Origin of the sequence: Methylobacter sp. Wu1 (genome assembly GCF_036553575.1) — a bacterium.
Taxonomy (GTDB): domain Bacteria; phylum Pseudomonadota; class Gammaproteobacteria; order Methylococcales; family Methylomonadaceae; genus Methylobacter.
Map to the genome: position 1 here is coordinate 1 of NZ_JAZHOC010000053.1, position 57,671 is coordinate 57,671.

Below are 57,671 nucleotides of genomic sequence, written 5' to 3' on the forward strand. Positions count from 1 at the left end.
TGAGGTCTTTTACAACCGCGAGCGATTACATTCGGCCAATGGCTATAGGTCGCCCATGGATTATGAATTGCTGCATAAAGCGGCTTAACCGTGTGTCCGGAAAAGTGTTGACACATCATCAAGTAACTTTTCGTCTTGAAGCCGTATATCTTTGTTAGCGTTTATCTCGGCAATCCGGATTTGGTTTCTTCCTGTTACCCTTGCGGTGATATACGCTGCAAGCGCTCCAATGACAGCCCCTAAAAATATATATATTTCCTTTGGCATTGATTTTTCCTGCTAGGTGAGGCTTAACGTGCTGCTAACCGATGTGACGCCAAGAGTGCCGGTTGAGCGGCGGGCTAAATCTCTTAGTCTGTAGCACGGACCAGCCAATCCTTCAGTTGTGCAAGCGCTTGGTTTGGATTAGAAACACAGCCTTCTTCCTCGAATTCCTGCTCAATTGCTAGCCACAAAGCAATGCCGCGAAATTCTATCGACCATCGTGTAAGAAATGGCTTCAATGGCGGTACCAGTGTTTTTAAACGAATCAATCAGCGCAACGAAACTTAACTGCCCCCGCTCGAATTCAGCGGAAGACAAAAAGCGCAGCTTTTTGACGGTCGGCAGGAACGATTTGCTAGCACAACTTCCTGCCTCTTCTAAGTGCCCAAAGAACGATTGCTCCGATAGACGTTGCAACAGTAACAACAACGAATGAAACAATGAAGATGTAATACAGAGTAAGCTGTTCAATGTCTTCAGATTCGGCCGTTCCTGTCAGCTCCGCAATCCATCTCCCCAACTTCTCTGGTAGTTGGGGGAACAAGTCCAGATGGGTGCTCCAGATGTATGCATAGGCATGAGTTGCAACTACCAACCACAAGAGAAGGAGGATGGTCTTTTTCGTGCAACTCATCTGACAACCACCTTTCCATAGGCTGCAATCGTTGAGCCTGGAATCGCTTGTTTCGGCGCTCCTTTGAGAATAGCTCGAATTGTATTGAAATCTGATTGGCGATCAATTGTGATGCAACCTTTGCTAATACCTCTTCCAACTTTTGGGTGCAAACGGAAGTTGCCTCGTTTTACTTCATTGCAGTACGTCTCGTCATCTATCTTCCCGTCGTTTGAATACAGCGCAAACCAATCACCTCGCTGACCAAACATGTCATACAGCCAGCCAAAGATACCCCCTGATTCACGGTCAACAATGTAATAAGTCCCAGGTGGAATGGGACCGAAATTCGCTATGCACACAGCCAGTCGCTTGTTGACATATGGGTCAAGGCCGGAAAATGCATCGAATGGTCACTCCCCGATCTTGAACACACTCATTGGCTGATTATTCAATTCAAAACTGCATTGATACATTCACAATCTCCTTTTGATGCGTAATGACGCTAGCTATAAGTAGCCACCTTATCAGGTGTATATAAAATTGAAATCGCAGGTGTATAACGCCACTCTCGCAATCCGTTAGGCATGATTTTATAGTCGTCACTATATTGATATCAACCTTAATTTATCCAAACTCAAAAAACACCGCCAAAACCTCTTGATTAAGTCTGCGAGCGTATCCGTATTAAGCGCCATCATTCGTACCGAAAAGCAATATGTGCAGTGGATTAAGCGTTTTATTCTGTTTCATGACGTATATCCCTATACGCCACCCTAGTGGGCAGTCTTGCGGTTGTGCAAAACGGCTTTCCTGCCGTTTTGTCACGGTAAACGCCATCCTCAAGAGATGGGAGTAATCGAAGTGGAAGCTTTTCTAACGCATTTGGCGGTAGAAGGAAAAGTGTCGGCTTCAACGGAAAATCAGGCGTTATTCAGTTTGCTGTTTTTATATAAGGAGGCACTGTCAATCGATTTGTCGTGGCTAAATAATGTCGTACGCGCCAAGCAGCCGCAACGTTTGTCGAATGTGTTGACGCGCACGGCATTAGTCTGTTGGATATGTATAGGATTGAGAGGTGCAGTGATGCTTCCGCTCATGCCGCACTTATACGTCTTCGCCGATTCTCATTTTTTACAAAAACATCCAAAGTTCATCATTCGACATGGATTAATGTTCATCCGGAACCCTGCGCATTGTTTTGCGGCGTTGTATGCAGGCTTAAAAAATTCAGCGTCCATACGGCTTGAAAAATTGCCAAGCCGCCTCATATCATCAGCGAATGCCGAATTGAAACGGTTTTTCGACGTGTTATTGGTAAGTTGAATCTACTTGGAGATGATTATGGCTATTACTCGTTATGAACCTTGGAGTTTACTGAATCAATTGCAAAAAGAGCTGGAACGGGCGTATGAAGGAACTGCCGGCGGCGAGGGCTCAATCGCCACGGCCGAGTGGGCGCCTGCGGTCGATATCAAGGAGGAAAGCGATAGGTATGTGTTGCTGGCCGACTTGCCTGGCGTAAAACCGGAAGATATCGATCTGAGCATGGAAGAGGGCGTATTGACCATCAGAGGCGAGAAGAAAACCGAAGCCAAGGCCCAACGCGAAAACTACAAGCGAGTGGAAAGGACCTATGGCTCTTTCTACCGGCGGTTCAGTTTGCCTGATACGGCCAACGCCGAGGGTATTAGCGCCAGATCAAGACATGGGGTGCTTGAAATCGTAATCCCAAAGCGTGAAGCGGTCCAGCCGAAAAAAATTACTGTTGCATCGGAAGATTAGTAAAAAACGGAGCCTTCGGGCTCCGTTTTCTTATGTTGTTGAATGATGTTTAGCATGGATTGTTTTTTATCCTGCTTGTCGCCTGAACAGTTATGTACGCGTAGGTGCGAATTCATTCGCACTGTATGGGCATTTGTCCCGGGTCGAATGAATTCGACCCTACAGCTGAATTTAAATAACCGTCATGCTGGCCTATCCATAAAATTGGCGCTATGAATGTCTGGCTATTTTAAAAGCAATTGATGAAACGGTAGGTAAGCCGGGAGTTTTCTGATATAAATTTGCGGTTGAGTTTATGCTGGAGACGTTCTTGTGATCCGAATTCAAGGAGAGCAACAGCAAAGCCGCAATTTATAAAGATCCCGAAATGGAGAGTTAATATGAAAAAAATGCAGAATCTTAAATTGAGATTCTCTCTTGCCGTGGTGCTGTTGGCGCTATCGGCGACCACAACGGCGGAAACCAAAACAGCGCCGGCGGCCGCCAAGCCGGTGCACGGCGAATACAAAGACTGGCGCTTGCTGTCGGTTTCCCATCGGACCGATAAACAAACCCTGCGCGCTATTTTAGGCAACGATAAAGCGATAGAAGCCGCGGGCAAAGGTCAAACCAAACCTTGGCCTGACGGTACGGTTTTAGCCAAAGTGGTATGGAAGGAACGCACGCATCCTAACTGGCCGCAGGCCATCGTGCCCGGCGAGTTTGCCGCAGCCGAAGCCATGATCAAGGACAGCAAGAAATATGCCGCTACCGGCGGCTGGGGATTTGCGCACTGGGACGGCAACAAACTGGTCATGCATGAGGAAGCCAAGGCCAAGGAATGCTTTGCCTGCCATATGCCCATGAAGGACAACGATTACACTTATACATTTTCTGCACTGCAATAAGCACAGCGGGAAAAGCAGGTTTTGAAAACCTGCTGATCAGCGCGCGGGAAGGCTCTGTTCTTCCCGCGTTCAATTCTTTAAGTTCAGTTGCCGGTCAGCCAATCCTGCGGCTTCAGGTATTGCTCATAAAGCCGCGCCTCGGCACTGCCGGGCTCCGGCTGCCAGTTGTAGCGCCAGTGAGCGACAGGCGGCATGGACATCAGAATCGATTCAGTGCGTCCACCCGATTGCAGGCCGAACAATGTGCCCCTGTCATAGACCAGGTTGAATTCGACATAGCGGCCCCGGCGGTAAAGCTGGAACTCGCGCTCCCGCTCGCCGAAAGGCGTATCCTTGCGTTTCTGCACGATGGGCAGATAGGCCTCGGTATAATGGTTTCCGACGCTTTGCATGAAAGCAAAGCTACGTTCAAAACCCCACTCGTTCAAGTCGTCGAAAAACAGGCCGCCGACGCCGCGCGTTTCATTGCGGTGTTTGAGGAAAAAATACTCGTCGCACCATTTTTTGTAAGCAGGATAGACCTGATCACCGAAAGGCTGGCAGGCGGCGCGCGCCGTCTGATGCCAGTGCATGACATCTTCGTGGAACGGATAAAACGGCGTCAAGTCAAAGCCGCCGCCGAACCACCAGATGGTCGGCTCGCCCTGTTTTTCGGCGATAAAGAAGCGCACGTTGGCATGCGAGGTCGGCATATACGGATTTTTGGGATGGATGACCAGCGACACGCCCATGGCCTGAAACTCGCGGTCGGCCAGTTCGGGGCGCTTGGCCGTGGCAGAAGGCGGCAGATTGAAGCCCGATACATGAGAAAAGTTGACGCCGCCCTGTTCGAATACCTGTCCATCCGCGAGCACGCGCGTTCTGCCGCCGCCACCCTCCGGCCGCTCCCAATTGTCTTCAATAAACCGGGCTTCGGGTTCCTGGCTTTCCAGGGCCGTGCAGATATGGTCCTGCAAGCCGAGCAGGTAGGATTTTACGCGGGCGATATCATCGGTATTCATAGGCTTTAAGTGAGGAATGGTTGAAACAGGCGGGAAATCTATCAGTTTTTGTAGGGAATCGGCAAATAAAAACGGAATCTGTGTCGCCCTTTTTTATGGGATAATTGGCTCATCCTTTGTTACCCCAACAATATCAACCATGACTTTTCCAACTATTGAATCCTTTGTCGGCAATACGCCGTTAGTCAGACTCCAGCGATTACCCGGCGCCACCGGCAATACCATTCTAGTCAAGCTGGAAGGCAACAATCCTGCCGGATCAGTGAAAGACCGGCCGGCGCTCAGCATGATCAAGCATGCCGAGGCCAGGGGCGAAATCAAGCCCGGCGACCGGTTGATCGAAGCGACCAGCGGCAACACCGGCATCGCCCTGGCTATGGCCGCAGCCATCAAGGGCTACAAAATGACCTTGATCATGCCCGACAATATGAGCGAGGAACGCCGGGCATCGATGAAAGCCTATGGCGCCGAGATCATTCTGACGCCGGCGGCCGGCAGCATGGAGGCCGCGATCGATCTGGCGCGGGAAATGGAGGCGGCCGGCAAGGGCAAGATCCTCGACCAGTTTTCCAATCCCGACAATCCCCGCGCGCATTATGAAGGCACCGGCCCTGAAATCTGGCGCGACACGCAGGGCAAAATCACGCATTTCGTCAGTTCCATGGGCACGACCGGTACGATCATGGGCACGGCCAAGTACCTGAAAGAGCAGAATCCAGCTATCCAGATTATCGGCGTGCAACCGGAAGGCGAGTCCAAAATTCCCGGCATCCGGCGCTGGCCCAAGGAATACCTGCCGAAAATTTACCAGGCTGAGCGCGTCGACCGCATTATCGATGTTGATCAGACTTCGGCTGAAAATACCACGCGCGCGCTGGCGGCCGAGGAGGGCATTTTTGCCGGCATTTCATCAGGCGGCGCCGTGTCGGCGGCATTGCGGTTATCGGCCGAAGTCGAAAATGCCGTTATTGTGGTAATCGTCTGCGATCGGGGCGATCGCTACTTGTCGACCGGCGTTTTTCCGGGTTGATTAAGAGGCGCCCTTTTTGCTTTGCTAAAGATGAGGCTCTTTCTGGCGATCGCCTGTTTTTTAATCGCATCGCCAGTCAATGCTTTAGATGCCGCCTCGGCCAATATCAAAACCATTGAAGCGAATGGCTGGCAGTTGCAGGGCGTGCATATCGCTTTGACGGAACTGGCTAAAAATCCGCAGCAACTGGCTTTGACCATTGACAAGTTGATTCTGCCCGAGCCTTTTAACGATTTGAATCTGGCTAATATACACTGCGCTGCTTTTACCTGGGGCAACAAGGCCATGGTCTGCACTAAGGGGCAGGCCGAAATCCGCTCGCAACGCTGGCAGTCGCCGACAGCCGATTTTTCCTTTCGGGTTGCGGAAAACCGCAGCGCCTTCTCGCTTGCCAATCTGTATTGGGCCGGGGGGCGATTTGCTGTGGAAGGCGAAGAGGCCGGTCACCAATGGCGGCTGAAAATCCGCGCCCGCAGGGTCGATGCCGAACTGATGCAGGCATTGATCAGACTGCCGTCGGCTGAATTCAAAGACGGCCGCATCAGTTTTTCAATCGATGCGTCGGGTTCGAATGACGTCGTCCATACTATCGATGCGGCGGTCAATCTGAAAGATTTTTCTGGGCAGAGCACGGATGCACACTTCGCCGCCGAAAAACTGAATCTGACGGCCAGACTGGAGGCGTTTCGCGACGATAACGGATGGCAATGGCAACAACATGCTGAAGCCAGCGGCGGTGCTCTTTATGCCGAACCGCTCTATCTGACGATAGGGGCGCAAACAATTGCACTGGATGCGCAGGGCGACTGGAACGATAAAACCCGGCAAGCTGAGGTCAAATCGGTCAGTTATCATCATCCGGGCGCGGCGGCATTAAAGGGGGGCGCGGTTGTTCGGTATGACGATAAAGTAAGAATCGAAAAAGCCGATATGACACTGGCCAGCGAGGATCTGGCGGGACTGTCGGCAGCCTATCTAAAGTCCCTGTTTGAAGGGACGGCATTGGAAGGCGTATCGCTGGCAGGACGGATGAAGGCCGACTTTTCCGTCGCACAGAATGCGTTGACCCGTTTGACGGCCGGTTTCAGCGATCTGGATGTGAACGACGAATCGGGACGCCTGGCGATGCAGGGCGGCGATGGCATCCTCAACTGGTCCCGCGACGAAGCCTTTCACAAAAAATCCGAATGGGTCTGGCAACGATTGCAGGTACGGGCTTTGCCTGTCGGTCCAGCCCGGCTTTCATTTCTGGCCAAGGCGGGAACTATTGAACTGCTCGAGAAGACTAACCTGCCTTTTTTGGACGGCATTATCGCCGTCAATGCGTTCAAATGGCAGACCAGGCCGCAAGGGGAGCCTGAAGTTTACTTCGAAGGCAATGTCGATAAGGTGTCGCTGGAGCAATTATCGAACGCACTGGACTGGACGCCGTTGTCCGGAACGATCAGCGGCCACATCCCGGGCGTCGATTACCGTGACAAGACGCTGAGCCTCGGAGGCGAGCTGAACATCAAGGCTTTTGACGGGGAAATCAAGGTCACGAATCTGGCATCGTCGGGATTGTTTACCGATTTTCCAAGGTTTCATGCCGAACTGGAAATCAATAATCTGGATCTGGATCAATTGACGCGGCGGTTTGAGTTCGGCGGCATTACCGGGCGATTGTCGGGCTATGTTCAGCAGTTGTACATGGAAAACTGGAAGCCGGTCAGTTTTTACGCCTGGCTGGGGACGCCCGATGACGATGATTCCAAGCGCCGGATCAGCCAGAAGGCGGTCAGGAATATCGCCAGCATCGGCGGCGGAGGCGCGGCCGATATACTGTCCAGAAGTTTTCTGCGTTTTTTTGAAACCTTTATGTACGACAAGATCGGCGTGGGCTGTTACTTGCACGAAGGCGTCTGCCAGATGATGGGCGTGGAGGCGGCGCAGCAGGGTTATTACCTTATTAAAGGCGGCGGTCTGCCGCGAATCGACGTAATCGGCTATAATCCGCGGGTTAACTGGAACGTATTGATGGATCGGTTGGCGCGTATTTCAACCACCGATGAAGTACGTATCGAATAATTTGGAGCAAATCATGAAAAAAGTAGCCGTATTCGGCACATTGTTGTTGACCGCGTGTGTGACGATCAATATTTATTTTCCTGCCGCAGCCGCGGAAAAGGCTGCCGATGAAATCATCAAAGGCATCCAGAAGGAGGAAACGCCGGAAAAGACAGAGCCCAGGTCCAGTCGTCCCGATTGGCAGGTTGCCGTTTTCCGGTCGCTGGATAGCGCCATCAATGTCCTGGTTTCGCCGGCGCAGGCCGAGGAGGCTGATTTAGCCATTGACAGCCCGGAAATCAGACAGGCGCGCTCAGTTATGCAGAGCCGTTTCCCAGCGTTGAAGCGCTTTTATGACGCCGGTTATATCGGCATACAGACGGACGGGTTGTTGACGGTCAGAGATGCCGGCAACGTGCCTCTGCAGGACAGAAACAAAGTCAACAAACTGGTGGCGGCCGAAAATGCCGACCGCGAGCATCTTTACCAGGCCATCGCCAAAGCCAACGGTCATCCCGAATGGGTCGCCCAAATCAAATCAACCTTTGCCACCCGCTGGATCAATAACGCTCAGCGGGGCTGGTGGTATCAATCATCTAACGGAAGTTGGAAGCAGAAGTAAGCATGTCACGTAACAGATCGAGAAAAAAGCAGCTGCCGGAAACGCCGGTCAGAGTCACCATCGAATCGCTGGCGCATGACGGGCGCGGCGTCGCGCATGTGGACGGCAAGGTCGTCTTTATAGATGAGTCTTTGCCGGGCGAGGAGGTCGAGTTCGTCTATACCGAAAGCCGCCGGGATTACGCAGAAGGCAAGGTGGTCAGCCTGCTGAGTCGCGCTGACGACCGCGTTGAGGCGGCGTGCGCGCATTACGGCGTCTGCGGCGGCTGCAGCTTCCAGCATGTCGATTCACAGGCACAGATCCGCATCAAGCAGGATTTGCTGGTCGAGCAGTTCAAACGCATCGGCAAAGTGGAAATTCCTCAATTATGGGAGCCTCTGGAAGGACCGCATTGGGGTTACCGCCGCAAGGCGCGCATGGGCGTCAAATACGTCGCCAAGAAAAACCGCGTGCTGGTGGGCTTCAGGGAAAGGCGGCATCCGTATCTGGCCGAGATCGACAGCTGCATTGTCATGCATCCGGTCGTCGGCAAACGGCTGACAGCACTGGGCGAGATGATCGCCGGCTTGACGGTCAAGGATAAAATCCCGCAGATCGAAGTAGCGATCGGCGACGATGACTGCGTGCTGGCTATCCGTGTGCTGGAGCCGCCGACCGAGGCCGACAAGGAGCGCCTGCGCGCGTTCGGACGCGAGCACCGCATGAGCATCTGCCTGCAGCCGAAAGGCCCCGACACGATCGAGCCGCTGGATGGCGAGCCGGAAGTCATACCGACTTATGCGCTGCCGGATCAGTCCGTGGAATTCAAATTCAGGCCGGCCATGTTCACGCAGGTCAATTACGAGATCAACCGGAAAATGATCAACCGCGTGCTGGACACGCTGGATCTCAATGAAAACGATAACGTGCTGGACCTGTTTTGCGGCCTCGGCAATTTTACGCTGCCGATGGCGAGAAAAGCCGGTCATGTTGTTGGTATCGAGGGCGATCTGCCGCTGGTCAGGCACGCCCGGGAGAACGCGCGCCATAATGGTATCGAGAATGTGGAATTTTATGCCGCCGATTTAAGCAAGGACATCAGCGATCAGCCCTGGGCCAACCGCAAATACAACAAGATCATGCTGGACCCGTCCAGGGCCGGCGCTTCGGAAGTGCTGCCGCATTTCAAGAAATGGAGCCCCGAGCAGATCGTCTATGTGTCCTGCAATCCGTCGACGCTGGCCCGCGATGCGGGGATTCTGGTCAATGAGCTGGGCTACAAGCTGATCAAGGCCGGTGTCATGGATATGTTTCCGCAGACCGGTCATGTGGAATCGATCGCTTTGTTTGAGAGAAAATAGTGTTTACAGGAAGGGGCGGCCGGAATGGTGCCGCCCGCAGAATTCAGCTATGTATCCAGTTTCATGGTTTTTCAGCGCCTGTGATTTCCGCACACAACAGTTAGAAAAGCTATGACGACCTATAACAAGACGCCTTCCATCAGCCATATCGCCTTTGCCAGCTTTATCGGCACGGCAATTGAATTCTACGATTTTTATATCTATGCGACGGCTTCGGCGCTGGTGATCGGGCGCGTGTTTTTTCCGCAGAGCGAGCCGGCGGTCCAGGCATTGAGCGCCTTTCTGACCTTTGGCATTGCCTTTATCGCCCGGCCCTTGGGAGCGGTGCTGTTCGGCCATTTCGGTGACCGGATCGGGCGCAAGGCGACGTTGGCGGCTTCACTGTTGGTAATGGGGTTGTCTACGCTCCTGATCGGCTGCTTGCCCGGCTATGACACGCTGGGCGCATGGGCGCCGATTGCGCTTTGCCTGCTGCGCTTCGGGCAAGGTCTGGGCCTGGGCGGCGAATGGGGCGGGGCGGTGCTGCTGGCCACGGAATACGCGCCAGCCGGTCGCCGAGCCTGGTACGGTATGTTTCCGCAGTTAGGGCCGTCCGTAGGGTTTCTGCTGGCGACACTGAGTTTCTGGCTGCTGGCGGTCGGTTTGAGCGATGCCGACTTCCAGGCTTGGGGCTGGCGTCTGCCTTTTCTGGCCAGCGGCTTACTGGTTGCGGTGGGCTTGTATGTGCGTATGAAGCTTGCCGAGACACCCGAGTTTTCGGCGCTGCTGGAGCGGGAGCCGCCTCTGAAAATGCCGCTGGCGGTTTTGCTGCGGCAGCATCTGCGCGCCGTGTTGCTGGGGGCTCTGGCGATGGTAGTCTGCTACACGTTGTTTTATACCGCGACGGTATTTTGCCTGAGTTACGGGACGAACACACTGTCGATTCCACGGCAGCAGTTTTTAGGCATGCTGTGTGTGGCAATCGTATTTATGGCGCTTGCGACGCCCTTGTCAGCCTGGGCCAGCGACAGGTTTGGCCGCAGTCCCGTGCTGCTGATCAGCGGCTTTATCGCCGTTCTGGCGGGCTTTACGCTTGCGCCGATGCTGAGCAGTGGATCAATGCTGCAAATCACGCTGTTTTTGTCATTGTCGCTATTCCTGATGGGCGCGACCTTTGCGCCGATGGGCGCTTTGCTGCCTGAATTGTTTCCGGTCGCCGTGCGCTATACAGGCGCAGGCGCGGCTTATAACCTTGGTGGCATTTTGGGCGCGTCGTGCGCGCCGTATATTTCGCAGTTGCTGGTCAATCAGGGCGGTTTGGCCTGGGTGGGCGGCTATGTTTCGGCCGCTGCGGCAATCAGCTTCTTGGCAGTATGGCGCATCGGTGAGACCAGGGCGCAATCAATGAACGAATGCTACGACTTAAGGTAAAAATCCAAACGCGTCTATGAAAACCGATTTATTTCTGGATATTTCAATTAGCCAACAGCAGCTGAGCATTATGGATAACGGACAGATCCTGCGAAGCTATGCCGTATCCACCGCCAAAAATGGTGCAGGTGAACGCCGAGGCAGTGAATGCACGCCGACCGGTTGGCATAAAATCAGGGCGAAAATCGGAACCGGTCAGCCGCTGCATGCAGTTTTTGCCGGCAGGCGGCCGACCGGCGAAATCTACAGTGCGGAGCTGGGCAGGCAGTATCCGCAGCGGGACTGGATATTGACCAGGATTTTATGGCTGGGCGGACTGGAGCCGGGAAAAAATCGCTACGGCGAAGTCGATACGGCCTGGCGGTATATTTACATCCACGGTTGTCCCGATGAATTAATGAACGGCAAGCCTGAATCGCATGGCTGTATCCGCATGAAAAATGCCGATGTGCTGGACTTGTTTGATCGGGTGGCGGCCGGGATGCCTGTTTATATTCATTAATGGTAAGAGAGTCGTTTAATGTTGTTTTGTAGTGGGCTGATTGAGCGCAGGGATCTAAGATGACGCGTATCGTTTTAGGCGTGGAATACGATGGCAGCGGCTTTTCAGGATGGCAGTGGCAGCCTGAAAAGCGCAGTATTCAGCAAACGCTGGAGCAGGCTTTGTCGAAAGTCGCGGATCAGCCTGTTACCGTGACCTGTGCGGGCAGAACTGACGCTGGTGTGCATGCTTTTGAACAAGTCGCGCATTTTGATGTCGATGCAGAAAGAGAATTGCACGCCTGGATGCTGGGTGGCAACAGCAATTTGCCCGATGACGTCAAAATTACCTGGGTAAAAGCGGCTGTAGGTGATTTCCATGCCCGATACAGCGCGATTGCGCGTTTTTATCGCTATATCATACTGAATCGTCCGGCTAAACCGGCCTTGCAGCATGGTCGGGTCACCTGGTGTTACAACCCGCTGGATGCCGGCAAGATGCATCAGGCGGCGCAATATCTGATCGGCAATCATGATTTTTCCTCGTTCAGGGCGCAGGGCTGCCAATCAAAAAGCCCGTGGCGTATCATGCATTTTATTGACGTCTATCGGCATGAAGATCAAGTGATCATGGATATTTCCGCCAATGCCTTTTTGCACCACATGGTCAGGAATATCGCCGGCGTATTGATGGCTATAGGCATGGGCAAGCAGCCTGTAGACTGGACCCGGGAGCTGCTTGAGGTGAAAAATCGTAAATTGGGCGGCATAACAGCGCCTCCCGACGGGCTTTATTTGGGCGGGGTCTATTACCCTGAGCAGTATGGCATTGCCAAACAGCCTGTGTTTGATAAATTGCCGGCTGATGCCAAGCGCTTTGACTAATTTGATGATCAGATTAAGGTTTTTTGTCTAATTTGCAATTATTAACATTTCGGGTTAGTGTCTTTCTCTACTATATATAAATTACAAGTATGATCAATGTGAGTAACTTTTTATCTTTCCAGATTCATGGTGGCGGTGACCATGGCGGCGGCGTTGCGAGCAGCGTAGCCAGTTTTCTTAATTTTATCGAAGGGCTTTTAAGCAAAGAGCCGGCTGATCTTTTTCCAGCCCTCATGCCCGGCTTAGCGAGTTTGGATAATATTCATCCGCTGTTGGTGCATTTTCCTATTGCATTTTTATCGGCATTTTTTGCTCTGGATTTAGTTGGCACGCTGGCAAAAAAAACGCAATGGCGCATTGCTGCCAGTTGGCTTCTTTATTTCGGGACTGTCGCTACTGTGTTTACCGTGATTTCCGGCTTTATGGCCGCTGATTCCGTAGCGCATGGGGATAATGTACATGATCTTATGGAGCGTCTTGAACAAATTGGGATTGTTGTGCTGATCATTGCTGTGTTGCTTTCGATCTGGCGCATTGCAAGCGGAGGTTTGATTCAAGGGGCGGCAAACGGTTTTTTTCTGACGTCGACTGTGCTGCTTTGTGGCTTGATGGTTTGGGGCTCCGATTTGGGCGGATTGATGGTTTATAAATACGGCATAGGCGTTCAAGCGGTCAAACAGCCGGAGGATGGACATGTGCATTCTCATCAGAATGCGGAGGATGAACATGACCGACAGAATGTAGAGCATGATCATGCAGCCGCTCATGAACATGCAGAGGGCGACCATGCACACGATCACGAGTATGTAGCGGATGAAGAACATGCGCACGACCAAGAGCCTGCGGTGGACGACCATACGCATGACCATGCATCTGACGGTCATACACACAGCCACACCCATGCATCCGATGGTCATACGCATACTCACACGCATCCATCCGGTAATCATACGCACACTCACGCGCATTGAGCCCAAACGAGCTTTAATAATCGCGAGGCTGACTTGTGTCAGCCTTTTTTATTGGGCTCGCGATTGTTTAATAACGAATTTTTTATATATTGCAGACGCCACCAGCGCGGTTTTATGTTATTCTAGTCGGCTGGTTTTTGAATAAATTCTCATATCACTTTATGCGAACTCGCGTTAAAATTTGCGGCTTTACCCGTGTTGAGGATGCCGTGTGTGCCGCTCAGTTGGGTGTGGATGCGATTGGTCTGGTTTTTTATCCGCCCAGTCCAAGAAATGTTGATATCGAGCAGGCAGTTAAAATCGTTAGTGCCTTGCCGACATTTGTCTCCGTCGTGGCTTTGTTTGTCGATGAGCAGGAAGCTCGGATACGTGAGGTCCTGGAACGGGTGCCGGTTGATTGTATCCAGTTTCATGGCGATGAGCCGGCCGAGGACTGCCGGATCTATGGTAAACGTTATATGAAAGCGGTTAGTATGCGGCAGGATGTCGATATCCCGGCTCTGGCGCAGCACTATCACGATGCGGCGGGATTGCTGCTGGATGCCTGGCATCCGGATGCCAAAGGCGGGACAGGCAGTCAGTTTGACTGGGAATTGATTCCAAGGCAGTGCGCTTTGCCGATTATATTGGCGGGCGGCTTGGCGGCGGAGAATGCAAAGCAGGCTGTACAGGCAGTAAGGCCGTATGCGCTCGATGTCAGCAGTGGCGTGGAGGCGGAGAAAGGGATTAAGGATGCGCTGAAAATGGCGGCATTTTTAAGAGCAGTTAATGAGGGTGACAAAAGTTAATAACATGACAAAAAAATATAATATGCCCGATGAGCGGGGACATTTTGGCCCTTACGGCGGAATGTTTGTAGCAGAGACCTTGATACCACCTATTCAGGAATTGAATGAAGCCTATCAGCGGTATTTAACAGACCCGGATTTTATCGCCGAACTGGATGCCGATCTGAAATATTATGTCGGCCGTCCTTCGCCTTTGTACCATGCCGAGCGCTGGAGCCGTGAACTGGGCGGCGCGCAGATCTATTTGAAACGCGAAGACCTCAATCATACCGGCGCGCATAAGGTCAACAATACGATCGGCCAGGCATTGCTGGCCAAACGCATGGGCAAGACGCGCATCATCGCCGAGACCGGCGCCGGTCAGCATGGCGTCGCGACAGCTACGGTTGCGGCAAGGCTGGGGCTCGAGTGCGTGGTTTACATGGGCGCTGTCGACGTGGCGCGCCAGGCGTTGAACGTTTACCGCATGAAGCTTCTGGGCGCCAAGGTCGTCGCGGTCGAGTCCGGCTCAAAAACCCTGAAAGATGCGCTGAATGAGGCGCTTAGAGACTGGGTCACCAATGTCGACAATACTTTTTATATCATCGGCACCGCAGCAGGCCCCCATCCTTACCCGGCTATGGTCCGGGATTTCCAGGCCATTATCGGCCGTGAAGCCAAACAGCAATGCCAGGAGATGACCGGACGCCTGCCCGATGCGCTGGTTGCCTGCGTAGGCGGCGGTTCCAATGCCATCGGTCTGTTCTATCCGTTTATCGACGATGCTTCGGTCAAAATGTACGGCGTTGAGGCGGCCGGCGACGGCATCGCAACAGGCCGCCATTCCGCGCCGCTATGTGCAGGCCGCCCAGGCGTGCTGCACGGCAACCGCACGTATCTGATGGAAGATGACGACGGCGAAATCATCGAAACACATTCGATTTCGGCAGGTCTGGACTATCCGGGCGTAGGTCCAGAGCACGCCTGGCTCAAGGATATCGGTCGGGCGCAATACGTCAATATTACCGATAATGAAGCTTTGGAAGGGTTCCATGCCCTGACCCGCATGGAAGGCATTATTCCGGCGCTGGAGTCCAGTCATGCCATGGCCTATACCATGAAGCTGGCCCCGACCATGAAAAAGGACGAAATCATCATTGTGAGTCTGTCCGGTCGCGGCGATAAAGACATGCATACGATGGCACAACGCGAGGGCATAGTACTGTGAGCCGATTAGCCGCTAAATTTGAAGAACTTTCCAAAGCGGGCCGCAAGGCTCTGATTCCGTTTATTACGGCCGGCGATCCGCATCCTGATTTTACCGTGCCCATGATGCATGCGATGGTCAAGGCCGGCGCCGATGTCATCGAGCTGGGCGTGCCGTTTTCCGATCCGATGGCCGATGGTCCTGTGATTCAGCGGGCCAGTGAGCGCGCGCTGGAGCACAAAATGAGCTTGCGCAAGACGCTGGCGCTGGCTAAGGAATTCAGAAAAACTGATACAACTACGCCTTTGGTGTTAATGGGCTATTTAAACCCAATCGAAGCCATGGGCTATGAGAATTTCGCCAATGCTGCGCAAGAGGCCCAGATTGACGGCGTGTTGACCGTTGATTTGCCGCCGGAAGAAGGCGAAGAATGCACGGGATTGCTCAAGGCGCGCAGCATCGACCCGATTTTCCTGCTCGCCCCTAACAGCAGCGAAGAACGCGTCAGAAAGATGGATAAGCTGGGCAGCGGGTACCTTTACTACGTTTCCTTGAAAGGCGTTACGGGCGCAGGCCATTTGAATACAGCCGATGTTGAAAACAAACTGAAGCAGATCAGGGCGAATACCCGCTTGCCGGTCGGCATCGGTTTCGGCGTCAAGGATGCCGAAACAGCGAAAACTATCGCAGGGATAGGTAACGGCGTGGTCATCGGCAGCACGCTGATCAGCAAAATTGAAGCAAATCTGCAGGACCCTGAACGGGCCAAACAGGAAATTGTTGAATTATTGTCGGCCATGCGCCAGGCGATGGATAGTTAAGGCATAGTATAAAATACAGTTACATCCGGTTGCCTGCTTATAACCGGATGTTATGGTTTACCACGAGCCGGTTTACCATTGTAAGCATATGATGAAGCGCTACGGAGCGTAAAGTAATGAGTTGGTTTAAGAAATTAGTTCCTTCGACAATCAGAACAGATGGATCGAACAAAAGAAATTCCGTGCCGGAAGGCTTGTGGAACAAGTGCCCCAGTTGCAATGCGATTCTTTACAATGTTGAGCTGGAGAAAAATTTCAGTGTCTGTCCGAAATGCGAGCATCATCTGCGCATTTCGGCCAGAGCGCGACTGAATATGTTCCTGGATGAGGAAGGGCGTGAAGAGATCGGCAAGAACGTGAAACCTACCGATCCCCTAAAGTTCAAAGACAGCAAGAAATATAAGGACCGGATCGCGCAAGCGCAAAAACAGACCAGGGAAAGCGATGCGCTGGTGGTCATGAAAGGCAAGCTGAAAGGCAAGGATATCGTTGTTGCCGCTTTCGACTTTAATTTCATGGGCGGATCGATGGGCTCCGTAGTGGGTGAACGGTTTGTCCGAGGCGTCAACACGAGTCTTGCGCTGGGCGCACCTTTTGTAGTTTTTACCGCCAGTGGCGGCGCCCGCATGCAGGAATCATTGTTTTCATTGTTCCAGATGGCAAAAACAAGCGCCGCATTAACCAAGTTGTCTGAAGCCGGCATTCCCTATATTTCCTTTATGACTGATCCCACCATGGGCGGTGTATCGGCCAGTTTGGCCATGCTGGGCGATATTAACATAGCCGAGCCCAAGGCGCTGATAGGTTTCGCAGGGCCTCGCGTCATCGAGCAGACTGTCCGTGAAAAATTGCCCGAAGGTTTCCAGCGCAGTGAGTTTTTACAGGAGCACGGCGCCATCGATATGATCGTCGACAGACGTGAGATGCGCGATAAGATTGCCAGCATTTTATCGATGCTGATAGCAAGCAGGGCTGAGGCGGAAATGGAGGTGTCGGCGGTTGAGCCGGTGGCGCCAGTGGTAGATGTGTTTATCCAGGTTGAGCCGGAAGCAGCCATTGCCGAAGTTGAAGCGTTTGCCGATAGCCATCAAACCGAGCTGGGCGCGTAATTCCCTTATGCCTATCGGTATTCAGGCATTGTCGGTTAATGATGCATTTTGATTCGCTCCAGGGGTGGCTGACCTGGCAAGAAAGCTTACATCCGCTGACAATAGACTTGGGGTTGGAACGGGCTGCGCAGGTTTTTCGCGCGCTTAATCCCGATGGCGTCAAGCCGCCGACTATTACAGTCGCCGGCACTAACGGCAAAGGCTCGTGCATCGCTTATCTTGAAGCCATTTACAGAGCACAGGGATATCGCGTCGGTGCTTATACTTCGCCGCACATTCTGAAGTATAACGAAAGAATCAAGATAGACGGCAAACCAGTATCGGATGAGTTGATTTGTGAGGCCTTTTCCCGAATTGAATCGGTTCGCGGAGATATTTCATTAAGTTATTTTGAGTTCGGCACTTTAGCGGCGCTGGATATATTCCGGCGTTCCAATCTGGATATTCAATTGCTTGAAGTCGGTCTTGGCGGGCGCCTGGATGCGGTCAATATTGTCAATCCCGATGTGGCGCTGATAACAAGCATCTGCATAGATCATATCGATTGGCTCGGCGAAACCCGCGAAGCTATCGGCAGGGAAAAAGCCGGCATTTTCCGCGCCGTTACGCCCGCCATAGTCGGTGATCCCGAACCGCCGGCCTCTTTAATGGAGGTGGCTGCCGACAAGCAGGCGCGGCTCTATTGCCTGGGCAAGGATTTCGGTTATAAAAAACAGGCAAACGGATGGGACTGGTTTGCAGGCGGCCGGCAACTGAACCGGTTACCCGAGCCAGGCTTAAAAGGCGAGCATCAGTTTCGTAATGCGTCATCGGTTATTTTGGCAATAGCCGAAATGGCTGAAACCTTGCCTGTCAGCGAAGCGTCAATCCGGCAGGGATTGGAGAAAGTCCAGTTGGCTGGGCGCTTCCAGTTGATCAATGATGAAATTCCCGTGCTGCTGGATGTCGGACACAATCCTCAGGCAGTAAGAACGCTGGTTGATTATGTGACAGAGGCGTTCCCCGGCAGGCGCATACATGCTGTTTTTTCCATGATGAAGGATAAAGACATCGCCGGTGTGATTGAAATCATGCATCCGGTGGTCTTTGACTGGTTTTTTGCGCCCTTGGCCAATCCACGGGCGGCTATGGAACCGCTGATGCGCGAGATTTTTGCGCAAAGCTCGGCGTCCAATGTATTTTTTGGTTTTAATGGTTTTTCCGATGCATTCGCTGCTGCAAAAAACCGGTCACAGGAAAGCGATCTGCTGCTGGTTTTCGGGTCGTTCTTTCTGGTATCTGATTGCCTGGCTGAATTTGAAAAAAGGTGAGTTGATAAAATGGATCAAGAGTTAAAACAACGATTAATCGGTGCGGTAGTTGTAACGGCGCTGGCTGCCATTTTTATTCCTATGCTGTTTGATGATCCTGTCGATAATAGCGGCCAAGTCGTCAGCGAATTGATTATTCCCGAGGCGCCGATTGTCGAAGATAATGTGGATAGGCTGCCCGCCAATGCCGCGCAGGTTCTGGATGCGGAGAAGGGCGAGCCTGTAGGCGCTTATCCTGACAAGCCGCTTAATGAAGCGGAAATTGCCCAGGCTGAACTGAGTCAGGAAGAGTTGAATTACCCTGGTCCTGCCGATACTGAAGGTGCGCAGGATGTGGAAATAGTTGAAGATGTCGCGCAAGTCATCGAGGAAGAGCCTGTCGTAGCGCAGCCGCAAATCATGCCCGAAAAAATTCGCTCCGAAAAGCCGTCTGATGTTAAAGCGCAGGCCGTGGCTAAAAAGCCTGTGAGAGAGCCAAAGGCGGTTGCTGCAAAGCCAGTATCGGAAGAACCTGTCTATGAGAAGCCGGTAGAAGCCAAGAAACCTGCTGAACAGCAAAAAACTGCGCCGGCGAAATCAGGCGCCGGCTTGTCACGCTGGTACATACGCGCGGGTAGTTTCAGTCGTGAGGAAAACGCCACGGCATTGTGGTCTGAACTGCGCAAGCAAGGCTTTCCGGTATCTCTGGAAACGGCTCAGGTCAACGGGAAAACCTTATACCGTCTCAAAGTGGGTCCTGAGCTGGATCAAAAACGCGCTATAGCCATGCAGGAAAAATTGAATAAGCAAAATAAGATCAAATCCATTCTGGTCTCGGAGTGAGACTGATTGAAGCGCGGCATTTGATAAATCGGGCAAGCACATGATCTGGGTAGACTTTGTCATTATTGGCCTCGTTTTTATCTATTTAGTCATAGGTCTGGTGCGCGGTTTTGGCAGGGAAACATTTTCATTGGTGTTCTGGATTCTGGCTATCTGGGTGGGCTTGAATTTCAGTCGTGAGTTTTCGCGTTTCCTGGAGCCGGCCGTCAGCTATCCATTAGCCCGAATTGCCGCATCGTTTGCATGCCTATTGGTGATCACACTGGTTCTCGGTGGTCTAATTAGTTTTTTATTGGGAGAAGAATTGATTAATCAGGCGGCATTGACCTTTAGCGATCGATTCCTCGGTATGATTTTTGGCTGTGTCCGAGGGGTGGTTGTTGTCGAGATCATGATCATGCTGGCAGGGTTAACAGCGTTGCCGGAAGATCCCTGGTGGAAAGAATCTCGGTTTATTCCGCCTTTTCAGTCACTCGCGCTTTGGCTGCGGGACCATAACCCGTCAGGCATGGCGGGTTTCATTAATTATCGCTAAATTTTGTAAGGATCAGGTTAAAAAAGAATGTGTGGTATTGCTGCAATCGTTTCACATCAAACTGTTAATCAGGAGCTATATGACGCTTTAACAGTTTTGCAACATCGAGGCCAGGATGCCGCAGGAATCGTCACTTGCGAGAAGGGGCGGCTGCATTTGCGCAAAGAGAATGGGCTGGCGCGGGATGTTTTTAACAATGACCAGATGATGAAGCTGAGGGGCAATATGGGCATTGCTCATGTGCGTTATCCTACAGCCGGCTGCACCAGCTCCGCTGAAGCGCAGCCTTTCTATGTGAATTCTCCATTCGGTTTGACGCTGGCGCACAACGGCAATCTGACTAATACCGAAGAGTTGAAAAAAGCCTTGTTTGTCGAAGACCAGCGCCATATCAATACCGATTCCGACTCCGAGGTCCTGCTGAACGTTTTTGCCCATGAGCTACAGACGCTGGGCAAATTGCAATTAACCGTGGATGATGTGTTTGCGGCCGTATCGGGCGTACACCGGCGCTGCCGCGGCGCTTATGCGGTTGTCATTATGATCGCCGGATTCGGGGTGCTGGGGTTCAGGGACCCGCATGGCATCCGGCCGGTAGTGTTCGGCGAAAGACAATCCGACCAGGGGCCGGAATTTATGATCGCTTCGGAAAGCGTGGCGCTGGATGTGCTCGGTTTTGATCTGATCAGGGATCTTGAGCCCGGTGAAGCCGTATTTATCGAGGAGTCGGGTGTGTTGCATACCAAGCAGTGCGCTGATAAGATCGATCACTGCCCCTGCATTTTCGAGTATGTCTATTTCGCCCGCCCCGATTCCATCATTGATGACATTTCCGTGTATAAAGCCCGTTTGCGTATGGGTGAGAAACTGGCTGCGAAAGTACTGCGCGAATGGCCGGATCACGATATCGATGTCGTCATTCCGATTCCCGATACCAGTCGCACGGCCGCTTTGCAGATGGCCAATGTGCTCGGCGTCAAGTTCCGCGAAGGCTTCATGAAGAACCGCTATATCGGCCGGACTTTTATCATGCCCGGCCAGAAGATGCGGAAAAAATCAGTCAGGCAAAAGTTAAACGCCATCAGTCTGGAATTTGAAGGCAAGAATGTCTTGCTGGTCGATGATTCTGTCGTCAGGGGCACGACCTCCGAGCAGATTATCCAGATGGCCCGCGATGCCGGCGCCAGAAAAGTTTATTTTGCCTCTGCGGCGCCGCCTGTCCGTTATCCGAATGTCTACGGCATCGATATGCCGGCCGCTCACGAGCTGATCGCGCACAATCGCACCGAAGATGAGGTCTGCGCAGCGATCGGGGCCGACCGTATGATTTATCAGGATCTGGAGGATTTGATCGATGCCGTCCGCAAGGGGAATCCGGACATCAAGCATTTCGACACCTCATGTTTCAGCAATGAATACATTACCGGCGATATCGATGAGGCCTATCTGGAGCGTATTGAAGCAATGCGCAACGATAGTGCGCAGGCAGAAAGGAATTCGCACAATTTCATCATCGAAATGCAGAACTGCGGTTAAGGTACGGAACTCTCATTACTAGAGCTCTCTTTTTCTTCTTTATAAAAAACTAAAAACGATGAAAGACATTGACTGGAACGACTATTCTCTGGAAACCCAGGCCATAAGAGCGGGGCATAAGCGGACTTCTGAAGATGAGCATAGTATGCCGATTTTTGCCACGTCCAGTTATGTCTTTGACAGCGCCGAAGAAGCGGCTTTGCGTTTCACAGGCCAGAAAGCCGGCAATATCTATTCACGCTTCACCAATCCGACCGTCAGTGCCTTTCAGGAACGACTTGCATTGATGGAGAAAGGCGAGCGCTGCCTGGCTTTCGCATCGGGTATGGCGGCCATCATGGCGGTCGGCATGGGTTTGCTGAAAGCCGGCGATCATGTGGTTTGTTCGCGCAGCGTCTTCGGCAATACCGTGTTGATGTTCCAGAATTATTTCGGCAAGTTCGGCGTCGAGACCGATTTTGTCGAACTGACCGATCTGTCGGCCTGGGAATCGGCCATCAAGCCGAATACGCGCTTCCTGTTTCTGGAAACGCCATCCAATCCGCTGATCGAAATCGCCGATATCGAGCGCATCGCTGCAATCGCGCACAACCATGGCTGTTTGCTGGTTGTCGATAATGTATTCTGTACGCCCGTGCTGCAAAAACCGCTGACATTGGGCGCCGATATTGTCGTGCACTCGGCCACCAAATACATAGACGGACAGGGGCGTTGCGTCGGTGGCGCCGTCGTGGCCAGCGAGGAATTGATCGAAAAGCATATTTATCCGTACTTGCGCACAGGCGGCTCGACCATGAGCCCGTTCAATGCCTGGGTGTTTTTATCGGGCCTGGAAACGCTGGCGGTCAGAATGAAAGCGCATTGCGACAGCGCTTTCGAACTGGCCAAGTGGCTGGAACAGCAGCCGGCCGTCGCCAAAGTTCATTATCCCGGACTGGCATCCCACGCCCAGCATGAATTGGCCAAGCGCCAGCAGGCGCACTTCGGGGCCGTGGTCAGCTTTGAGCTGAACGGCGGCAAGGACCAAGCCTGGCGGTTGATCGATTCCACTCAAATGCTGTCGATTACCGCCAATCTGGGCGATGTCAAAACCACCATAACCCATCCTGCCTCGACCACTCACGGACGATTGACGCCGGAAGTCCGCGCCGCGGCCGGTATCAAGGATGGGCTGGTCAGAGTGTCCGTGGGTCTCGAAAATATTGATGATATTAAAAACGACCTGTCAAGAGGACTAAAAGGCTAGGCAAGAAGGGCCATATTCAGCTATATGGCCGAGCAGGTACTGATCCGTTATCTTGGCCTGTAACGGATCAGGGGATGATGCTTCCTTGGTCGGCATCGCTCTCGTTGATCGGCTTTTTCTTGCCGGTCTTGTCGATGCTGACAAAGGTGATATTGGTTTCAAAAACCTGGGCAATGCTGCCGGTATCGCGGTCTTCACACGACACTTTGACATTGTAGGTTGCAGCTGTCTTGCCGAGCCTGGTCAGATTGGTGTCAAACTTCAGAATGGAGCCGAGTTTGATGCTCTGTTTGAACACCACATTATCAAGTCCGATCGTGACGAACTCATGGCCAGGAAACTGGAGATTGGCCGCGATATAGCCGATTTCGTCAATCCAATGCAGCAGATTGCCGCCGAATAAATAGCCGTAATGATTCAGATGTTCCGGTAAGACTAATTTGTAGTGATCCATCGTACGCCTCGTGTTTGTAAGAATGTCTGAAAGAATGGCTTTCTCTTCGTTATGGAAGACTATTTTACAAAGGACGGCGTTTAATGCGAGAAAATAATGTCCTTAAGGCTCATCTGACAGCAAGGCATCCAGTTTCTTTTGCTGTTCCAAGGTATAAAGATCGTCAAAACCGCCGACATGATAGTCGCCGATATAAATTTGAGGCACGGTCCGCCGCTGGGTTTTGCGCATCATTTCCTCTCTTAGTCCGGGCTGTTTATCGACATTAAGCTCAGTATAGCGAACCCCTTTTTTATCGAGCAGGCGCTTGGCCATAACACAGTAAGGGCAAAAGGTGGAGGTATAAATCAGTATTTCAGGCATATGTTTATTAATAATTGCTAATATAGTGTGCTATTTTATTCATTATCGGATTGTTGTTCAATGCCGAGCGCCAATGATAACTGTTTAATCAGTTCCAGGGCCGCCGCCTGAAGCGTATTGCCGAACGCAATAACGCCGTCTTCATGGCCCAGCATGGTAAACAGCGAAGCCTGCTGCAAGCTGCCCGATTGAAATAATTGCTCGACAGCCACCGTCATTTCAACCGTGCCGTAAGCGATATCGGCCGAAGTATGAGGCAGGTCAAGTGATTTGGTGTGGCGCCAGATTTCGGGGCTGTGTACGTGTATGACTGCTTGTATGGCAGGATCTTGTGCGTAGACACTGGCGTGCGTCAGCGATTCGGAAGATGGCTGGCAAAGCCCACGAGACTGGAGCCAATTTCTTTTAGGTTCCGCTTCAGTGACAAGGCAATAGTGCTTAGACTTTAAAAATTCGATGTGTCCGGTTTGAGTGCCGCTGATAATGAATTGACTGCTGCTGGGTTCCAGCCGCCGGCTAATATTGCCGAATCCGATGTTGTCATATCTATCAGCGCATTGCCCGATAAGGCCGAGTCGGAAAAGCACAGTACGCCAGGCATTGATCTCGGTTAATGACAACGCAGGATCGATCGGCTGCTGCGTATGGCTGAGCCGATATTTGATGACGCCTTCCTGTTCTTTCATCTTAGCGGAATGGTGGTTGTTCGAATCATGACACTATATACATCCGAGGCTATTATTTGAATAGGACTGCTGCGTATATTAGAAAATAAAATACGGAGACAGGACATTGTGTTATAAAATTACCAGTTTTGAATTTGAAGGCCGGATTTCTGGCGCTCATGAATAGTGGCTTAAATTATGCGATGTCCGTTCTGCGGGGCACAAGATACGCGTGTTATAGACTCCCGATTAGCGAATGAAGGCGATCAGGTTCGTCGTCGGCGCGAATGTATCGCCTGTAAAGAAAGATTCACGACCTATGAGGCGGCCGAGTTGACGTTGCCGCGTATTGTGAAGCGCAATGGCATTCGCGAGCCGTTCGAGGAAAATAAACTGCGTTCGGGCATGCTTCGCGCACTGGAGAAACGTCCGGTTGGCAGCGATGATATCGAGGCGGCCATCAACCGCATCAAAAGAGAATTGATGGCTAAAGGCGAGCGTGAAATTACGGCGCAGGAGCTCGGCGAGAAGGTCATGAAAGAGCTGAGTGTTCTCGATCACGTCGCTTTTGTGCGCTTTGCTTCCGTTTATCGCAGTTTTCAGGATGTCAGTGAATTTACTGACATGATTGAGCATCTACAGAAAAAATAAATGATTCGGTCAGCACAGCAGGACGCCATGTATATGGCACGAGCCATCGGTCTGGCTAAAAAAGGGCTTTATACGACCGATCCGAATCCGCGCGTCGGCTGCGTTTTGGTTAAAGATAACGTCGTCATAGGCGAAGGTTGGCACGCTAAAGCAGGCCAAGGCCATGCGGAAGTCGAAGCGTTAAAGGCGGCGTCCGATGCCAGAGGTGCGACTGCTTATGTGACGCTGGAGCCTTGCAGTCATCACGGCAGAACCCCGCCTTGCTGCGATGCGCTGATCAAAGCCGGCGTCAGTCGAGTCGTGGCGGCTATGCAGGACCCGAACCCATTGGTGGCCGGGCGCGGCCTGGAAAGGCTGAAAGCCGCCGGCATTGAAGTCAGCTGCGGCGTATTGGAGCAGGATGCGCAGGCGCTGAACCGCGGCTTCATCAAAAGAATGACTGAAAATCGCCCGTTTGTGCGCAGCAAGCTGGCGATGAGCCTGGACGGCCAGACCGCTATGGCATCGGGCGAAAGCAAGTGGATTACCTCGGCCGAGGCCCGATCCGATGTACATAAATTAAGGGCGCAAAGTTCGGCAATTCTGACCGGCATCAGTACTGTGCTGGCCGATGATCCCGCTTTGAATGCGCGCGTGGACGACGAAGTCGTGCAGCCTGTCAGAGTTATATTGGATTCGCAGTTGAAGATGCCGGCGGCAGCACGCATGGCGAGCCTGCCGGGGCGCAGTCTGATTTTAACCTGCTCGCAAGATGAACAGCGGCGGCAGACATTGCAGCAGGCCGGCTTCGAAGTTTATGGCTTGACTGAGAATAAAGGGCGGCTTGATCTGAATGCAGTTCTGGATTTTCTGGCAGGTCAGCAGATTAATGAAGTATTGGTAGAAGCGGGCTCCGTTCTGAATGGGGCTTTGCTGGCTGAAGACCTGGTCGACGAATGGATCGTTTATATGGCGCCGTGTGTTTTGGGCGATCAAGGCCGCGGATTATTTACCGTGCCGGGTATGCAGCAGATGAGTGACAAGAAGAATTTTCATCTGCGCGATGTCAGACAGGTAGGCCCGGATTTAAAATTAACACTTATATCGCAGTAATCAGGGGTATTCCATGTTTACAGGCATTATATTAGCCATCGGAAAAATAGCGGCCATCGAGCATCGGGCCGGCGATTGCCGATTCAAGATCAACACTGGCAAGTTGCCGCTTGATGGCGTCGCGCTGGGCGACAGCATCGCCGTTAACGGGGTGTGCTTGACAGCCATTGAACTGGGCAAGGATTATTTTTGCGCCGACGTATCCAATGAAACGCTGTCCAGAACATTATTGGGCGAAGCCGCAGTGGGTGCATCGGTTAATCTGGAACTGGCCTTGACGCCTTCAACGCGCATGGGCGGGCACATCGTCAGCGGGCACGTCGATGGCATTGGCAGGGTCATGGAAAAAAAGCCGGACGGACGCTCTTTCCGTTTTAAATTCAAGGCACCTGACAATCTGGCCAAATATATCGCCGAGAAGGGTTCCATTTGCATCAACGGCATCAGCCTGACAGTCAATGATGTGGATGGTGCCATGTTTGGCGTCAATATCGTGCCGCACACACTGAAGGAAACGACGCTGGGCGAGGCCGTGCCGGGAACCCGGGTCAATCTGGAAGTCGATTTGCTGGCACGCTATATGGAGCGCTTGATGAAAGGCGATTCGGCGGCAGCTGCCCAAGGCGGCGTGACAGAAGCATTGTTGCAGCAGGCGGGCTTTTTGGGCTAGAGGCATTAGTGAACACGATTGAAGAAATTATAGAAGATCTGCGTTTGGGCAAAATGGTCATCATTATGGATGATGAGGACCGTGAGAATGAAGGCGATCTGCTCATGGCGGCGGCATTCGCGCGTCCGGAAGATATCAACTTCATGGCCCGCTATGGCCGTGGTTTGGTTTGCCTGACTTTGACCAGCGAACGCTGTCAGCAGTTGCGCCTGCCGCTGATGGTCAATGAAAACAAGACCCCGCATTCGACCAATTTTACGGTGTCTATCGAGGCGGCAACGGGCGTGACCACAGGCATTTCCGCGGCCGACCGGGCGCGTACCGTACAATGTGCGGTCGCTGTCGATGCGAAAGCCGATGATCTGGTACAGCCCGGGCATATTTTTCCGATAATGGCCAAGCCCGGCGGCGTGTTGAACCGAGCAGGGCATACCGAAGCGGGCTGTGATCTGGCGCGCCTGGCCGGCGTGGAGCCGGCGGCCGTTATCGTCGAGATTCTCAATGAAGATGGCTCGATGGCCAGACGGCCGGACCTGGAGGTTTTTGCGAAACAGCATAACCTCAAGATCGGCACCATTGCCGACTTGATCCATTATCGTATCCAGCATGAAAACACCTTGGAGCGTATTAGTGAATGTGCTTTTCCCACAGAGTTCGGGGATTTCAGGCTTTACGCTTATCAGGATCGCAATGACAACAATGTGCATCTGGCATTGGTGATGGGACAGGTTTCGGGTGACGAGCCCGTTCTAGTCAGGGTTCATGCGCGCAATTTGCTCGATGATTTATTTGCGTCCAAGCGCAGCGGCGGCAGTGTTTCAATCCGCGAAGCCATGCAAAAAATAGCCGAGGAAGGGCGCGGCGTGCTGGTGGTCGTCAGGCAGAGCGAAGACAATAAATCCCTGGTGGAGCTGATTCACCGTTATCAATTGGAAGATCACGGCATTGCCAATGCCGGACTGGTTGCGGATGCCGTGGATTGGCGCACGACAGGCACGGGTTCGCGGATATTGGCGGATCTGGGCGTGCGCAAATTGAAAGTGTTAGGGACGCAAAAAAGATATGTCGGGCTGTCCGGATTTGATCTGGAAGTGGCCGAGCATGTCGGTATCGATGCCTGCGAAGGCGTCGTTTCAGAAAATAATGTTAATAATTTAGATTGAGAAACAAAATGTCGGCAATAAAGACTTATGAAGGCAATTTATCCGCCCAAGGCGGCAAATTTTGTATCGTGGCATCCCGTTTTAACAGTTTTATCGTTGAGCAGTTAGAAGCCGGTGCTATTGATGCGCTGGTACGCCACGGTGCGGCTAAGGCCGATATTGATCTGGTCAAGGCGCCCGGCGCATTTGAATTGCCCATGGTGGTTCAGCGTGTAGCGGCCGCCAAGAAATATGACGCGATTATTGCCATAGGTGCAGTAATTCGCGGCGGTACGCCGCATTTTGAATATGTGGCCGGTGAGTGCGTCAAGGGGTTAGCCAATGTTTCGCTGCAATATGATGTACCGGTTAGTTTTGGTGTGCTGACTGTCGATACGATAGAGCAGGCGATAGAGCGTGCAGGTACGAAAGCGGGCAATAAAGGCGCGGAAGCCGCCCTGTCTGCAATCGAAATGGTCAGTCTGTTCAAGAACCTGGAAATCTGATGAGTCAAGCGCGTACCAACGCCCGCAGAAGTGCTGTTCAGGCATTGTATCAATGGCAGATGACGGGACAGAATCTCAGTGAAATCGAGCGTCAGTTCCTGGAGGAAGAGCGGCTGAAAAATGCACAAAAAAGCTATTTCACCGAGCTATTCTTCGGCGTTCCTAAAAATCTGACTGTCATTGATCAGGCTTTGTCTGAATTTGTCGACCGTCCGGTCGACAAGATTGATCCGGTCGAAAGAGCTATTTTGCGCATCGGTGCTTATGAATTGATGTTTCGGCTGGATATGCCGTACCGGGTCGTTCTGAATGAAGGCATCAATCTGGCCAAGGATTTTGGCGCCGACGGCAGCCATAGATACGTTAACGGCATCCTCGATAAAGTGGCTCAAAAGCAAAGGCCGCTTGAGATTAAAGCCAAATCAGAAAGTAAAAAACCATAGTGCCTGTTTCGACAATCGTTCTTGACATTGCTCTGCCTCGGCAACTGCTCCATGCGTTGCTCTACCTCCTGCATCCCTGCAGTCGTCCTGCGTCTGACCGCCAGGGATGGCGGAAATGCCGGTCTGGTATGGAGCACTGACCGGCCATGCAGTCGTCAGAGTTTGCCCTGATTCGGCGTTTTTTCACTGACCAGCCGATAAAAAACCCGACTACGCGTTTGGGGGTTGGCGACGACTGCGCATTGATGGCTATTCCTGAAGGATATGAGTTGGCCATCACGACCGATACAATGGTCGAAAATGTGCATTTCTTTGCCGGAGCCGATCCCGAGCAGCTCGGCCATAAATTGCTGGCTGTTAATTTGAGCGATCTGGCCAGTATGGGCGCGCGGCCTGTTTCCGTGACGCTGGCGTTGACGTTGCCGAAAGTCGATGAGGACTGGCTGGCGGCTTTTGCCAAAGGCTTTTTGACATTGGCCGAGCGTTATTCGGTGGATCTGATCGGTGGCGATACGACGTCCGGTCCCTTGACGCTAACCGTGCAGGCCATGGGGCTGGTTCCTCGGGGGCAGGCGTTAAGGCGCTCGATGGCCAAGCCGGGCGATTTCATCTACATGACCGGCTGCCTGGGCGATGCGGGGCTGGGGCTGAAAATAAAGCAGGGCTATGACTGCGCAAACCCTGACGAGGCTTTAAAACGGTTCAATAAGCCGGATCCTGCTTGTGAACTTGGTCAGGCTTTGATCGGCATAGCCAATTCATGCATTGACTTGTCGGACGGTTTGGCCGGGGACTTGGGGCACATTCTGGAACAAAGCAATGTGGGGGCATGTCTGGATTGGGATGACTTGCCGCTGTCGCCGGCCGTACTGAGCTACATACGCGATACAGGTGACTGGCAGATGCCTCTTTGTGCAGGGGATGACTATGAGTTGTGTTTCACTGTATCCTCCGATAACGCAAGGCTGCTGCCTATCGGTTGCAGAAAAATCGGTGTGATTGAGTCTCAGCCTGGGTTGCGGCTTAACAAATCGGGTAATATTCAAGCATTGCGGGTAAAAAGTTTTGAGCATTTTTCTTAATACGCAACTCGGCAAAAACAAACTGACGCCGAAACAGGTTTTATCGGACCCGATTTTATTTCTGGCTTTTGGCTTCGGTTCGGGATTGGCAAGAAAAGCGCCCGGGACTTTAGGTACCTTGGCGGCTGTGCCTGTTTATTGGTTATTTGCCCAGGCCGATATTGTCGTTTACAGCTTCTTAACACTGATCGTGACTATCGCCGGCATAAGCATATGCGGCCGGGCAGCGGAAAAACTGGGTGAGCACGACTTCGGTGGCATAGTCTGGGACGAAGTGGCCGGTTATTTGATTACGATGTGGCTGGTCCCTTTGACATGGCAAACGCTGACGGCGGGTTTTGTCCTGTTCAGACTATTTGACATACTCAAGCCTTGGCCTATCAGCTGGGCCGACCGACGCATAAGTGGCGGTTTGGGCATCATGCTGGACGATGTATTAGCAGGCGTATTTGCCGCTGTAACTTTATTTCTGATCGCACATGGAGGTTGGATTTAAGCATGGGAATCAGCAAATTGACCTATAACGCTGTAAAATATAAAAAATAGGTTGCCAAATCCGAAAAAGTCTTTATAATACAATTATCAATCGCGGGGTGGAGCAGCTTGGTAGCTCGTCGGGCTCATAACCCGAAGGTCGTAGGTTCAAATCCTGCCCCCGCTACCACTTTTTTAGGAACCCCATTTATGGGGTTTTTTATTTTCTGGGCTTTGATAATTTAAAAGTCCGCTATTGATTGTTTATGGAAGAGCCTCTGGCTCTTTTTTTATGTGCGAAAATAAGCGAGGCAAAAATGAAACAGGCTCCTGAGCATTTGGTTAATCTAATCGAGCCAATTGTTGAAGGTTTAGGCTATGAATGTGTGGGCATTGAATATAATCCGCACCCTAAACATGGCCTGTTAAGAATTTATATCGATAGCGAGAACGGCATTCTGCTTGACGACTGCACGCGCGTCAGTCATCAAATCAGCGGTGTCCTTGATGTCGAGGATCCCATTCAAGGCAATTATCAATTGGAAATTTCTTCGCCGGGAGAGGACAGACCATTTTTTAAGATAAGTCAGTTCGAACGATATATCGGCAGCACGGTATTGGTAAATTTATTTAAACCCTTGGCTGGGCGTAGAAAAATTACAGGTCGGATTGAAAAAGTCACAGACGATATTGTTACGCTTCAGGAAGGTGATCAGGTTTTTGAGGTGCCATTTAGCGCAATGAGTAAAGCGCGTTTGGTTCCTGAGTATTTAATTGAAAAAGGAGGGCGCAGTGGCAAATAAAGAAATTTTGTTAGTAGTAGATGTTTTTTCTAATGAAAGGGATATTGAAAAAGAGATTGTTTTCCAAGCTATAGAATCAGCATTGGAAGCGGCCACTATCAAGCGTCATGCAAATCAGATCAAAGCCCGCGTCGTGATCGACCGGAAAACCGGCGATTATGTCACGTACCGGGGTTGGGAAGTCGTCGATGCCAACCCTAACATCAATGGCGACGTGGAGTTTCCGGAAACGCAGATTCCTTTGGAAGTCGCACAATTGGACAATCCTGACGTGCAGGTAGGCGATATTATTGAAGAGGAAATTGAGTCGGTTGATTTCGGGCGCATTGCCGCACAGACGGCCAAGCAGGTTATCATCCATAAGGTCAGGGAAGCCGAGCGCCGGAAAATTGTCGAAGCCTATAAAAGTCGTGTCGGTGAGTTGATTACCGGCGTTGTAAAGCGCATTGAAAAAGGCAGTGTTTATCTGGATCTGGGCGGGCATATAGAAGCTTATATTGCCAAGGAAGACATGATTCCGCGCGAATCCGTGCGCATCGGCGACAGGATCAGAGGCTATCTGAAAGATGTGCGTTCAGAGCCTCGGGGGCCGCAATTATTCGTCAGTCGGACCGCACCGGAATTGCTTATCGCATTATTCCGTCTTGAAGTGCCCGAAGCCGGCGAAGGCCTGATTGAAATTCTGGCGGCCGCGCGCGATCCAGGCTCCAGGGCTAAAGTGGCGGTAAAAAGCAACGACCCGCGCCTGGATCCGGTCGGCGCGTGCGTGGGCATGCGGGGTTCCAGGGTGCAGGCGGTTTCCAATGAGTTGGCCGGAGAGCGTGTTGATATCATCCTTTGGAATCAAAGTGATGCCCAATATGTCATTAATGCCATGTCGCCAGCTGAAATTCAATCCATCGTCATTGATGAAGACAAGCACAGCATGGATCTGGCCGTCAGTTCGGACAATCTGTCCCAGGCTATCGGTCGAGGGGGACAAAATGTCCGGTTGGCGACCCAGTTAACCGGATGGGAGTTAAACGTTATCGATGCATCCAAAGCTGAAGAAAAAAATGAAGCCGAAGAAGGCGAAATAAAACGTCTGTTTATTGAGCAGCTCGATATCGACGAAGAGATAGCAGCCATCCTGGTTGAAGAAGGCTTTAATACGATTGAAGAGGTGGCCTATGTTCCAGTCAGTGAAATGCTGGAAATTGAAGGGTTTGATGAAGAGCTCGTAAATGAGCTCAGAAGCCGGGCTAAAGATGCTTTACTGATTAGCGCCATTGCTTCAGAAGAAAAACTGGAAACAGCTGAACCGGCACAGGATCTGCTGGAAATGGAAGGCATGAATAGAGATCTGGCCTATGAAATGGCCAGTCAGGGCATTATCACGATGGATGACTTGGCGGAACAATCGGTGGACGATTTGCTGAAGTTTTCCGGGATAGATAAAGATCGGGCGGCAAAATTGATTATGAAGGCACGTGAGCCTTGGTTTGCCGAGGAAAAGGCGAGTAAGTAAGGGGTAGGAAATGAGCGATAAAACAGTACGGCATTTGGCTGAGGTAGTAAAAATACCTTTGGAACGATTATTAGAGCAGCTGAAAGAAGCAGGATTATCCGCTAGCGCCCCTGATGATGTCATTAGTGATGATGAAAAAATGCAGTTGCTGGCGCATTTGCGTAAGCGGCATGGCAAGTCTGACGGCTCCGACGAGGGAACGCCTAAACGCGTGACTTTGAAGCGCAGAAAAGTCAGTGAGCTTAAACAGGCGAGTGTGCCGGGTAGTGCGACCAAGACAATCAGTGTTGAAGTACGTAAAAAGAAGACGTATATCAAGCGCACCGAAGTTAGCGAAGCTGATGAGCAAAAAGAGCTGGAGCTGGCCAGACAGGCGCAGGAAGAGCAGCAAAGGCAGCTCGAGCGCGAGGAAGAAGCGCGCCGGAAGCAGGAGGAGCGCCTGAAGCAAGAGGAAGCCTTAAGGCAGGCCGAAGAGGCCCGTCTGCATGAAGAACAGACGAAAGCGGAGGCCGAAGCGCCTCAAAAGGCAGTCGATGAAAAGGCTGCAATTGAGCCGGAAGTTGTTGAAGCCGAGACTGAAGCTGAGCCGAAAGTTGTTGAAGCTAAGGCTGAAGTTGAGTCAGAGGCCGAGCCTGAAGCAGAGTTCGAGATTGAATATGATGCTTTAAAATTCAAAGAAGAAAAGAAGAATAAGCACGAAAAGCCCGGCAAAACAAAAGAAGCCGAAGATATCCGGAAAAAACAGGAAGAAAAGGAGCGTCGTCTTGAGGAATCCATTAAAAGAAATGCAGAAAAGGTAAGGCAGCAGGCCGCAGCGAAACAGGAAATGCTGCAACGGAAGAAAATACAGGAAGAGGGTGCTCGCGCCGGCGGTAAGGAAGGCAAACGCGGCAAGAAAAAAGGCGGCAAATTCGAACGAGCGGCTATGCCTGAAATCAGACATCAGTTCGAGATGCCGGTTGCGCCTATCGTGAAAGACGTCACAATACCTGAATCGATTATCGTTTCCGACCTCGCCCAGAAAATGAGCGTGAAGGCGGCCGAAGTGATCAAACAGTTGATGAAGCTGGGCATGATGGCGACGATCAACCAGAGCATAGATCAGGAAACAGCGGCCATTCTGGTTGAAGAAATGGGCCATAAAGCCATCATGCAAAGCGAAGATGATCTTGAGCGGGAAATGCTGGCTGAAGTCACAGCCGAGGATAACCGCGCTGCACTGCCACGGGCGCCTATCGTAACGATTATGGGGCACGTCGATCACGGTAAGACATCGCTGCTGGATTATATCCGCAAGACTCGCGTGGCTGCCGGTGAGGCAGGCGGTATCACTCAGCATATCGGTGCGTATCAGGTGAAAACCGATCATGGCTCGGTCACCTTTTTGGATACGCCGGGCCATGCCGCATTCACGGCCATGCGTGCGCGTGGCGCCGATGTGACCGACGTTGTTATTGTCGTCGTGGCTGCTGATGACGGTGTGATGCCGCAGACAAAAGAAGCGGTTGAGCATGCCAGAGCAGCCAATGTGCCGATTATCGTTGCGATCAATAAAATCGATAAGCCTGATGCCAACCCCGATAAGGTTATGCAGGAGTTGTCAGCTATCAACGTCGTGCCCGAAGAATGGGGCGGTGATGTGCAATTCCTGAAAATCTCGGCTAAAACGGGTGAGGGCATTGACGATTTGATCGAAGCCTTGATCGTGCAGGCGGAAATTCTGGAATTGACCGCACCGGTCGAAGGTGCGGCATCCGGTATTGTCATTGAATCAAGGCTCGATAAAGGCCGTGGTGCCGTGGCAACGGTGCTGGTGCAAAAAGGCACGCTGGAAAAAGGCCAGATCGTTCTGTGCGGCCATGAATTCGGCCGCGTCAGAGCCATGTTCAATGAGAACGGCAAGGCTATTAAAGAAGCCCTCCCGAGTACGCCCGTGGAAATTCTCGGTTTGTCGGGCACACCGAATGCCGGCGATGAATTTTTAGTCGTGCAAAATGAACGAATCGCCAGAGAATTGGCCGAACACCGTGAAGACAGAAGCAAGACCAGCCGCCATGCCGCGCAGCAGGCATCGAAACTGGATGAAGTCTTCTCGAAGATGACCAGCGGAGAAACCGCGAGCCTGAATCTGGTTATCAAGACTGACGTTCAGGGAAGCCTGGAGGCGTTGCGCGAATCCTTGATCAGTCTGTCAACGGAAGAGGTCGAGGTAAAGGTCGTTTATGGCGGCGTCGGCGGTATCAATGAAGGCGACGTCAACCTGGCGCTGGCTTCGGGCGCGATTCTGATGGGCTTTAACGTTCGTGCCGATGCCACAGCCCGGAAACTGATCGAAGAGAAAGGCGTTGATCTGCATTATTACAGCGTCATCTATGATGCGATTGATGAAGTCAAAAAATCCATCAGCGGCATGCTGGCGCCTGAAATCAAGGAACAGATTGTCGGTCTTGCCGAAGTTCGCGATGTCTTCCGGTCGCCTAAGTTCGGCGCTATCGCCGGCTGTATGGTTGTCGACGGCTATGTTAAGAGAAACCTGCCGATACGCGTGCTGCGCAACAATGTGGTTATCTACGAAGGACAACTGGAATCGCTGCGCCGCTTCAAGGAAGATGCGACTGAAGTCAAGATGGGCATGGAGTGCGGTATCGGTGTGAAAAACTACAACGATGTCAGAGTCGGCGATCAGATCGAGGTGTTTGAACGTATAGAAGTTAAACGGGAACTGTAATCCTTATGGCAAAAGAATTCGGTCGTAGCGCGCGCGTTTCATCGCAGATGCAGAAAGAACTTTCCTTGATTCTGCAACGGGATATTGATGACCCCAGGTTGGGCTTTATTACTATTAATGAAGTCGAAGTCAGCAAGGATCTGGCCGTGGCAAAGGTTTACGTTACGGTCCTGAATGCCGACGAGCAGGGCAAGCGCAACAATGTCAAATGGCTGAACGAGATGGCGCCTGTTATCCGGCATGAACTGGCCAAGAGGATGCGTTTAAGGCATATGTCCGAATTGCGTTTCTATTACGATGACTCGTTCGATACCGGCATGCGCGTTGCCGAGCTTTTAAGCGATCTGGATAAGAAAGACAAGGATTAGCCGGGAATGAGTAAACGCAAATCCGGGCGCAATGTCCACGGCATTCTGTTGCTGGACAAACGCCTGGGGGTTTCTTCAAACAAGGCCTTGCAGGAAGTCAGGCGTTTGTTTGACGCCAACAAAGCCGGGCATACCGGCAGCCTGGACCCACTGGCAACAGGTTTGCTGCCGCTGTGCTTCGGCGAGGCGACCAAGGTTTCGGCGCTAATGCTCGATGACGACAAACGTTACCAGACGCTGGTTCAGCTTGGCGTCATGACCGATACGGGCGACGCGGAAGGTCGGGTTCTTGAGACCAGGCCGGTGCCCGAGCTGACTGTCGATGCCATCAAAGCCTGTCTGAAAAAGTTCACCGGTGAAATCGATCAGGTGCCTCCGATGTATTCGGCTTTAAAGCACAATGGCAAAAAGCTCTATGAACTGGCTCGGGCCGGTGAAACCGTGGATCGGAAAGCCAGGCGCATCACGATATATGACTTGCAATTGCTGGATTTTTCAAAAGATCAGTTGAGACTGGATGTTCGCTGTTCGAAAGGCACCTATATCCGTTCGCTGGCGGAAGATATCGGCCACGAACTCGGCTGCGGCGGAACGGTAAAAGAGCTGCGCCGGCTGGAAGCCGGCCGGTTCAGTATTGAAAATGCCAAGACCCTGGAGCAGTTGGCCGAAATGGATGAGCAGGAACTGCAGCAATGCCTGATTGATGTCGATAAGCCTTTAGAGTTCATGCCTGCCGTGCAGTTGTCCGAGAGCGACGCAATTCGTATAAAGCAAGGGCAAACGCTCAAGATTGAAGAAGTCTTGCCCGGCATGGTGCGTATGTACCATGCCAAGGTTTTTTTGGGCTTGGGAGAAATGCTATTGGATGGTAAACTAGCGCCGAAAAAATTGTTCAATCTGAACGACGAGCCTGCCTGAATCGAACGGTTCCCAGGCTAAAAATTACACCTGTTTCTACCCCCTATCGTGGAGACAGGGTATTCATTAGTTGTCATAACAGGCAACTTTATTTTTAATTTTTTAATCTTAATAGGGATTATAAATGCCATTCACTGCAGAACAGAAAAAAGCAGTCGTAGAAGCTTATCGACTGTCAGAAAACGATACCGGTTCACCCGAAGTGCAAATTGCCTTGTTGACCGCACACATTACTCATTTAACACCGCACTTTGCAACCCACAAAAAAGACAACCATTCTCGTCGCGGTCTGCTGCGCATGGTTAATCAGCGTCGCAAGTTGCTGGATTATTTGAAAAATAAAGACGGTAATCGTTATCGTTCATTAATTGAGCGTCTAGGCTTACGCAAATAAAAAAGCAAAAAAAGAAACGGCACATAAGGTGCCGTTTCTGCTTTAGCAAGTCATGGATTGAATAAATCTTCAAATAACCTTTATACAAAGGAACCTTATAGTGAATCCTATTAGGAAAGAATTTCAGTACGGCGATCAGCTCGTAACATTAGAAACCGGTGAGATAGCCCGTCAAGCAGACGGCGCTGTTATGATCGATGTCGATGGCACCTCATTGCTGGTCACAGTCGTTGGGAAAAAAGAAGCTAATGGTGGCGATTTTTTCCCACTGACTGTTAATTATCAGGAAAAAACATACGCCGCCGGCAAAATCCCAGGCGGTTTCTTCAAGAGAGAAGGACGTCCTAGTGAAAAAGAGACTTTAACGTCTCGTTTAATCGATAGACCGCTCCGTCCTCTTTTTCCGGATGGTTATACGAACGAAGTTCAAATTATCGCTACTGTCGTGTCATTGAACCCGGAAGTTGATCCTGACATTCCAGCCTTACTGGGAGCTTCGGCCGCATTGGCTATTTCGGGATTGCCCTTTAACGGACCGGTAGGCGCTGCTTGCGTCGGCTACAAAGACGGCAGTTATTTATTGAATCCATCCCCTGCGGCATTAAAAGATTCCGAACTGGAACTGGTCGTCGCCGGTACTGCGAAAGCCGTTTTGATGGTTGAATCAGAAGCTCGCAACTTATCTGAAGAAGTCATGCTGGGCGCGGTTTTGTTCGGCCACGAACAAATGCAGACAGCCATCAATGCCATTAATGAATTCGCTCAACAAGCCGGCGCGGGCGTTGTTGAATGGGTAGCGCCCGAAGCCAATGCCGAGCTGGAAAGATTGGTAACGGCGGAAGTTGAAGAAGGCATTAAGGCGGCTTATCAGGTGCCTGAAAAACTGATCAGGCAAGAACAGTTGAAAGCTATCAGAAACGCGGCCGTTGAAAAGCTGACTGCTGAAGAACAATATGCGGAACAGGACATTCGCGCCATTATCGAACATCTGGAGAAAAAGATAGTCCGTAATTCCACTCTGGAAGGCAAACGTATCGATGGACGCGCTCTGGATTCAATTCGGCCGATCACAATCAGAACCGGCGTACTGCCTAGAACCCATGGTTCCGCCTTGTTTACGCGCGGCGAGACGCAGGCTTTAGTGGTCGCGACCCTGGGTACTCAACGCGATGCGCAAATTATTGATGCGCTGTCCGGCGAGTACAAAGAGCAGTTCATGCTGCATTACAATTTTCCTCCGTTCAGCGTCGGCGAAACCGGTTTTGTCGGTTCGCCAAAACGGCGTGAGATCGGCCATGGCCGTTTATCGAAGCGCGGTGTTCAGGCGGTTCTGCCTAATATGGATGAGTTTCCATACGTGATTCGCGTCGTCTCCGAAATCACCGAGTCAAACGGTTCAAGCTCCATGGCTTCCGTTTGCGGCAGCAGTCTGGCATTAATGGATGCGGGTGTGCCTATTGCGTCACCGGTAGCCGGTATTGCCATGGGCCTGATCAAGGAAGGCGACAGCTTTGCAGTGTTGTCCGATATCATGGGCGATGAAGATCACCTGGGCGACATGGATTTCAAAGTGGCCGGTTCCGAGAGCGGCATTACTGCATTGCAAATGGATATCAAAATCGACGGTATTACCGCCGAAATCATGAAGACGGCTCTGGAACAGGCAAAACGCGGTCGCCTGCATATTCTGGGCGAAATGAACAAGGCGCTGTCTACAACGCGCGAGCAGATGTCCGATTATGCGCCACGCATCATTACCTTCAAAATTGATCCCAGCAAGATCCGTGAAGTCATCGGCAAAGGCGGGGCGACGATCCGCGGTATTACCGAGCAAACCGGGGCAAGCATCGATTTGACTGACGACGGTCTCGTCAAGATTGCTTCGGTTGACAAGGCGGCTGGCGAAGAAGCGCGCCATCTGATCGAGGAAATCACGGCTGAAGTGGAAGTAGGCAAAGTTTATGAAGGCAAAGTCGTTCGCTTAATGGATTTCGGCGCTTTCGTAACGATACTGCCCGGTAAAGACGGCTTGGTACACATCTCGCAAATTTCGGACGAGCATGTCGATAAAGTCAGCGACAGATTGTCTGAGGGCGATGTGGTCAGAGTGAAAGTGCTCGAGATCGACCGTCAAGGCAGAGTCAGACTCAGTATGAAAGAAGCGGACAAAGAATAATATATTCTGCTGCTATAAGAGAGAAAGGGCCGTTAAGGCCCTTTTTTGTAAGCATGAAATTAACAAAAATATTCGATCAAGAGTGCCGGCAGTGTAAAAGGCTGAATGAATTTCTGCTGGAAGTTAAGCAGAACTATCCAGGCTATCACGCCCGCCCGGTGGCGCCGTTTGGCGATCCCGATGCCCGGTTGCTGATTGTTGGCCTAGCGCCCGGCATGCATGGCGCCAATGCAACCGGCCGGCCGTTTACAGGAGATTATGCGGGGCTGCTGTTGTATGAGGCGTTGTATGAATTCGGTTTCAGCAATCAGCCCATATCCAAATCATTAGCTGATGGCCTGGAGCTCAAAAATTGCCGCATAACCAATGCCGTGAAATGCCTGCCTCCGCAAAACAAGCCGACGAGCGCGGAAATAGCGCTATGCAACAATTTTCTGGCCGCCGAGTTAAAAACACTGCCGCAAGGCGCAGTCATACTGGCGCTGGGGACTATAGCGCATCAGGCGGTATTGAAAGCCTATGGATTGAAACTGAATAGCTCGAAATTTGGTCATAATATATTGCACGCATTGCCGGGCGGGCGAATGATGATCGATTCGTACCATACCAGCCGCTATAACGTGCAGACGAACAGGCTGACAAAAGCGATGTTTGCCGATATTTTTCGTACGATTGGGACATTATTGGATAGAGAGTGAATGTTGAGATTTCTGAAAATGCTTTTGATGTAAAAGCGTTTTTAAAAAGCCTGACCACGCGTCCTGGCATTTACAAAATGCTCAATAAGGAAGGCGAGATTATTTATATCGGTAAGGCTAAAAACCTGAAAAACCGCGTTTCCAGTTACTTCAAGCCGCAAACAGCCTCGCCCAAGCAGCAGGCCATGGTCGCCAGAGTGGCTGCCATCGAAGTGACTGTCACGCATACCGAAGGCGAGGCTTTATTGCTGGAATGCCAGCAGATCAAACGGTATAAGCCTCGCTATAATATCTGCTTAAGGGACGATAAATCCTATCCTTATATTTTTCTGTCCACTGAGCAGGATTTTCCGCGCATCACCTTGCATCGCGGCGCAAAGAACAAGCGTGGTCGCTATTTCGGTCCTTATCCCAGCGCCGGCGCCGTCAGGGAAACGCTGAAGCTGCTGCAAAAGATATTTCCGGTCCGGCAATGTGAGGACTCCGTCTATAACAACCGGATTCGGCCTTGCCTGCAGTATCAGATAGAGCGCTGTACCGGGCCGTGCGTGGGGTTGGTTGACAAATCGGCCTACGGCCAGGATGTAGACAGCACGATCCTGTTTTTGGAGGGCAAGGGTAGCCTGCTGATCGACCAGCTGGTGGCCAAGATGGAGAAGGCGGCTGCCGAGCTTGACTATGAGCAGGCTGCCATCTACAGAGACCAGATTTTGAAATTGCGCTCCGTGCTGGAAAAGAACTTCGTCCATGGCGAGCGCGGCGATGTCGACATCATCGCCTGTGCCAGCAAGGCAGGCGTGGCCTGCATCCAGGTATTTTTTATCCGTAACGGGCAGCATCTGGGCAATAAGCTGTTTTTCCCGAAAATAACCGATGAACATGACCCGGCCAGCATTCTGCAGGCGTTTATTCCGCAATATTATCTGGAGAGGCAAGCGCCTTATGAATTGATCGTCAGCCATGAGTTGGAAGAAACCGATCTGTTGGCGGAAGTGTTGGCCAGCCAAGCCAAGCATGCCGTCAATATTTCTCCCAGAGTCAGAGGAGAGCGTTTAAAATGGCTGCAAATGGCCTGCGCGAATGCAGAAAATGCATTGCTGAGCAAATTGTCGGATAAACAGGGGCTTTACGCCCGGTTTCTCAGTCTGCAGGAAGAGCTTGGCTGCACGGAGTTGCCCAGACGTCTGGAGTGCTTTGACATCAGTCATACCCAGGGCGAACAGACGGTTGCATCCTGCGTTGTTTTTGATAGGGAAGGTCCGGTAAAATCAGCGTACCGCCGTTTCAATATCGAAGGGATAGCCGGGGGCGATGATTATGCCGCTATTCATCAGGCCGTATTCAGACGCTTTAAACGGCTGAAGCAAGGAGAGCATATGGCGCCTGACATATTATTTATCGACGGCGGCAAAGGACAGGTGCATGCTGCCCAAAAGGCATTAGCGGAATTAGACATAAACAATGTTATGATAGTGGGTATTTCGAAAGGACCGGACAGAAAACCCGGCATGGAAAAACTGATTCTGGTTGATCAGGATCAGCCCATTGATATGACGCCTGGCGCTAGCGGTTTATTGTTGATCCAACACATTCGCGATGAAGCGCACCGGTTTGCGATAACAGGACACAGGCAGCGTCGAGGTAAAGCAAAAAAACAGTCGGTATTGGAAACCATTCCAGGATTGGGGCCTAAGCGGCGGCAGATTTTATTGAAACAGTTTGGGGGGCTGCAAGGCATTTCACGGGCGGGCGTGGATGCACTTTGCAGCATAGATGGCATAAGCCAGCAATTAGCACAACGAATTTACGAACTATTCCATCATCAAGATGACATTTAACTTACCGACAGCGCTTACCCTGTTAAGAATTATATTAATTCCTTTGTTAGCAGTTATTTTTTATCTGCCCTGGCAATACTCCAACCTGGCCTGTACGTTGATTTTTATTGTTGCGGGCGTTACGGACTGGCTGGATGGTTATCTGGCCAGAAAAATGGCTCAAGAAACGCCCTTCGGCGCTTTCCTGGATCCGGTGGCCGATAAGCTGATGGTGGCTATTGTCCTGGTGCTGATTGTTCAGCAGCAGCCAAATCCCTACATGGCTATTGCCGCCGCCGTTATCATCGGCAGGGAAATAACGATTGCTTCATTGAGAGAATGGATGGCGGAAATCGGCAAGCGTGCAAAAGTCAAGGTTTCCCAACTAGGCAAATGGAAAACAACTGCGCAAATGTTGGCCATTACTTTATTGTTGTATCATGAGGATCTGGCCGGCATTCCAGTAAACATTGCAGGGTATGTTCTCCTGTATATTGCCGTATTATTAACACTGTGGTCTATGGTTAATTACTTAAGGGCTGCGTTGACAGCTATCGCGGAGCAGTAGCTATGCTGCGAGTCCGGGTAAATCCTTGGATTATTTAACATATGAGATACAGCACATTGAATTCGCTGTGAAAGAAGAAAATGGATAAGGAAAAAGAAAACATACAGCTAAAGTCTGAAACACAGGATGAAATATTACTGGCGGCTTTGAAACTATTTGCCGAAAAAGGTTATTTCAATACTTCGTTGACAGACATTAAAGATGCGGCAGGCATAAAAACCACGAGCGGCATTTATCAGCATTTTAAAAACAAACAAACGATTGCCTCGGCGTTGTATGCCAATATTTTCGACAGCTTGAACATATCCATCGACGATATCCGGCGCAGAAATAAAAAATCATCGGAGCAATTGCGCGAAATCGTCGATTTGCTGTTCAGGCTGACTACTGAAGCGCCCGATGTGATGCAATTTCTGCTGGTCTTAAAAATCCATGAATTTTTGCCGGAAGAAAAGCCCTTGCTGGAAACGGCGCCTTTCTCAAAGATTGTCAAGATCATTCAGGCCGGCATTAAGGCCGGGGAAATACGTAATATGGATCCGGTTCTTGCCTATGCGTTTTTTTTCGGCATCATCAATCAGACCTTGCGTCTGCTGTTGACCGGCGCCCTGGACAAGAAACCCGAAGTCTACCAATCGCAGGCATGGCTGGCGGCCTGGAACGCGATCGCCAAGAAATGACCGGATTCTGTTACTTTTTTCAGCATAAAGATGGGTGATGTTGTTCAGTTTAAACGGCCGAAAGTATCGCTACTGCATAAAGGCAATACCTTATGCCGCAGCGGCTTTCATAAATGGGAAGTAATCAATGAAAAACAGTTTGATGTCAAGCAGGGAAAGCTGGTCACTGTTTACCGATGCAAGCGGTGCGCAAAAATCAAGTCCGAAGCGCTTTGAGTTCTCCTAAGACTAACCTTTTCATGTTCAAACCTTTATTGCGACAATATGACTGTTTAGCGCCCCATTATGCCGCCTCGGATAATGGGATTCTGGAAAAACATTACCAGGAGCTGGTTGTTAAACGTCATATCCAGAATGATGATGCTCAAGTGGAAGTCTTGGGTCATTTGCAGCAGTTGCTGGACACCCTCTTGGAAAAAGCCGATTACGACAGCAAACTGACGCTGGGGAAACTGCTTTCAGCCAAGCCTGAGCAAGGCAAAAGCCTTTACATATTCGGCGACGTCGGCAGGGGTAAATCCATGCTGATGGATTTCTTTTTTCAAGCCTGTCCGATCAAACAGAAGCGGCGTGTTCACTTTCATGCCTTTATGCAGGAAGTTCACCATCTTATCCATCAATGGCGGCAATCCCACGATGGCGATCCGATTCCCGCATTGGCAAGACATATTCGAAAATCTACGCTGCTGTTATGTTTCGATGAGTTTACTGTCAATGATATCGCCGATGCCATGATGCTGGCACGCTTATTTAAACAGTTGTTTAAAAAAGGTGTCATTATGGTCGCTACATCCAATTACCATCCCGATGCGCTTTATAAAGACGGCCTGCAACGGGAGCTGTTCCTGCCGTTTATTGCCTTGCTTAAGCAATCCGCTGAAATTCTGGAGCTGGTAGCTAAAGAAGATTACCGTTTGACGCACCTCAAGGCGTTATCGACTACTTTCCATGCCTCGCTTGGCGAGTCAGGAAATGCGTTTCTGCGGCAAAGCTACAACCACCTGACCAATAGCGCTGCAACGGAACCCTTAGTTTTGCAAGTGCAGGGCCGAAAGGTTCATTTTTCGGCGGCGCATGGCGATATTCTGTTTACCTCGTTCAGAGAGCTTTGCGGCAGACCGCTAGGCGCAGCCGATTATCTGGCGATTGCCCGGGAATTCAATACCTTGCTGATTTCGGATATCCCCAGATTTTCCTTGGAAAACAAGGACGAAGCGAAACGCTTCGTGATCCTGATCGATGTACTCTACGAACATAACGTGAAACTGATCTGCACTGCCGCGGCGTCTGTTGATCAGCTTTGTACAGATCACGGGGCTTTTGAATTCAAGCGGACCCAATCAAGGCTGGTCGAGATGCAAACGGAAAGGTATCTGAGCGAAGGGCGGATGTCTGCCTAAGGCTGGTATTCAGAACGGAAGTACGGATGCCAGGAGCGACTGGTTGGTCACTCCTGGATGCCTTTTCCAATAAGAGTTAATAAACGTCTCTGACGTAACGTTTGTCTTTTTTCAGTTGATTGACATAATCGATGGCCTGCTGTTCCGACATTTTCCCATGTTCGGCAATCACGTCATGCAGTGCTTTATCGACATCCTTGGCCATGTGGTAGGCATCGCCGCAGACGAAGAAATAACCGCCCTGTTCCAGCCAGGCAAACAACTCGGAGCCGTTTTCACGCATGCGGTCCTGCACATAAACCTTTTCTTTTTGGTCTCTGGAAAATGCCAGATCCAATCGGGTCAGCAAGCCTTTTTGCTGCATGGCTTCCAGTTCTTCACGGTAGATAAAATCGGTGGCGGAATTACGATCGCCGAAAAACAGCCAGTTTTTGCCGGGCGCATTTCTGTATTCGCGTTCCTGCAGGAAGGCTCGGAATGGCGCGATGCCGGTGCCGGGGCCGACCATGATCATCGGCAGACTGTTGTCGTCAGGTACTCTAAAGACTTTGTTAGGGGTAAAGAAGACTCGCACTTCGGTTTCGTCATCGATCAGATCAGCCAGAAAAGTCGAGCAGACGCCTTTATGCTGGCGGCCATGGCTTTCATAACGCACGCTGGCCACGGTCAAATGCACCGTGTCCGGATGCATTTTGCCGCTCGAGGAGATCGAGTAGGCGCGATGCTGCAGCGGTTTCAACAGGCTTATGAATTCGGCGGCCGAGAATTCCACCTGCGGGAATTGCAACAGTAAATCCAATATGTCGCGGCCCCATAAATAATCGGCCAGCTTATCCTTGTCGCCCGATTCCAGAATGCCGTTGAGCTCCTGATCGCCTGAACGGCTGGCAATCTCTTCAATGAATTCCTTGCTGGGCAGTTTGATTTCGAATTGCGTGCGCAGTGCTTCATGCAAAGCGATGGATTCACCGTTGACCGGTTCGTCTTCATCACCCTTGCAGCCGAGCGCAGTGAGAATGTCGGCGACCAGTTTGGGGCAGTTGGTCGGTGCCACGCATAAGGCATCGCCGGCTTCGTAGCTTAACCCGGAACCGGTAATGGAAATCTCGTAATGCCGTGTTTCTTTTGATGACGACTCGGCCGTCAGAAGCCGGTTAACAAGCATTCTGGCCGGGAACGGATTTTTTCGGTTGTATTGAGGCTTTTCTGCATGGCCTGCTTCGACATCGACAATCACCGTAGGCGATGCTGCCCCTTCGGCCATGTGTGGAATAACGGTGCTGATCCAGTTCGATGCCGGTTCTTCAAAATCGACGTCGCAGTCAGTGCGGTCATAAATGCGCGTTGCACCCAGTTCGGCCAATCTTCTATCCCAGTCTATGCCCGCTTTACAGAATAAGTCGTAGCTGGTGTCGCCCAGCGCCAGCACTGAGAATTTCATGTTATTGAGAGCAGGCGCTGAATCGGTGGAAACAGCCTGCCACAGCATTTGGGCGTTGTCGGGCATTTCGCCTTCGCCGTAGGTGCTGGTCACGATCAGCAGGTATTCCATGGAAGCGAGCTGGCTAATTTCAACCTCATCCATGCTTTTTATCAGAGGTTTCAAGCCATGTGTTTTCGCAACATTGGCGGCGTCATGCGCGATCGATTCGGCATTGCCGGTCTGGCTGCCGTACAAAATGTTGATGATGCGGGCATCGGCTTGGTTAGCAGTGCTGGCGCTTTGGATCATATGTGTATGCATGCCGGCAAAAAAGCCGCTAAGCCATGCGCGCTGACTATCGCTGTAAGGAGCGTCGAGTGGGATATGAGGTGTTTTCATTTGAGTTACTAACAAATCACTGTCTGTAGATCGGCCTCCCTTTTTAGAGGGGAGGCCGATGTGTTGTAAAAAGAATGGATTTAAGCGGGTTGCGCGCTCATCATGTCCTGGACGATGCTTAATCCGACGAGTCCGGCCAGATATTCTTCGATACAAGGAATGCCGGCCAACGCTTCTCTGTTGATTCTGTCCTGTTCAATAATCCAGGCAGTGGAGCCTATCGAGCAAATACTCTGTACGTCACGCAGGATTAGTGTCTTCTTGTAATCATTAAGGCGTTTGGCTGCCAGCAGGCAGGCAAGTTGGTCATCACTGTAATTGCTGTAAGCTTCGCGAGTGTTCTTGACCAATGCTTCCTGCAGTTTGCGCGGACGCTCCATGATCAGTTTGCGCGCAGCCTGCTCTATCTGGCTTTGAGTCTGCAATGCTTCAGGCAGATGCTTCAGCATGTCGCGGGCGCAGGACCGGGCTTTCTCAAACACGGAAAAACTGTTTACCAGCTTGAACATCAATGCTGTATCGGTTGTGCCGTAATCCGGAATCGCGCCGCCAAACAACGGTTGTGTTGTCTGGTACGCCCGTCTGACCTGCTCAACCTGTTCAGCCGCCAGTGCCAGCGACAATTCCTCGATCATTTCCTTGCGATCCAGCGATTGCTGCAAGTATTTGGCTGTCTGGGTTTTATAGAGCCATAACGGCAGCGTAAATTTGAAATGCGCGCGTTCGGTAGCCCAGTTATCGAGCAACCATCTGGCCCTGCTTGAGTTGGCATAGCTGGCATGCTGCTCGAGCATGGACAGAATGAACTGTTCATGAGCTCGGGCCGTATCGGTATCCTCGGTCAGGCGGTGCAGCTCCACGGACGAGCTGTCGTACAAGCTTTCCAGCCGGTCTTCCGGATCATACTGATAGGCATTGCCGCCGGACATGCCGTTGCAGAAACCTTTGCCGAACCCGCCTATATTCAACACGGCGCCGTTGATCATGTATTCGCAGGCGAAATCGCCCACGCCTTCGACGACCGCCATGGCGCCCGAGTTTCTAACCGCGAAGCGGTCGCCGGCTTCGCCGTTGACAAAGGCCTTGCCGCCGCTGGCGCCAAATAGGGCAAAGTTGCCGATCAGCACGTTATTGCCCGGTGTTTTAATGCCGCCGCCCGGCGATTCGATGACCAGTATGCCGCCGCAGGCCGATTTGCCGACGCCGTCGTTGCAGGTGCCGGTGTGCTCCATACGCATGCCGTCATTCATGAAGGCGGCGTAACTTTGCCCGGCTGAGCCGTGCGTGCGGATGATCACGCTGTCCGGCGCCAGATAACGGCGGCCGTGCTGGTTGGTGTAAATGATCCTGGAGCGGGAAACCTGTTCATCGCTGAGCTCATAGGCCAGCATGCGCTCTATGTCGATCGCTGCCTGTCCACCCACCGTTTTGTTGCGGTTGTTCAGTTTGAAATCGGCGCCTTCGATAATGAGTTGCTGTTTATTGCCGTCAATAATGTCGGTTTTAAACCGTTTGATAATGGCGTCATCAACGCTGAAGTCCGCTTCCAGGTAGATCGGGTTTTCAATTTTTACCTCGTTCGCTTGCGCAAGCAGGCGGGTCAGATCCAGCTGGCCGATCATGGCTTCGTGATTGATCAGGTGCAATAGCTCGGTTTTGCCGCGCAGTTCGCGCAGACTTCGGTAGCCTAATACGGCCAGTATTTCCCTGACTTCGTGAGCCAGATTCATGAAGTATTGGGCCAGTACGCGCGCATCGCCTTTGAACTCTTCATGCTCGGTGGTCAGGCCGGCCGGGCATTTGATATTGCAGTTCTTGGCCATGACGCAGCGCAGCATCATTAATGCCGTGGTACCGAATTCAAAGGAGTCGGCGCCTAAAATAGCCGATTTAACGACGTCCAATCCGCTTTGATGGGCAGCACTGCAACGCAACACGACTTTGTCGCGCAGACCGTTGACGGCCAGTGCCTGATGCACTTCGGCGATGCCGATTTCAGGCGAGCGGCCGGTGTTTTTCAGGCTGGTTACGGCTGCCGCGCCGGTACCGCCGGTATTGCCGGCTACGTTGATCACGTCGGCTCCGGCTTTGGCGACGCCGACGGCAATCGTACCGATGCCTTCCGATGATACCAGCTTGACGCCGACTTTTACGCGTGCAGCCTTGGCATCATGAATCAATTGCCCCAAATCTTCGATAGAGTAGGTATCGTGATGCGGCGGCGGGCTGACCAGCTCCACTTTGGGCGTGCCGCCGCGCAGAGCGGCAATTTCAACCGAGACTTTGGGCGCAGGCAGCTGACCGCCTTCGCCCGGTTTTGCGCCCTGGCCGATCTTGATTTCAATCTCCTGGATATTAGGGTCGGCCAGATAGCCGGCCCAGACGCCAAAACGGCCTGACGCGAATTGTTTGATTTTGCTCGAACGCAGCGTGTTGAAACGGCTGGAATGCTCGCCGCCTTCGCCGGAGTTGCTGAGCGCACCGACAATGTTCGTGCCCTGGGCGACCGCTTCGTGTGCTTCTGCCAGCAAAGCGCCGTGACTCATCGCGCCGGAGGCCAGGGTCGCGGTGACTTCATGAGCCGGTTGTACATCGGTCAAGGCAATCGGATCGCGCGCGCTCTGGGTGGACGATAAATAGTTAGCCAGAAGGCTATCAGTGTCGGCCACTTTGATATTTAGCGTATTGCCTATGGCAGTCGCACTGAATTCAGTATCGGCGAAGCGTTTTTTAAAGTGCTGCGACAGTTGCTCCAAACGCGCTTCGGATGAATTTTCAGTGAAGCTGATGCTGAAAGAAGCGTTGTCGGTTTGGTCGACCTTCAGGCCGCGGATCAAATAGTTGATATTGCCGTACAAACTCTGCCTGCCGAGAATGCGGTCGAAATCGGCAACGGTTTCGGCCGTGCTGACGTCAGCCGGAAAATCCATGATGTCGCGCAAGGCCGCCGGCCTGGATTCGCGCTCAAGGTACAGGTTTTTGGTAAAGCTGCGATAAGCCGGCGTGATGCCGAAGGCGTCGATTTGTTCCGGCGTGCGCTTGTCATAGCCGAAATCGGCGTAGGCCGTGTCGCTGGCGACGGGTGATTTATCCTGTGGGATATACAGAATCTCCTCATCGGTCATGTTGATATATTCCCTGACCGCGGTATTGCCGAAGCTGTGGCCGGCGCCGTCCTGGCGCTCTTTGAATAGTCCGAGGAATGGGATGTCTTTTTCCTCGTGCACAGACAGTGCTTTTTGATGCCATTCTGTCGCGCTGGCCGCGATATTGGCATAACGCGCCCCTCCGACGGCTGCATGGATGTTTGGAAAGTAAGGGCGCAGCTTGGGCTCATTGGTATCCAGATAGTTGGATTCGAAGAATTCCCCGCCGATATAGCTTTCCACGGTGCATAGGCCAAATTTGCCCATGGTTTTCATGAGCGATTTTTCAGCAGCTTTCTGGAAATTGTACAGTGCTTTTTGCCGCTCATCCGCTGCATAATGGCTGAGCACGCGGTTATGCACGCTGATAGGGCAGACCGCTGAAGCGCCGAAGCCTAGGATCGTGGCGATATCATGCGAGCTGGCTGCCTGTCCGGTTTCTGCGATCAACGATGAATTAAAGCGCAGGCCGTGTTTAACCAGATGCTGGTTGGCGGCCGCAATCATCAGTAGGGCCGGAATGGCGGCTTTGTCCTTACCGATGTTGGCGTCGCTCAGGATGATGATGCCGGTGTTTTTTCGTGCGGCATTCTCAACCTGCTCGCAGACGGCCAGTAACGCCGCTTCCAGAGAGTCTTCGTTGCGCTTCGCGTCATTGAAGTCAGGCGTATACAGCATATCCAGCGTGGCGACGCTGACCGCTGCTTGTCTGCGGATCTGTTCCAGCTGGGTGCGCTGCAGAATCGGCGAGTCGATAACGAGCTGCTTGCTGTACTCATCGGAAAAGGTCGGCTTCGCGCCCAGGGCAACGCGCAAGGTCATGCCGTCGCTCTCTCTGAGCGAATCGAGCGGCGGATTAGTGACCTGCGCGAAGCGTTGGCTGAAATAGCGCGACATGCCGCCTTCCGTGCCGGCCAGCGCATTAGGCGCGACGCCGTAGCCCATGGCCGATATTTTTTCCATGCCGGTGGCCAGCATCGGATCAAGCAGGAATCTGAAGCTTTCCTGGTTGAGCGAGTAAGCCGTGTGCCGCTGGTCTATCGTGAAGGAATACGCGTCATTAATTTCGGACAACTCGACTTTCGGCAGTTCCGACATGTGGATGCAGCGCTGCGCCAGTAAGGCCTGATAGTTCTGCTCCTGAGCCAGGCACTCCATAATCTGATGGGTGTTGTAAGCTTCGCCGGTGCTGTGATCAAAGCAGATCATGCCGCCCGCCTCGATGCGCCCGCGTTTCAGGACTGACTTGGGCGGAAAATCAATCTGCCCGGCTTCTGACATGACGGCCAGATAGTCTTCGGTTTCAACCGTGCGCAAAGGGCGCAGGCCGAGACGGTCCAAGCGCGCGCCGACGCGTATGCCGTCGCTGAAAACCAGGGCTGCCGGGCCGTCGTTCTTTTCTTCATACAGGCTGAAATATTCCAGCATGGCGCGCACTTGCGGCGACAGCGTCGTATCGTTTTCCCAGGCAGGCGGCATCATCGCCAGCACCGCTGTGACGATATTGAGATTGTCTTCGTTGATGCGGCGCGTCAGGGTTTGGTCCAGGCGGCCGGAGTCCGACTGGCCGCACGGGAACACGATGTGCTTGTTGTGCTGGCGCGCGATGGCGTTTTCGCTCAAGCGGTTTTTCTTGTCGGTGTTCAGCTCGCCGTTATGGGCCATGTAACGGAATGGCTGTGCCATCAGTGCGGCCGGGGCTGTGTTGGTTGAAAACCGGGTATGGAAAAACAGCGTGTTGATTTCGTGATCCTTGTCGCGCAGGTCTATGAAGTATGGAATGACCTCAAAAGAGTTGAGCCGGCCCTTATAAACCTGTGTGCGCGAGCTCATGGACAGAGGATAAAAGCCGTTCAGCTCTAGGCGCGAGAATCCTTCGACTTCGATGGCCAGCAGGGCGGCTTGGATGTGTTTTTCAAACTGATCATGCGTGGCGGCCTTCAAACTGTCCGGTCGCCCGAAAATCACCTGCTTGATAGGCAGCTGCGCTTTGATCGAGGCGGGATTGAGTACGGTTTTGTCAACCGGTACATCACGCCATTGGATTATGGGTAAATTGAATTCCTTGAAGTGGCGGTCAATAAGCTCTTTGGCTGTGGAATCATAATATTCATGATTTTCCGGGAAAAAAAAATTGGCTACACCAAAGTGGCCGAGTTCCAGGCTATCGATGCCGGTGATCTTGCGAAAAAACTTCAAGGATAAGTCAATGTTAACGCCGGCGCCGTCGCCAATTCCTTCTGCACTCATGCCGCCGCGGTGCGGAATGGTACAAAGCGCTTCATGGGATTTAATCAGCAGGTCGTGAGTTTGTATGCTCTTTTTGTGGGTAATAAAGCCCACGCCGCAGCTATCCTGCGACAGTTCATCGTTATACAGCATTTGTCTTTTACTACCTAATCGGGAATTTTCAGTCATTTTCCAGCCCGCTCTAATCATGCTGCCGCAAAGACAGCGTTTATAGTTCGTTTTTTGTTTCAATGCGTGTTAGAGTCTGATAATTAAATATTAATTCAGACAGACGCATTGAAACTGCTAAGAAATATTTAGAATAAATTTCGTCCGGCGAAACCTTTTTATAGTAACACGAAATATTGAAAACTCTAGCATTTTATTTTTGCCAAGTTGTGGAAATTCAGGTTGTATTAATATAGTTGATTGATATGAAAGAGAATTTTGATGTCGTAATCGTGGGCGGCGGTATGGTGGGGGCGGCCTTGGCTTGCAGCCTGGGAGGTAGCTTGTTGAGAGTGGCTGTAATAGAGAGCGCGCTGCCACAGGACTTTTCTGCCGATCAGCCGCATGATTTAAGGGTTTCGGCGCTCAGTATTGCATCGAAAAACATCCTTGAGGCGGTCGGCGCCTGGCGGGGCGTCACCAGTCGCAGGCTTTGCCCGTTCCGGCGCATGCGCGTCTGGGAGACTGCCGGCGATACGGAATTTTGCAGCGATGATATCGGTCATTCGGAGCTGGGCTATATCGTTGAGAATCGTGTGACGCAGCTGGCTTTATTGGACCGTCTGCGCGATTTCGATAACATCGAACTGATCTGTCCTGCCGCGATTAACAGAATCAGTTATTCAGCCGAGAGTCAAAATGATCATTCCGAACTGGAATTGACTGATGGGCGCCTGCTGTCGGCAAAAGTGCTGGTTGCAGCAGACGGCGGGCAATCCAGGGTCAGGCAGGCTGTGGGCTTGGGGGTGACAAGCTGGGATTATAAGCAGCATGCCCTGGTCATTTATATTGAGACGGATTATGGGCAGCAGGATATCACCTGGCAGCGTTTTGTGCCTAGCGGGCCGCAGGCGTTTTTGCCGTTGACGGGGCATTATGGCTCCATAGTCTGGTACAACTCGCCGGATGAAGTGTCTCGATTAAAAGCATTGCCTCATGAGGAACTGATGGCCGAGCTGGCGGCTGCGTTTCCTGACTGTCTCGGCAAGGTTAAGGGGGTTCTCGGTACAGCCAGTTTTCCTTTAAAGCGTCAGCATGCGCAGGACTACGTCAAGCCCGGCGTTGTTCTGGTCGGCGATGCGGCGCATATGATCAATCCGCTGGCTGGGCAGGGGGTGAACATCGGTCTATTGGATGCGGCCGCGTTGGGCGAGGTTTTGATTGAGGCGCAGAAGCAGGGGCAGGCTATTGATGATATAGCCGTTCTAAAGCGCTACGAAAAGTTGCGGCGCAGCGAAAACCTCAGAATGATGACGGTTATGGATGTTTTTTATCGCGTGTTCAGTAACGAAATATTGCCGGTCAAGTTCTTACGTAACCTGGGCCTGGGGCTGGCCGAGCGACTTTCGCCGGCAAAAAACAAAGTCATGCGCATGGCAATGGGCTTGGATGGCAGTCTTCCCAAGCTCGCCAAGGGGCAGCCGATCGTTTGAGCTGTCGGGTTTTATTGTTTTCAGAAAACGGTTGCGCCATTTCATTGGCTTGAGCCTGCCGTGGACACAGGAATTGAATGGGCGCTGATCAGTAGCTATTGGCGCCATTCTTGTCTATTTCACAACCCTTTGCATGTCTTACTATAAATCGCGGATTAAGTGACACATTTTGATGGCTCATGCGTTTTGCGGCGCACTGTCACATACTTGGATGCGATCTTGGTGGTCCTGAACGCTAATTGCAGACAGGCTTGACGAACTTTTTTTCGTTTTGTGACGGAGCTTGTGTTGCGCTATCGACTTCCGTCTTATAGAAATGACAGGTTTCATAAGATTTTCTCTCAAAAAATCCTTTCGACTTGGTTATTGCATCAATTCGCGAATTAATGTGATGCAGTTCATGTTGTTGATAAAAAAAGTAATTAAGCGGCCGCTCCATCTGGTTCTTGCGTTGTTTTAGGCTAGAATTTACCAATCAATTTATTGAGTACCGAAGCAATGCGTAAAAAAATTTATCCCAAAATTTCAAAGCCGCTTTCAGCGATTGTCGCCAATGAGGATGGCGTGCATTTAAACGTTTTGGCGCTGGAGACCTGTAGCGCGGAGATCTCTATTCAGTGTGACATCAGGCAGCGCAATGTCATGACGCCGGGCGGCAGTTATGTGCGCGGCGGCAGGCCGGTGGAACTGTCCATTAGTCTGGAGTTGCCCGATGAAAACGGGCAGATGTCGCCTATAGCGGCGCGTTGCCATATTGCCTATTCGCGGCGGGTTTCCAGAGATCTCTGCAAGATCGGCATGCGCTATGTCGATATGGGAAAAAATGACTATAACCGGCTGATCCAATTTATCGAAAAAGCGCTGGCTTCCAGCAATGGCTTTGCCTATTGATCGGCTTGGGCTGTTTTTAATCGCTGCCGGTTTCCAGCATTTTAAGAATTTCCCTGCGTATTTGCTCCTGCTTGGATGGGTCGGTGATAGGCTGTAATTGCTGGTCGGTTATATAAAACATGTCCTCGGCGCGGCTGCCGATCGTGGTTATTTTTGCGCTGTACAGATGGATGCGCTGCTGTATAAAAGCCTGGCCTATTTTTGATAAGAGGCCGGCGCGGTCAGTCGTTATCAGTTCTATGATGGTGTGCCTGTTTAAAGGGTCTGCATGAAACCGAATGCTAGTCTGGATAGGGAAGTGCTTGGCCTGCCTTGACTGGCGACGGATATTCTTGTGTTTTTTGACTTCCCGGTGCAGCAGGTTGTGGCGCAGTGCCGTGCAGATATGGACTTCCCTGAATGGTTCGTCAATAGGCTCTCCTGACTGCTCCAGCACCTGGAAACTGTTGAGTACATAATTGTCCGATGTGGTCATGATTCTGGCATCCAGAATCGTAAGCCCCAGTTGGTCCAATGTTGCCGTGCTTATTGAAAAAACGGCCTCTTCATTTTTCGTATAAATGAAGACTTCCGCGCTGCCTCGCTGGGTTTGCGGGCGCAGCAGCACCAAAGGCAGTTCGTCTTCGTTGGATGAAGCGATGGCGATAGTATGCCAGGCTATCTCATCCGCCGAATATCTCAGGAAATAATCGTCGCTGGCATGCTTCCAGGATTTGAAAATAACCGGTTCCGGTATGCCGAGCTTGATCAGTTCGTCTTTGGCTTCTTTTTTGTTTTCGAGCAGCCGGTCTTCCAGCGCAACCGGGTTTTCCAGTCCTCTCTGCAAGGCGCTGTGCGTTATTGAATAAAGCTCCTGGAGCAAAGCATCTTTCCAGGAGTTCCACAGTTCCGGGTTGGTGGCGCGAATATCTGCCACGGTCAGTAAATACAAGTAATTCAGATATTCGATGCTGCCCACTTGCTGAGCGAATTCGTGGATGATATCGGGGTCGCCGATGTCTTTGCGCTGGGCGGTCATCGACATGATCAAGTGGTTGCGGACCAGCCAGGTGATCAGCTTGGTGTCATGCTGTGAGAGATCGTGCTGGATGCAGAATTGCCTGGCGATTTCTTCGCCGATCACGGAATGGTCGCCATTTCGTCCTTTAGCGATGTCATGGAACAGAGCGGCAATATACAGGATCTCCGGCTTGGAAATCAGAAGAAAGATATCGTTGCAAAAAGGGAGTTCGTCAATGTGTTTTTCCAATGCAAACCGGCGCAAGTTGCTTATTACGAAAATCGTATGCTCATCCACTGTATAGATGTGAAACAAGTCATATTGCATGCGCGCGACAATATTGGCAAAGCCAGGTACATAGGCGCCTAATACCCCGTAGCGGTTCATTCGTCTTAATTGATGGGTAATGCCGCGCGGTTGGCGAAATATTTCCATGAACAGGCGGTTGGCTGTTTTATTCTTGCGAAAAGCCTCGTCAATCAGGTACAGGTTCTTGCGGATCAGGCGGATGGTGGTTGCCCTGATGCCTTTAAGTGAGGAGTTTTGCTGCAGAATCAGAAAAATTTCCAGCAGAGACGTCGGCTCTTGCTCAAAAATAGTGTCTTCGGTCGCTTCAAGATAGCCATTGATAACGGAAAATTTGGCATTAAAAGGCAGTGGCCTATAGACGGCTTCTCCGCAAACGAAGCGTTCATTAAACAATTGCAGCAACATTTCATTCAGCCGCTCGAGCCCGAGTACCGTTTTGAAATAAAACTGCATAAACTGTTCGACATCCTGATTGTAGGTCCGGTCTTCCGAGCTAAAGCCGAACTGTTTGGCAAGGTCGCGTTGATAATCAAAAATCAGTCGGTCTTCGCCGCGATTGGTCAGCAGATGCAGTGCATAACGGATGCGCCAGAGTATATCGAGGGCGGCAACCAGTTCCGAATATTCGGATTCCGGCAGGAAGCCGTATTTGACCAGTTCCTTGAGCGTGGCCGAATTGTAATGACGCTTGAATACCCAGGCGATAATCTGCATGTCGCGCAATCCGCCCGGGCCCTCCTTGATGTTCGGTTCGAGGTTATAGGCGGTACAGTGGAATTTGGCGTTGCGCTGCCGCTGTTCTTCCATCTTGGCAATGAAAAACTGATCCGAGGGCCATATTTTGTCGGGCGTAGTGGCTTCTCTAAGCGCTTCGTAAAGGGCGATATTGCCGATGAGCAGGCGCATTTCCATCAGGCTGGTCATGATCGTCTGATCATCCTGTGCGGCTTTAATGCATTCCTCGATCGTGCGCACGCTTTGCCCGGGTTTTAAGCCGATATCCCACAGGAAAGTAAAGAAATTTGCCAATGCTTCCTGATAAGGCGAAGTGTCTTCCGACTCGAGCAAAACAACGATGTCAATGTCCGAATAGGGGAATAATTCCCGGCGGCCATAACCGCCTACGGCGATCAAACTCAGCGATTGGGCGTAATCGCCGAGGTAATGTTGCCAGCACAGGCTCAGGATTTTGTCGATGAAATCGGATTTTTCTTTAAGCAGCGCGGCAACCGAGCTGTGCGGATCGAATTTTTGCCTCAGTTCAGCGTCTTTTTGCTTCAGCAGTTGTTTGAACTGAAACAGGCTGTCTTTTTCTGTAAAGAGTGTAGGAAAGGTCAAATCATTCACATTTCTTCCTGGCGCAAAGTTAGGATTTCATAACCGGTGGCTGTGACAAGAATGGTGTGTTCCCATTGGGCGGACAAGCTTCGATCTTTAGTGACTGCAGTCCAGCCGTCGGCCAATACTTTGACATGGCGCTTGCCTAGATTGAGCATGGGCTCAATGGTTAAAATCATGCCGGCTTGCAGCGTTTCGCCTGTACCGGCTTTGCCATAATGCAGAACCTGTGGATCTTCATGGAATTTTTTGCCGATGCCGTGGCCGCAAAACTCTCTGACTACAGAAAAGTGATTGGCTTCGGCGTGTTTCTGTATGGCATGGCCTATATCGCCTAAGGTGGCGCCCGGCTTAACTTGCTCAATGCCCAGAAACATGGCTTCGCGAGTTGCATTCACCAGTCTTCGGGCGTGTTGGCTGACTTCCCCTACACAGAACATTTTACTGGTGTCGCCGTGGTAATCATCTTTTATAACCGTAATATCAATATTGACGATATCGCCCGATTTAAGTTTCTTTTCGCTGGGAATGCCGTGGCAGACCTGGTGATTAATGGATGTGCAAATGGATTTCGGGAAGCCGTGATAATTAAGCGGCGCAGGTATGGCTTTTTGCACGTCGACAATATAATCGTGGCAGATTTTGTCGAGTTGATCGGTGGTGACTCCCGGAACAACATAAGGCGCAATCATTTCCAAAACTTCGGCGGCCAGTCTTCCGGCGATACGCATTTTTTCAATTTCACTTTCGGTTTTAATGATTATGCTCATGGAGATGATTATTTGTATTTGCTAAGGTTGTTTGTGCCGGATAACAGATGAGGCAGGATAAAGGTCTAGTTTTGAAGGTTAGTCAGATTATGACATGCGAAGAGTTTAACAGAGATTGGCTTGTTGTAAAAAGCTAATTATGATATAAAGTTAAGTTCATTTTTGTATTAATACTCACACTTGTCGTCACGTTTGGCAGGGTGCTGGCTCAAGTTATTG

General features: G+C 51.5%; 51 protein-coding genes and 1 tRNA gene. 43 read left to right on the plus strand and 9 right to left on the minus strand.

The window, feature by feature from the left end:
- Window positions 1-84 precede the first annotated feature (84 nt).
- Window positions 85-267, minus strand: a complete 183-nt coding sequence (locus tag V2P20_RS09635) for a hypothetical protein (RefSeq protein ID WP_331817993.1) — start codon at window positions 265-267, stop codon at window positions 85-87.
- Between the two features lie 1,474 nt (window positions 268-1,741).
- Between V2P20_RS09635 and V2P20_RS09640 the strand changes: the two genes are divergently transcribed.
- The 3 genes from V2P20_RS09640 (at window position 1,742) to V2P20_RS09650 (ending at window position 3,549) form a co-directional block, all read left to right on the plus strand.
- Window positions 1,742-2,203 (plus strand): phage integrase N-terminal SAM-like domain-containing protein, encoded by a 462-nt coding sequence (locus tag V2P20_RS09640; protein ID WP_331817994.1) that lies wholly within the window; start codon window positions 1,742-1,744, stop codon window positions 2,201-2,203.
- Window positions 2,204-2,221: 18 nt separating this feature from the next.
- Window positions 2,222-2,662 (plus strand): Hsp20/alpha crystallin family protein, encoded by a 441-nt coding sequence (locus V2P20_RS09645; RefSeq protein ID WP_268117940.1) that lies wholly within the window; start codon window positions 2,222-2,224, stop codon window positions 2,660-2,662.
- A 380-nt stretch (window positions 2,663-3,042) separates the two neighbouring features.
- Window positions 3,043-3,549 (plus strand): cytochrome P460 family protein, encoded by a 507-nt coding sequence (locus tag V2P20_RS09650; RefSeq protein ID WP_194969097.1) that lies wholly within the window; start codon window positions 3,043-3,045, stop codon window positions 3,547-3,549.
- 83 nt (window positions 3,550-3,632) lie between these two features.
- Here V2P20_RS09650 and hemF read toward each other — a convergent pair whose 3' ends face one another.
- On the minus strand, window positions 3,633-4,550 hold the full coding sequence (hemF, locus tag V2P20_RS09655; protein WP_331817995.1) for an oxygen-dependent coproporphyrinogen oxidase: 918 nt from the start codon (window positions 4,548-4,550) through the stop codon (window positions 3,633-3,635).
- A gap of 139 nt (window positions 4,551-4,689) precedes the next feature.
- On the opposite strand from hemF, the gene cysM reads away from it, so the two are divergent.
- From cysM to V2P20_RS09740, 17 genes are all read left to right on the plus strand, one after another.
- Window positions 4,690-5,580, plus strand: coding sequence for a cysteine synthase CysM (gene cysM, locus V2P20_RS09660; protein WP_331817996.1), 891 nt, complete (start codon window positions 4,690-4,692; stop codon window positions 5,578-5,580).
- A 30-nt stretch (window positions 5,581-5,610) separates the two neighbouring features.
- On the plus strand, window positions 5,611-7,647 hold the full coding sequence (locus V2P20_RS09665) for a C4-dicarboxylate ABC transporter (RefSeq protein WP_331817997.1): 2,037 nt from the start codon (window positions 5,611-5,613) through the stop codon (window positions 7,645-7,647).
- 13 nt (window positions 7,648-7,660) lie between these two features.
- Entirely contained in the window at window positions 7,661-8,248 is a 588-nt protein-coding gene (locus V2P20_RS09670; protein WP_331817998.1) for a YdbL family protein, read from the plus strand.
- Window positions 8,249-8,250: 2 nt separating this feature from the next.
- Window positions 8,251-9,588: a 23S rRNA (uracil(1939)-C(5))-methyltransferase RlmD gene (gene rlmD, locus V2P20_RS09675; protein ID WP_331817999.1), complete on the plus strand. Its 1,338-nt coding sequence runs from the start codon at window positions 8,251-8,253 to the stop codon at window positions 9,586-9,588.
- Window positions 9,589-9,699: 111 nt separating this feature from the next.
- Window positions 9,700-10,998: an MFS transporter gene (locus V2P20_RS09680; protein ID WP_331818000.1), complete on the plus strand. Its 1,299-nt coding sequence runs from the start codon at window positions 9,700-9,702 to the stop codon at window positions 10,996-10,998.
- Between the two features lie 16 nt (window positions 10,999-11,014).
- Window positions 11,015-11,500: a L,D-transpeptidase gene (locus tag V2P20_RS09685; protein WP_331818001.1), complete on the plus strand. Its 486-nt coding sequence runs from the start codon at window positions 11,015-11,017 to the stop codon at window positions 11,498-11,500.
- A gap of 59 nt (window positions 11,501-11,559) precedes the next feature.
- Window positions 11,560-12,363, plus strand: coding sequence for a tRNA pseudouridine(38-40) synthase TruA (gene truA, locus V2P20_RS09690; RefSeq protein ID WP_331818002.1), 804 nt, complete (start codon window positions 11,560-11,562; stop codon window positions 12,361-12,363).
- Between the two features lie 89 nt (window positions 12,364-12,452).
- The gene (locus V2P20_RS09695; protein ID WP_331818003.1) at window positions 12,453-13,334 is read left to right on the plus strand and encodes a DUF2231 domain-containing protein; all 882 of its coding nucleotides are present in this window, start codon (window positions 12,453-12,455) and stop codon (window positions 13,332-13,334) included.
- A 161-nt stretch (window positions 13,335-13,495) separates the two neighbouring features.
- Entirely contained in the window at window positions 13,496-14,122 is a 627-nt protein-coding gene (locus tag V2P20_RS09700) for a phosphoribosylanthranilate isomerase (protein ID WP_331818004.1), read from the plus strand.
- Window positions 14,123-14,126: 4 nt separating this feature from the next.
- The gene (trpB, locus tag V2P20_RS09705; protein ID WP_331818005.1) at window positions 14,127-15,329 is read left to right on the plus strand and encodes a tryptophan synthase subunit beta; all 1,203 of its coding nucleotides are present in this window, start codon (window positions 14,127-14,129) and stop codon (window positions 15,327-15,329) included.
- Window positions 15,326-16,129 (plus strand): tryptophan synthase subunit alpha, encoded by an 804-nt coding sequence (gene trpA, locus V2P20_RS09710; protein ID WP_331818006.1) that lies wholly within the window; start codon window positions 15,326-15,328, stop codon window positions 16,127-16,129. Before trpB ends, trpA begins: the two co-directional genes overlap by 4 nt.
- Before the next feature lie 116 nt (window positions 16,130-16,245).
- Window positions 16,246-17,238, plus strand: a complete 993-nt coding sequence (accD, locus tag V2P20_RS09715) for an acetyl-CoA carboxylase, carboxyltransferase subunit beta (RefSeq protein WP_331818007.1) — start codon at window positions 16,246-16,248, stop codon at window positions 17,236-17,238.
- 38 nt (window positions 17,239-17,276) lie between these two features.
- Window positions 17,277-18,548 (plus strand): bifunctional tetrahydrofolate synthase/dihydrofolate synthase, encoded by a 1,272-nt coding sequence (gene folC, locus V2P20_RS09720; protein ID WP_331818008.1) that lies wholly within the window; start codon window positions 17,277-17,279, stop codon window positions 18,546-18,548.
- 9 nt (window positions 18,549-18,557) lie between these two features.
- Complete coding sequence (locus V2P20_RS09725) at window positions 18,558-19,370, plus strand: SPOR domain-containing protein (protein ID WP_331818009.1); 813 nt, start codon at window positions 18,558-18,560, stop codon at window positions 19,368-19,370.
- A 40-nt stretch (window positions 19,371-19,410) separates the two neighbouring features.
- Window positions 19,411-19,905 (plus strand): CvpA family protein, encoded by a 495-nt coding sequence (locus tag V2P20_RS09730; RefSeq protein ID WP_331818010.1) that lies wholly within the window; start codon window positions 19,411-19,413, stop codon window positions 19,903-19,905.
- Window positions 19,906-19,932: 27 nt separating this feature from the next.
- On the plus strand, window positions 19,933-21,441 hold the full coding sequence (purF, locus tag V2P20_RS09735; protein ID WP_331818011.1) for an amidophosphoribosyltransferase: 1,509 nt from the start codon (window positions 19,933-19,935) through the stop codon (window positions 21,439-21,441).
- 58 nt (window positions 21,442-21,499) lie between these two features.
- Window positions 21,500-22,687: an O-succinylhomoserine sulfhydrylase gene (locus V2P20_RS09740; RefSeq protein WP_331818012.1), complete on the plus strand. Its 1,188-nt coding sequence runs from the start codon at window positions 21,500-21,502 to the stop codon at window positions 22,685-22,687.
- Between the two features lie 67 nt (window positions 22,688-22,754).
- On the opposite strand, the gene V2P20_RS09745 is transcribed toward V2P20_RS09740, so the two are convergent.
- The 3 genes from V2P20_RS09745 to V2P20_RS09755 all read right to left on the minus strand — a co-directional run bounded on the left by V2P20_RS09745 (window position 22,755) and on the right by V2P20_RS09755 (window position 24,190).
- On the minus strand, window positions 22,755-23,141 hold the full coding sequence (locus tag V2P20_RS09745; protein WP_331818013.1) for a hotdog domain-containing protein: 387 nt from the start codon (window positions 23,139-23,141) through the stop codon (window positions 22,755-22,757).
- A gap of 102 nt (window positions 23,142-23,243) precedes the next feature.
- Complete coding sequence (gene grxC / locus V2P20_RS09750; protein ID WP_331818014.1) at window positions 23,244-23,504, minus strand: glutaredoxin 3; 261 nt, start codon at window positions 23,502-23,504, stop codon at window positions 23,244-23,246.
- A gap of 35 nt (window positions 23,505-23,539) precedes the next feature.
- The gene (locus V2P20_RS09755) at window positions 23,540-24,190 is read right to left on the minus strand and encodes a class II aldolase/adducin family protein (protein WP_331818015.1); all 651 of its coding nucleotides are present in this window, start codon (window positions 24,188-24,190) and stop codon (window positions 23,540-23,542) included.
- A gap of 177 nt (window positions 24,191-24,367) precedes the next feature.
- On the opposite strand from V2P20_RS09755, the gene nrdR reads away from it, so the two are divergent.
- The 21 genes from nrdR to zapE all read left to right on the plus strand — a co-directional run bounded on the left by nrdR (window position 24,368) and on the right by zapE (window position 44,286).
- On the plus strand, window positions 24,368-24,820 hold the full coding sequence (gene nrdR / locus V2P20_RS09760; RefSeq protein WP_331818016.1) for a transcriptional regulator NrdR: 453 nt from the start codon (window positions 24,368-24,370) through the stop codon (window positions 24,818-24,820).
- Complete coding sequence (ribD, locus tag V2P20_RS09765; RefSeq protein ID WP_331818017.1) at window positions 24,821-25,912, plus strand: bifunctional diaminohydroxyphosphoribosylaminopyrimidine deaminase/5-amino-6-(5-phosphoribosylamino)uracil reductase RibD; 1,092 nt, start codon at window positions 24,821-24,823, stop codon at window positions 25,910-25,912.
- A gap of 13 nt (window positions 25,913-25,925) precedes the next feature.
- Window positions 25,926-26,582: a riboflavin synthase gene (locus V2P20_RS09770; protein WP_331818018.1), complete on the plus strand. Its 657-nt coding sequence runs from the start codon at window positions 25,926-25,928 to the stop codon at window positions 26,580-26,582.
- A gap of 8 nt (window positions 26,583-26,590) precedes the next feature.
- Window positions 26,591-27,745 (plus strand): bifunctional 3,4-dihydroxy-2-butanone-4-phosphate synthase/GTP cyclohydrolase II, encoded by a 1,155-nt coding sequence (gene ribBA, locus V2P20_RS09775; protein WP_331818019.1) that lies wholly within the window; start codon window positions 26,591-26,593, stop codon window positions 27,743-27,745.
- A gap of 8 nt (window positions 27,746-27,753) precedes the next feature.
- Window positions 27,754-28,230, plus strand: a complete 477-nt coding sequence (gene ribE, locus V2P20_RS09780) for a 6,7-dimethyl-8-ribityllumazine synthase (RefSeq protein ID WP_331818020.1) — start codon at window positions 27,754-27,756, stop codon at window positions 28,228-28,230.
- Window positions 28,230-28,673 (plus strand): transcription antitermination factor NusB, encoded by a 444-nt coding sequence (nusB, locus tag V2P20_RS09785; protein WP_331818021.1) that lies wholly within the window; start codon window positions 28,230-28,232, stop codon window positions 28,671-28,673. The genes ribE and nusB overlap by 1 nt, the downstream gene beginning before the upstream one ends.
- A 146-nt stretch (window positions 28,674-28,819) precedes the next feature.
- Window positions 28,820-29,755 (plus strand): thiamine-phosphate kinase, encoded by a 936-nt coding sequence (gene thiL, locus V2P20_RS09790; RefSeq protein ID WP_331818022.1) that lies wholly within the window; start codon window positions 28,820-28,822, stop codon window positions 29,753-29,755.
- Window positions 29,739-30,251: a phosphatidylglycerophosphatase A gene (locus tag V2P20_RS09795; protein ID WP_331818023.1), complete on the plus strand. Its 513-nt coding sequence runs from the start codon at window positions 29,739-29,741 to the stop codon at window positions 30,249-30,251. The genes thiL and V2P20_RS09795 overlap by 17 nt, the downstream gene beginning before the upstream one ends.
- Before the next feature lie 91 nt (window positions 30,252-30,342).
- A tRNA-Met gene (locus V2P20_RS09800) sits at window positions 30,343-30,419 on the plus strand.
- A gap of 127 nt (window positions 30,420-30,546) precedes the next feature.
- The gene (gene rimP, locus V2P20_RS09805; RefSeq protein WP_194969101.1) at window positions 30,547-31,032 is read left to right on the plus strand and encodes a ribosome maturation factor RimP; all 486 of its coding nucleotides are present in this window, start codon (window positions 30,547-30,549) and stop codon (window positions 31,030-31,032) included.
- Window positions 31,022-32,539, plus strand: a complete 1,518-nt coding sequence (gene nusA, locus V2P20_RS09810; RefSeq protein ID WP_331818024.1) for a transcription termination factor NusA — start codon at window positions 31,022-31,024, stop codon at window positions 32,537-32,539. The genes rimP and nusA overlap by 11 nt, the downstream gene beginning before the upstream one ends.
- Window positions 32,540-32,549: 10 nt before the next feature.
- The gene (infB, locus tag V2P20_RS09815) at window positions 32,550-35,267 is read left to right on the plus strand and encodes a translation initiation factor IF-2 (protein WP_331818025.1); all 2,718 of its coding nucleotides are present in this window, start codon (window positions 32,550-32,552) and stop codon (window positions 35,265-35,267) included.
- 5 nt (window positions 35,268-35,272) lie between these two features.
- Window positions 35,273-35,635 carry a 30S ribosome-binding factor RbfA gene (gene rbfA, locus V2P20_RS09820; RefSeq protein WP_194969066.1) on the plus strand — a complete coding sequence of 121 codons (363 nt, stop codon included), beginning with the start codon at window positions 35,273-35,275 and terminating at the stop codon, window positions 35,633-35,635.
- Between the two features lie 6 nt (window positions 35,636-35,641).
- Window positions 35,642-36,553 (plus strand): tRNA pseudouridine(55) synthase TruB, encoded by a 912-nt coding sequence (gene truB / locus V2P20_RS09825; protein ID WP_331818026.1) that lies wholly within the window; start codon window positions 35,642-35,644, stop codon window positions 36,551-36,553.
- A 124-nt stretch (window positions 36,554-36,677) separates the two neighbouring features.
- Window positions 36,678-36,947 carry a 30S ribosomal protein S15 gene (gene rpsO / locus V2P20_RS09830; protein WP_194969064.1) on the plus strand — a complete coding sequence of 90 codons (270 nt, stop codon included), beginning with the start codon at window positions 36,678-36,680 and terminating at the stop codon, window positions 36,945-36,947.
- A gap of 100 nt (window positions 36,948-37,047) precedes the next feature.
- Window positions 37,048-39,123 (plus strand): polyribonucleotide nucleotidyltransferase, encoded by a 2,076-nt coding sequence (gene pnp / locus V2P20_RS09835; RefSeq protein ID WP_331818027.1) that lies wholly within the window; start codon window positions 37,048-37,050, stop codon window positions 39,121-39,123.
- A gap of 53 nt (window positions 39,124-39,176) precedes the next feature.
- Window positions 39,177-39,821 carry a uracil-DNA glycosylase gene (locus V2P20_RS09840; protein WP_331818028.1) on the plus strand — a complete coding sequence of 215 codons (645 nt, stop codon included), beginning with the start codon at window positions 39,177-39,179 and terminating at the stop codon, window positions 39,819-39,821.
- Window positions 39,818-41,659, plus strand: coding sequence for an excinuclease ABC subunit UvrC (gene uvrC / locus V2P20_RS09845; RefSeq protein ID WP_331818029.1), 1,842 nt, complete (start codon window positions 39,818-39,820; stop codon window positions 41,657-41,659). The genes V2P20_RS09840 and uvrC overlap by 4 nt, the downstream gene beginning before the upstream one ends.
- Window positions 41,649-42,206 carry a CDP-diacylglycerol--glycerol-3-phosphate 3-phosphatidyltransferase gene (gene pgsA, locus V2P20_RS09850; protein WP_331818030.1) on the plus strand — a complete coding sequence of 186 codons (558 nt, stop codon included), beginning with the start codon at window positions 41,649-41,651 and terminating at the stop codon, window positions 42,204-42,206. The genes uvrC and pgsA overlap by 11 nt, the downstream gene beginning before the upstream one ends.
- Window positions 42,207-42,286: 80 nt before the next feature.
- Entirely contained in the window at window positions 42,287-42,886 is a 600-nt protein-coding gene (locus V2P20_RS09855; protein ID WP_331818031.1) for a TetR/AcrR family transcriptional regulator, read from the plus strand.
- A gap of 239 nt (window positions 42,887-43,125) precedes the next feature.
- Window positions 43,126-44,286, plus strand: a complete 1,161-nt coding sequence (gene zapE / locus V2P20_RS09860) for a cell division protein ZapE (RefSeq protein WP_331818032.1) — start codon at window positions 43,126-43,128, stop codon at window positions 44,284-44,286.
- Window positions 44,287-44,362: 76 nt separating this feature from the next.
- On the opposite strand, the gene V2P20_RS09865 is transcribed toward zapE, so the two are convergent.
- Window positions 44,363-46,108, minus strand: a complete 1,746-nt coding sequence (locus tag V2P20_RS09865) for a sulfite reductase subunit alpha (RefSeq protein WP_331818033.1) — start codon at window positions 46,106-46,108, stop codon at window positions 44,363-44,365.
- Window positions 46,109-46,188: 80 nt separating this feature from the next.
- Complete coding sequence (locus V2P20_RS09870; RefSeq protein ID WP_331818034.1) at window positions 46,189-51,672, minus strand: glutamate synthase-related protein; 5,484 nt, start codon at window positions 51,670-51,672, stop codon at window positions 46,189-46,191.
- 245 nt (window positions 51,673-51,917) lie between these two features.
- Here V2P20_RS09870 and V2P20_RS09875 point away from each other — a divergent pair, with 245 nt between their 5' ends.
- On the plus strand, window positions 51,918-53,144 hold the full coding sequence (locus tag V2P20_RS09875; RefSeq protein ID WP_331818035.1) for a UbiH/UbiF/VisC/COQ6 family ubiquinone biosynthesis hydroxylase: 1,227 nt from the start codon (window positions 51,918-51,920) through the stop codon (window positions 53,142-53,144).
- 498 nt (window positions 53,145-53,642) lie between these two features.
- A complete protein-coding gene (locus tag V2P20_RS09880) occupies window positions 53,643-54,035 on the plus strand; it encodes a PilZ domain-containing protein (RefSeq protein ID WP_331818036.1) in 393 nt (130 codons plus the stop codon).
- Between the two features lie 16 nt (window positions 54,036-54,051).
- Here V2P20_RS09880 and glnD read toward each other — a convergent pair whose 3' ends face one another.
- Together glnD and map are read right to left on the minus strand one after the other, a co-directional pair.
- Window positions 54,052-56,691 carry a [protein-PII] uridylyltransferase gene (gene glnD, locus V2P20_RS09885; RefSeq protein ID WP_331818037.1) on the minus strand — a complete coding sequence of 880 codons (2,640 nt, stop codon included), beginning with the start codon at window positions 56,689-56,691 and terminating at the stop codon, window positions 54,052-54,054.
- Window positions 56,688-57,452, minus strand: coding sequence for a type I methionyl aminopeptidase (gene map / locus V2P20_RS09890; protein ID WP_331818038.1), 765 nt, complete (start codon window positions 57,450-57,452; stop codon window positions 56,688-56,690). Before map ends, glnD begins: the two co-directional genes overlap by 4 nt.
- Between the last annotated feature and the right edge of the window lie 219 nt (window positions 57,453-57,671).

Coding starts and splice junctions, on each gene's coding strand:
- V2P20_RS09635 (WP_331817993.1), bottom strand. CDS start 267: ATGCCAAAGGAAATATATATATTTTTAGGGGCTGTCATTGGAGCGCTT.
- V2P20_RS09645 (WP_268117940.1), top strand. CDS start 2,222: ATGGCTATTACTCGTTATGAACCTTGGAGTTTACTGAATCAATTGCAA.
- V2P20_RS09650 (WP_194969097.1), top strand. CDS start 3,043: ATGAAAAAAATGCAGAATCTTAAATTGAGATTCTCTCTTGCCGTGGTG.
- hemF (WP_331817995.1), bottom strand. CDS start 4,550: ATGAATACCGATGATATCGCCCGCGTAAAATCCTACCTGCTCGGCTTG.
- cysM (WP_331817996.1), top strand. CDS start 4,690: ATGACTTTTCCAACTATTGAATCCTTTGTCGGCAATACGCCGTTAGTC.
- V2P20_RS09665 (WP_331817997.1), top strand. CDS start 5,611: ATGAGGCTCTTTCTGGCGATCGCCTGTTTTTTAATCGCATCGCCAGTC.
- V2P20_RS09670 (WP_331817998.1), top strand. CDS start 7,661: ATGAAAAAAGTAGCCGTATTCGGCACATTGTTGTTGACCGCGTGTGTG.
- rlmD (WP_331817999.1), top strand. CDS start 8,251: ATGTCACGTAACAGATCGAGAAAAAAGCAGCTGCCGGAAACGCCGGTC.
- V2P20_RS09680 (WP_331818000.1), top strand. CDS start 9,700: ATGACGACCTATAACAAGACGCCTTCCATCAGCCATATCGCCTTTGCC.
- V2P20_RS09685 (WP_331818001.1), top strand. CDS start 11,015: ATGAAAACCGATTTATTTCTGGATATTTCAATTAGCCAACAGCAGCTG.
- truA (WP_331818002.1), top strand. CDS start 11,560: ATGACGCGTATCGTTTTAGGCGTGGAATACGATGGCAGCGGCTTTTCA.
- V2P20_RS09695 (WP_331818003.1), top strand. CDS start 12,453: ATGATCAATGTGAGTAACTTTTTATCTTTCCAGATTCATGGTGGCGGT.
- V2P20_RS09700 (WP_331818004.1), top strand. CDS start 13,496: ATGCGAACTCGCGTTAAAATTTGCGGCTTTACCCGTGTTGAGGATGCC.
- trpB (WP_331818005.1), top strand. CDS start 14,127: ATGACAAAAAAATATAATATGCCCGATGAGCGGGGACATTTTGGCCCT.
- accD (WP_331818007.1), top strand. CDS start 16,246: ATGAGTTGGTTTAAGAAATTAGTTCCTTCGACAATCAGAACAGATGGA.
- folC (WP_331818008.1), top strand. CDS start 17,277: ATGATGCATTTTGATTCGCTCCAGGGGTGGCTGACCTGGCAAGAAAGC.
- V2P20_RS09725 (WP_331818009.1), top strand. CDS start 18,558: ATGGATCAAGAGTTAAAACAACGATTAATCGGTGCGGTAGTTGTAACG.
- V2P20_RS09730 (WP_331818010.1), top strand. CDS start 19,411: ATGATCTGGGTAGACTTTGTCATTATTGGCCTCGTTTTTATCTATTTA.
- purF (WP_331818011.1), top strand. CDS start 19,933: ATGTGTGGTATTGCTGCAATCGTTTCACATCAAACTGTTAATCAGGAG.
- V2P20_RS09740 (WP_331818012.1), top strand. CDS start 21,500: ATGAAAGACATTGACTGGAACGACTATTCTCTGGAAACCCAGGCCATA.
- V2P20_RS09745 (WP_331818013.1), bottom strand. CDS start 23,141: ATGGATCACTACAAATTAGTCTTACCGGAACATCTGAATCATTACGGC.
- grxC (WP_331818014.1), bottom strand. CDS start 23,504: ATGCCTGAAATACTGATTTATACCTCCACCTTTTGCCCTTACTGTGTT.
- V2P20_RS09755 (WP_331818015.1), bottom strand. CDS start 24,190: ATGAAAGAACAGGAAGGCGTCATCAAATATCGGCTCAGCCATACGCAG.
- nrdR (WP_331818016.1), top strand. CDS start 24,368: ATGCGATGTCCGTTCTGCGGGGCACAAGATACGCGTGTTATAGACTCC.
- ribD (WP_331818017.1), top strand. CDS start 24,821: ATGATTCGGTCAGCACAGCAGGACGCCATGTATATGGCACGAGCCATC.
- V2P20_RS09770 (WP_331818018.1), top strand. CDS start 25,926: ATGTTTACAGGCATTATATTAGCCATCGGAAAAATAGCGGCCATCGAG.
- ribE (WP_331818020.1), top strand. CDS start 27,754: ATGTCGGCAATAAAGACTTATGAAGGCAATTTATCCGCCCAAGGCGGC.
- nusB (WP_331818021.1), top strand. CDS start 28,230: ATGAGTCAAGCGCGTACCAACGCCCGCAGAAGTGCTGTTCAGGCATTG.
- thiL (WP_331818022.1), top strand. CDS start 28,820: ATGCAGTCGTCAGAGTTTGCCCTGATTCGGCGTTTTTTCACTGACCAG.
- rimP (WP_194969101.1), top strand. CDS start 30,547: ATGAAACAGGCTCCTGAGCATTTGGTTAATCTAATCGAGCCAATTGTT.
- infB (WP_331818025.1), top strand. CDS start 32,550: ATGAGCGATAAAACAGTACGGCATTTGGCTGAGGTAGTAAAAATACCT.
- rbfA (WP_194969066.1), top strand. CDS start 35,273: ATGGCAAAAGAATTCGGTCGTAGCGCGCGCGTTTCATCGCAGATGCAG.
- truB (WP_331818026.1), top strand. CDS start 35,642: ATGAGTAAACGCAAATCCGGGCGCAATGTCCACGGCATTCTGTTGCTG.
- rpsO (WP_194969064.1), top strand. CDS start 36,678: ATGCCATTCACTGCAGAACAGAAAAAAGCAGTCGTAGAAGCTTATCGA.
- V2P20_RS09840 (WP_331818028.1), top strand. CDS start 39,177: ATGAAATTAACAAAAATATTCGATCAAGAGTGCCGGCAGTGTAAAAGG.
- pgsA (WP_331818030.1), top strand. CDS start 41,649: ATGACATTTAACTTACCGACAGCGCTTACCCTGTTAAGAATTATATTA.
- V2P20_RS09855 (WP_331818031.1), top strand. CDS start 42,287: ATGGATAAGGAAAAAGAAAACATACAGCTAAAGTCTGAAACACAGGAT.
- zapE (WP_331818032.1), top strand. CDS start 43,126: ATGTTCAAACCTTTATTGCGACAATATGACTGTTTAGCGCCCCATTAT.
- V2P20_RS09865 (WP_331818033.1), bottom strand. CDS start 46,108: ATGAAAACACCTCATATCCCACTCGACGCTCCTTACAGCGATAGTCAG.
- V2P20_RS09870 (WP_331818034.1), bottom strand. CDS start 51,672: ATGACTGAAAATTCCCGATTAGGTAGTAAAAGACAAATGCTGTATAAC.
- V2P20_RS09875 (WP_331818035.1), top strand. CDS start 51,918: ATGAAAGAGAATTTTGATGTCGTAATCGTGGGCGGCGGTATGGTGGGG.
- V2P20_RS09880 (WP_331818036.1), top strand. CDS start 53,643: ATGCGTAAAAAAATTTATCCCAAAATTTCAAAGCCGCTTTCAGCGATT.
- map (WP_331818038.1), bottom strand. CDS start 57,452: ATGAGCATAATCATTAAAACCGAAAGTGAAATTGAAAAAATGCGTATC.